This is a genomic window from Gallibacterium genomosp. 1, assembly GCF_001678575.1.
In the GTDB taxonomy this organism is placed as follows: domain Bacteria; phylum Pseudomonadota; class Gammaproteobacteria; order Enterobacterales; family Pasteurellaceae; genus Gallibacterium.
The window spans coordinates 1-57671 of the sequence record NZ_JTJP01000012.1; the positions used below are offsets into that span (position 1 = coordinate 1).

The following is a 57671-nucleotide window of genomic DNA, read 5'->3' on the forward strand; positions in this document are numbered from 1 at the left end:
AAAAACTTTCTTAGTTTAAAAAAAAAAAAAAAAAAACAAGGGGTTGGCTTCAAAAAGATAAAATTTTTAATGGTGAAATAGTGGCAGAAGAAAAGAATTTTTTGAAAAAAAGCGATCCTTGTGATCGTTGTTTCAGTACGGATTTAAGCGAGAATAATGACAACTAACGCCGTAGGTCAGATAAGAATCTGAATAAAATCGGAGTGCTATTCAAGTAGATCCAGAATAGGCTGGGGAATTTGTTCGGGAGAGGGAATAAAAACCTGCTTATGTCGGCTTAATTCGCCTTTGCGTAATTCAATTTGTGTTTTGGCGACTTTAAATTGTTTGCTAAGAAATTTAAGCAAATGGGCATTGGCTTTGCCGTCAATAGGCGGTGCGGTAATAGTGATTTTCAATTCATCGCCATATAAGCCGACAATTTGATCCTTGCCGGCTTTGGGTTGCAGGATAATGTTTAACAACAGCCCATTTTCAGTACGATTGACTGCCATTACGCAATCATCCAAAGTTGACCAAAGAGATCAAGCAATACGTTATTGAGTAGAATCAGGATAATCCCTAATACCATTACTGAAAAATCAAGCATTCCGGTGCGTGGTAAAATACGGCGGATCGGTGCCAGCAACGGTTCACTGATTTGATATAACACATAATCTAACGGATTGCCGCCACGACTGAACCAGCTTAAAATAGCTCGTAAAAAGATTGCCCAAAAGATCATTTCCCCCCACGCTTTAACGACGGAAAGTACACCTAATAATAGAACATAAGGAAGTTCTAAGGAAAGATGTCCGGAAACAACAAAATAGAGTAAAGGTAGTTTGATTGCTCCTAGAATAAAAGCAACTAAAACTGCTGCAAAATCAATGCCATATTTTATTGGTACGAGCTTACGTAACGGTAATAACACTGGTTGTGTTAATTTAACTAATGTTTGCGAAAGCGGATTGTAGAAGTCAACTTTGCAATATTGCAACCAGACTTTTGCGACTAAAATAAAAATATAGATGCCAATAACGGTTTGAACGATAAATTGTAAAGTATTCATCCGAAATCCTTTTGATTAAATAATACGTGAAAATTGCTGACGTTTCGCTTGCTGACGAGAGTAAGTATCAAAACACATACAGATGTTACGAATTAATAGACGACCTTTTGATGAAACAGTAATACTTTCATCATCAATGCTAAGTAATCCATCTTCAACTAAAGGCGCAAGCAGAGCCAAATCTTCAGCAAAATGTTGTTTAAAGTTGATTTGATATTGTTGTTCGATAACTTCAAATTTTAATTTGAAGTTACAAATTAATGCTTTAATTACATCACGCCGTAAGCAATCTTCACGTGTCATTACTAAACCTTTGTTTAAAGCAATACCGCGAGTCTCAATGTCGGCATAGTAACTTTTTAATTCTTTTTGGTTTTGTGCGTAACTGTCACCTAATAAGCTGATGGCGGAAACCCCCATTCCCAACAAATCACACTCTTCCTGAGTGGTGTAGCCTTGGAAATTACGATGTAAAACACCATTCGCTTGTGCAATAGCTAACTCATCATTCGGTTTTGCAAAGTGATCCATTCCGATGAATTTATAACCTGAATTGGTCAAAAATTCGATAGTATTTTGCAGAATAGATAATTTTGTTTCTGGTGAAGGTAGCATTTCCTGTTTAATTTTATGCTGCCCAGCAAAACGAGTTGGCAAATGTGCATAATTGAATACGCTTAAGCGATCAGGGTTCAATTCAATTACTTTCTGTAAGGTAAACATAAAGCTGTCTAAGGTCTGCAATGGTAAACCGTAAATCAAATCAAGATTGGTAGATTGAAATCCCAGTTCACGCGCGTGATGCATTAAATCAAAAATAAATTGCTCATCTTGCTCACGATTTATTGCTTTTTGAACCTCTTTGTTAAAATCCTGCACGCCCATACTGATGCGGTTGAAACCGATTTTACGTAGGTGATCCAACATAGAAAGTTCAATTTCACGAGGATCCATTTCAATGCTGATTTCTGCTTTTTCATTAATAGTAAAGTAGCGATGTAACATTGACATTAAACGTTCAGATTGCTCTTCAGTTAAATAAGTTGGTGTGCCACCGCCCCAGTGGATTTGAGTAACGGTTCGTTGAGCAAATAAAGAGGAACGAGTTCGGATCTCTTTTTCCAAGTAATCCAAATAGATATCCGCTTTATGTTGGTGGCGTGTAATTACTTTATTACACGCACAGAAATAGCAAAGCTTATGACAGAAAGGAATATGAATATATAATGATAATGGACGCGTTGGATAACGTTCTGCCGCCATAATAAAATCATCATTGTTATAAACTTCATTAAACTCTAACGCAGTAGGATATGAAGTATAGCGCGGCCCTGATTGGTTATATTTTCGAATCAGATTATGATCCCATAAAATTTCTGACATAATAAATACCCACTAATTATGATTATTTAAGACCCTCAAGTAATTGAGGCAACTCCAACTTAATTTGCTTTTCTAATTTTGCTTCTTTACTTTCCCTTGTGAGATCGAGCTTTCTTCTCTCTTTTTTATCTAATGCCTGGCGTTCTTCCTTAACAGGCATATCTTTAACGGTGAGGTAGAGTTCTTGCATCGCTGGGAAAGCATTCAGCTGAATTTTACCATAAGCTTCTAACAATGGTTTTAAGCGTAACACACCCTCGGAATGATTGCATTCATCACTCAACATTGCTTTGGCGATAATTTCGATACTTTCTAACAATCGATTCATTCGTTGTTGATAAGCCTGCTGTAACAAGCGTTTCTGCTTTTTAATGGCAAGCAGTAACCAAACAAGATAGCTTGCCATTGCAATGATAATGACACAGCCGATAATTAATAGTAATACTGAAATATTCATTGTAATTTATTTAAATTGGTTGATATTGATTTTTTCAAATTGATAGTAAAGATCCTGCTCATCGTCATCTTCCGGCTCAATACCTAATTCTGCTATTAATTCGTCAATACGATCTAAACATTGATCAACGAATTCTTGATCTTTCTTCGAAAGTTTTGCTCCCGCTTCGAGTTGATCAAGCAATTGATTCAGAATTTCGTTATTTTCCAATTCAAATAATTCCTGTTCGGCGGAACGCTCTTTTTTCGGACGAATGACAATCTCAATGGGTTCAGCGGATCTGTTTTGTTGCTGATTCACTTCTTCCACAATGAGTGGGATTTTCTTACGGCTGCCGACACGCGGATCTTTTTTGACATTCTCCACAATCATATCCGCTTTTTCAGCGTTAGCATAACGGCTGCCGGAAGGGCGACCTTTATGTTTTTTCTTACGTTTTTCTTCCCAAGCCTTGTTATCCAACTCATATCTTGTTGGTTTTTTGCCTTTTTTAGTGCTGGAAATATCGGTTTTATCCTGTTTACGTGCAGGCATTAAATCACTGATTTTTCTTGTTTTTTTCTGACGACTCATAATTAAAAGTTGTTATAAGGATGAATTAAGTTGCGATTATAACACTGAATTGTAAAATTTATCATCCGTTGCTTGAGGTATATTAGTGATTTATTGAATATCAAGGAAAACATAAGACAATGAAAAAAGTATTTTTGATGACAGCGATTTTGTTGCTAGCGGCCTGTGCGCAGCAACACGAGGCAAAGCCGGTGATTGATCTGCCACAAGAGCAGCTGGTGAAAAGCACTTATGCACCGGTTTATCAGGCGACACAGCAGACTTATCAAGGACGAGTCAATCAGCATTTTAATGTTGATTCTTTTGCACACGGTGTTGTTGATTGGTTTAACGGCAAATATAAACAGCCGATTTCCGAGCTAAAACATCAGCTTTATGATCAGGGAAAAGGTTTTGACGGCTATATTTACGATTATTACAGCGGCATTATTTTTGCAGCTGATTTACAGACCAATTTTCAACGTTTGAATTGTTGGCAACAAGTTGACATTCCGACATTGGAACAGGCAATTTATGATGCATTACGAGATATGAAAAATCAAACCCCATCCCATAATCGAAGTTGGTTAGATCAATTCAGCGAACAATTTGCACGGCAATGCCTGAGTTAAGGCATTGTTTCTCCAGAAAACAAGGGTGATAAAATCGGTATGTTCTAGGATTTAAAGCCCTTTTCTGCTATAATTCAGACTAATTTTTTGAATAAAACTAGAGATAATAATTATGTCAAATCAAACGTCAAATTCTTACGATTCATCAAGTATTAAAGTTTTAAAAGGGCTTGATGCGGTGCGTAAACGTCCGGGTATGTATATCGGCGACACCGATGATGGTACAGGTTTACACCATATGGTGTTTGAGGTCGTTGATAATGCGATTGATGAAGCTTTAGCCGGTTATTGTAAAGACATTATCGTGACTATTCACGAAGATAATTCTGTATCCGTGCAGGATGACGGGCGAGGTATTCCGGTTGGTATTCACGAAGAAGAAGGCGTTTCTGCAGCGGAAGTAATTATGACGGTATTGCACGCTGGCGGTAAATTTGACGACAACTCTTATAAAGTTTCAGGCGGTTTGCATGGCGTAGGGGTGTCGGTGGTAAATGCACTTTCCGACAAGTTACAGCTAACCATTCGCCGTGAAGGACACGTTCACGAACAATTTTACCGTCTAGGTGAACCACAGGCACCGTTGGCGGTTATCGGTGAGAGTGATAAAACCGGAACTACTGTGCGTTTCTGGCCAAGTCCGTCTATTTTCAGCGACACAGAATTCCAATATGAGGTCTTATCTAAACGCTTGCGTGAGCTTTCATTTTTGAATTCAGGCGTATCCATTCGTTTAATTGATTTACGCACTAACCGTTCTGATCACTTTCATTATGAAGGTGGAATTCAAGCATTTGTGGAATATTTAAACAAAAATAAAAATCCAATTCATAGCAAACCGTTCTATCTTAACACTGAGAAAGATGGCATCGGTGTGGAAGTGGCATTGCAGTGGAATGACGGTTTCCAAGAAAATTTATACTGTTTCACTAACAATATTCCACAACGTGATGGTGGAACTCACTTAGCCGGTTTTCGTGCAGCGATGACCCGTACCCTTAATAACTATATGGAAAAAGAGGGTTACAACAAAAAATCGAAAGTGGCAATGGCAGGAGATGATGCTCGTGAAGGATTAGTTGCGATTGTTTCCGTTAAAGTACCAGACCCGAAATTTTCATCACAAACTAAAGATAAATTGGTTTCTTCAGAGGTGAAAAGTGTAGTCGAATCCGCTGTTGGTGAGCGTTTGCAAGAATATTTATTAGAAAATCCGAACGATGCCAAAATTATTGTCGGCAAAATTATTGATGCGGCTCGAGCAAGAGAAGCGGCACGTAAAGCCAGAGAGATGACTCGCCGTAAAGGTGCATTGGATTTGGGTGGTTTGCCGGGTAAATTGGCGGATTGTCAGGAACGTGATCCGGCATTGTCAGAACTCTACATTGTGGAAGGGGATTCCGCTGGTGGTTCTGCTAAACAGGGACGTAATCGTAAAAATCAGGCGATTTTGCCGCTAAAAGGAAAAATATTAAATGTTGAAAAGGCCCGTTTTGACAGAATGCTCTCTTCTCAAGAAGTGGCGGCATTGATTACCGCATTGGGCTGTGGCATTGGACGTGATGAGTATAATCCGGACAAATTGCGTTACCACAGCATTATTATTATGACCGATGCGGATGTGGACGGCTCACATATTCGTACCTTGTTATTAACTTTCTTCTATCGTCAAATGCCGGAGTTGATCGAACGTGGACACGTTTATATTGCTCAACCGCCACTTTACAAAGTGAAGAAAGGTAAACAGGAACAATATATTAAAGATGACGATGCAATGACCCAATATGAATTGGCGATTGCGTTGGATGGAGCGGCGTTATATGTCAATCCGACCGCACCGGCAATGCAAGGTTTGCCGTTGGAGAATTTGGTCGCAGAATATAACCGTGTAAATAAAATGATTAACCGAGTATCTCGCCGTTATCCGGCAGCAATTTTGCGCGAGTTGATTTATCAGGATGATTTAACACCGGCACTAATGCAGCAAGAGGAAGCCGTGAAAAGCTGGGTGGATACATTGGTGGCAACCTTGGTTCGCAAAGAACAGCACGGTACCCATTATTCTGCGAAAGTACAATACAATGCAGAACGTCATTTATATGAACCGGTGATCACTGTGCGCACTCACGGCATTGATACCGATCACGCCTTGGATTTCCATTTTATCGAAGGCAGTGAATATGCACTATTGTTGAAACTTGGCCATCAATTACGCAATCTGCTTGAAGAGGGGGCTTATGTTACTCGTGGCGAACGCCGCTTGAATGTTAGCTCATTTGAACAAGCAATTGACTGGTTAGTGAAAGAGTCGCGTCGTGGCTTGTCCGTACAGCGTTATAAAGGATTGGGTGAAATGAATCCGGAACAGTTATGGGAAACCACAATGGATCCGGAAGCACGTCGTATGTTAAAAGTGTCCATTCGTGATGCAGTGGCAGCAGATCAAATCTTCACTACTTTAATGGGCGATGAAGTTGAACCGCGCCGTGATTTCATTGAAACCAATGCATTGCACGCGAATTTAGATATTTAATCGTGAACCACCATTAAAAATGCGGCATAACTTACACAAAATGTAGGTTATGCCGTTTTTGTATTGGGTTGTTTGTGAAATATCTTTTACAAGGTTACGCCACTCTTAAAGATTGCTAACTCTCTGAATTGATTGATTTCGTTTTTAGTCGGTTTTCCGTTCACGATTTCAACCACATTGTTGATAAAATCGTCCAATAACTGGCTCATATCAACATCTTCAACTAAACGTCCGGCATTGAAGTCGATCCAGTTGCGTTTGCGTTGCGCTAATTCACTGTTAGTGGCAATTTTCATTGTTGGTACAAAACCGCCGTATGGTGTGCCGCGACCGGTGGTGAACAACACCATATGACAGCCGGCGGCTGCCAACGCACTGGTGGCAACCGCATCGTTCCCCGGCGCCGTTAATAGATTTAAACCGGCTTTGCAGAGGCGTTCACCATATTTCAACACATCAACCACTTGGCTATGACCGGCTTTTTGGGTGCAGCCGAGCGATTTATCTTCCAATGTGGTAATGCCACCTGATTTATTTCCCGGAGAAGGATTTTCATAAATCGGTTGATGATGGGAGATAAAATAGTGTTTAAAGCCGTTTACCATTGCAACCGTTTTATCGAAAGTTTGTTGGTCGCGGCAGTGGCTCATCAAAATGCGTTCTGCACCAAACATTTCCGGCACTTCGGTCAATACGGTCGTTCCGCCGTGAGCGGTTAAGTAATCAGAAAAGTTGCCTAACAAAGGGTTGGCAGTAATACCGGACAAACCATCAGAACCGCCACATTCTAAACCGAATTTCACTTCGCTTAATTTCCCTGCTTGGCGGCGATCATTGCGCATTTGTTGATAGAGTTGCTGCAATAATTCCAATCCGGCTTCTACCTCATCTTCAAAATGTTGCGATACCATAAATTTCACACGTTGAGGATCGTAATCGCCCAAAGTTTCCCGAAAGGCATCAATTTGGTTATTTTCACATCCAAGACCGATCACCAATACGGCGCCGGCATTAGGATGTTTAACCATATTTTGTAACATCACTTTGGTGTTTTGATGGTCATCACCAAGTTGTGAACAACCATAACTGTGAGAAAAGGTGAATACGCCATCAATGTCATCAGCCGGATTTTGTTGCAAAAATCGTTGGCGAATTTGATTAGCGATGCCGACCACACAACCGACAGTCGGGATAATCCAAAGTTCGTTACGAATGGCAACGTCACCATTGGCACGGCGATAGATCTGCACTTCACGATCCGCTTCATTAATGTCAATCGCCGGAAAATTCGGTTGATAGCTATAGTCATTAATATCGTTTAAATTGGTTTTCACATTATGCGTATGCACATAATCACCGCTTGTAATGGCACAGGTAGCGTGTCCAATGGGATAACCATATTTGATAATGTTTTCCTGTGCGGCAATATCTTTTACCGCAAATTTATGTCCACGCGGAATATCCTGTTTTAGTCTGATTTCCTTATCTGCAAGATGAATAACAGTGCCTGCACTTAAATTTTGTAGCGCAACGGCAACATTATCCTGAGCTTGAATTTGAATAAACTGCTTCATAATCGCTCCTAACAATATTGTGATAATGCGTTACGCATTCCTTTTGCGAGAATAGCATCCAATTTTTCGGTAACATCGTCCACTAAGTCAGGAAGTTGAGTTAAATCCTGTTGCCAATGTTCGGTTTGGCTCAAGACGTTTTGCACTAACTGTTTAGTGGAGAGCGTTTGTTGCTGCCATTGTTGCCACCAATCTGCAAAATGATCCAACCAAATTTGATCATCCTTCAATGGAATAGCTTGTTGATCTCGTTTACCGCGATAAAAAGCAATCAACGCCGCTAAAGCGAAGGTTAAACGCACCGGTAATTTTTGATATTTTTGCTGATAAGCCAATAATTGCGGCAAAATACGCGTGCGGTATTTAGTCATACTGTTAAGCGAAATTGATAACAGTGCGTGCTGAATAAACGGATTTTGGAAACGTCCGATGACCGCATCGGCAAAATGTTGCAACTCGTCTTGTGGCAATGAGAGCACCGGTATAATTTCTTGCGCTAAAGTATCGATCACAAATTGGCGTAGTTGTTGATCCTGCATTGCATCACCGACATAATCCACGCCGGCAAGGTATGCAACCGGAACTAATGATGTATGCGCGCCGTTTAAAATGGCGACCTTGCGTTCTTTATAAGGTTTGATGTCATCCACAACCAATATATTTAATTTGAGTTGATCCTGACGGAACAATTTTTCTAAAGATTTCGGACCTTGAATGACAAACAGATAAAAATATTCGGCGGTATCTAAGAATTGATCCTGATAACCGAGTTCGTTAGTAAGCTGTTCCACTTCATTACGAGGATAACCGGTAACAATACGATCGACCAAAGTGGAGCAGAACGTATTCGCCTGTTCTAGCCAATCGATAAATTGAGCTGGTAGTTGCCATTCTTGGGCATAACGAAGTACCAGACGTTTTAATTCTACGCCGTTATAATCGATTAATTCACACGGCAATAAAATAAAACCTTGGCTCTTGTCGCCATTGACTACCTTGAAGCGTTCATAGAGAAGTTGCGTTAATTTTGCCGGGTAACTTAGTGCCGGGCGATCGGTTAATTTATCACCTTCGTGATAGCTAATGCCGGCTTCAGTGGTATTAGAAAAAATTACTTTAATATCAAGGTTATGTGCTAATTGAAGGTAATCATCAAATTGTTGATAAGGGTTAATTTCATTATTAACTGAACGAATAATGCGGACTTTTTTTACCGCTTCGCCTTTTTCATTTAAGCCACGAATAATGGTGGTATAAAGCCCATCTTGGGTGTTTAATGACGGCGGAAAATCGGTATTAATCGGGCGCACAATAGTTACACCGCTATTAAAATCAGTTTTTTCATTTAATAAATCAATTTGCCAATCAATAAAAGCACGTAAAAAATTGCCTTCACCAAATTGAATAATTTTTGTTGGATATTGATTTCCCGGAAAGTTTGTACGGTTGAGTTGTTTCATAATTTATTGTCCTTCATTAATTTGCAATTCCATAAACAAGGTTTGGTAACCAAATGCTGATAGATGGAATATAAGTAAGTAGTATTAATTCAAAGATGAGCAGTCCCCAAAAAGGAATGACATCTTTAATAAATTTTTCGATTGGTACTTCTGTGATAGAACAAGTAGTAAACATTACTGTGCCTAATGGCGGAGTGATGGTTCCTATTGCTCCATTGAAAATAAACACGATACCGAAATGAATAGGGTCTATACCATATGAATTGGCGATTGGCGCAAGTAACGGTGCAAGCACGATCATAATGGCATTGCCTTCAAGAAACATACCTAAAATCAGTAATGAAATATTAACTAACATAAGGAATGTGATTGGGCTATCAACAACAGTTGTCATCCATTGAGCTAATGCTTGAGGAACACGTTCCCAAGTTAAAAATTTAGAGAAAGCAACAGCCATACAAATAATCAATAAGACATTGGCTGCACCTAAAGCTGATTCTCTTGTTGCCAACCAAAGTTGTTTTATATCCATATTCCTATAGATTAAAGTTCCTAAAATAATGGCATAAATGACAGCAACGGCACCTGCTTCGGTAGGTGTAAAAACGCCCATTCTAATACCGCCAATAATGATGATTGGTAATAATAATGCGAGAACAGCATCTTTAGCGGAGAGTGCAATTTCTTTGCAGCTTGCTCTTTTTTCCCTAATTGGTAAATATCCTCTTTTTTTAGAAATGATTGAGACCAAAATCATCATCATAATGCAGAGTAATGTTCCTGGGATAATGCCGGCTAAGAATAATCTGCCAATAGATACATTATTCACATAGCCGTAAATAATCATTGCAATACCTGGCGGAATAATCGGAGTAATTAGTGAGCCAGCTGCGGTAACAGCGGCAGAAAATGAAGCACTATAACCACGAGCAACCATTTGTGGCACTAACAGTTTTGAATTCATTGCGGCATCGGCAATATTTGAGCCAGATAGACCACCCATTAATGTACTTAATGCCACATTAACTTGAGCTAATCCACCATTCATATGTCCGGTTAGAACTTCACAAAATTTTAGTAATCTTGCACTAATACCGGTGTGATTCATAAAAACACCTGCCATAATAAAGAATGGTATTGCCAATAAAGTGACAGACTCTAAACCTCCGGCTAAACGTTGAATAAGCATAATCATTGGTAGATCACTCATCAAAAAATAGCAGAGTGTGGAAATGAAAATACAAAATGCAACAGGAGTTCCTATAACAAAAAGAATTAACAAAATTGTAATAGGGATAACTACGCTCATAATTTACTCCTATGATTAATTCTGAAGTAATAGACAATCTTTCTGATCTCGTAATAAAGCATAAAGCAGGCACTAATTGGAATAATTGCATAAATAGCGAGATAAGAAATATGTAGTGTTGGTGTAAAACGCACCTTGGACATTGGTAATAATTTGAATCCTAAATAGATCATAAAAACTAACGCAAAGATCATAATGCAAGGCTGTATAACGCCATCGATAAAGTTTGCTATTTTGTGAGGAAGTTTGCTTAACAGGAAATCAATGCGAATAAGTTCATTATTTTTACATAAGGCACTTGATGCTAAAAATGTAAACCAAATAAAGAACACAACACACATTTCTTCTACCCAGGCACTAGGCGAATTAAGAAAATAGCGCATAATAACTCCGTAGCCTGAAAGTAGAACGATTAATGCTAAGAAAAATGATGCGAGGATTTCATCAATATCACTAAGCCAAAATTTCTTTTGTTGGGGTTGTTGATTCATAAATCCCTCCAAAGTTAAAAAACGGCGTGATGGACACGCCGTGTATCAAAGTTATTAATAAGTTTCTAATTGAGCTTGGATATTTTTATATAAGTTAGGAGTCCACTCAGGGAATGCTTCTTGTATTTTGCTTCTTACAGTATCGGAAAATGCTTTGATATCCACTTGGTTAATTTTCACTCCTGCTTTGCGAAGGTTTTCGATTGCTTCTTTCTCTGCGGTTTGTACTTGATTGGCTCCAAAAACAACCATCTCGTTACCTGAATCAATAATAATTTTTTGTTGTTCCGGGGTTAGTGTATCCCAAAACGCAGTTCCCACTACAAAAGGAGACATATGGGTTGAATGTGCGGTGAGATTTAGATTTTTTGCAACTTCAAAAAATTTGCCACCATAAAGTACGGCTGGTGGATTTTCTAATCCATCAATAATTCCTTCAGACAAACCAGGGTAAACATCTGATAGTGACATAGGAGTAGGTACTCCACCCATAGCTTTTATTGTTTGTAAAGGTACTCTAGAATGCTGAACTCTTATTTTCATACCTTTCAAATCTTCCGGTTTAGTAACCGGTTTTTTAGTCAATAGATGACGAGTTCCATAGATGACATCTGGGATAACGATATGAATATTTTGTTTATCTAATTGCTCACTAAGTCCTTTAAACCAATCGGAATGTAGAAGTTTAGATTTTTTCTCAAAAGATTGAGATAAGTACGGAGCATTGATAACACCTAAGTCAGGAACGATATCCATTAATGCTCCATAGTCACTAATGGTAATAATATTAGCTCCAAAACGAGCTTGTTCTAACACTTCTGTTTCGCTCCCAAGTTGGCTAGAAGGGAATAATTTAAAGATAATGTCGCCATTAGATTTTTCTTTAACTTTATCAGCCCAGAAATGCATTGCTTTATCAATCGGTTCGCCCGGTTGGTTACCATAAGCAATCATAATTTCTGTAGCAGAGAAAGCATTAACAGAAAGGGTAAATAGTCCTAAAGATAGTAGGGTTGTTAATGGTTTTTTGAATAAACGCATAATTTTCCTCACTTAGTTTTGGGTGGTTTGTAAATTTTGGTGTTATCAGGTTGAACAGGAACCCAACAACATAATGTGATAAAAACAGCTAAATTATGATTTTTATCTGTTTTTTATTTAATAAGTAACAACACTTTTTATTAAATCTTTATTATTTACTACTTGCTCTTCAAAAACTTCTGCAAGTTGATCAAATTTAAAAGTATGAGTTAGCATCATTGCAGCACTTAATTTTCCTTGTGCCATAAGGGATTGTACTTTTTCAAAATCTTCTGGAGTTGCATTACGGCTTCCTAAAAGGGTAGTTTCTTTTTTATGGAAATCAGGATCGTGGATGGAGAAATCTCCTTTAAATAAACCGACAAAAACAATTCTGCCACCGTGGCGGATGAGATTTACATCATTATTCATTGCCTTTTGATTACCAGTGGCATCAATGACAATAAGAGGTAATTTCCCGTTAAAGAAGTTTTCCACTTTTTCATCAATTGGATTAAAGGCTGGAAGTTTAAGCTGTGTTTTAATATGTTCTCTTCTTTCAGCACTGGTATCAGCAATAGCGACATTTGCCCCATCAGCAGCTGCGATTGCAGCAGCACCAAGACCAATAGGACCGGCACCAACGATTAAAACATCATCTCCGGCTTTAATTTCTGCTCGGCGAACTGCGTGAGCACTGATTGCAAAAGGTTCTATTAATGCAGCAGTGATATCATCAACTTGATCATCTATAGCTAGGATATTTCTAGCAGGGGCAGCAAGATATTCGCTAAATGCGCCATCTTCGTGAACACCAATAACAGAAATTTTTTCACAGCAGTTTGTGCGTCCGTTTCGGCAAGCATCACACTCACCACAAGAAACATAAGGAATCAGTGCAACTCTTTGACCAACTTTCCATTGAGATACTTTTGAACCAATGTCAGCAATGATGCCACTAGCTTCGTGTCCTAAAATACGAGGGTAGCTAAAGAAAGGTTGATTTCCTCCAAATGCGTGAATATCTGTTCCGCAAATACCAACAGCAGCAACTTTAAGCAAGACTTGATCTTCTTCGATTGTAGGAGTTGAGAGTTGTTTATATGAAAATTCAAAAGGTTTATTGCAAACTAACGCTTTCATTTTTAATCCTTCTTTTGCTTATTGAAAATTAACAACAGGGCTATTATTTGTGCTTTGCAAAAGAATTTCAGAACTTAGTTGTAGTAATGTGAATAACAAAATGTTTTAATGTTTTTTATGTGTTTTTTATAAAAAGGAAGTCAGAAATGAGTAGAGATTTTGAACTAAGAAATGAAGTCGCTAATCAGGTAATGGATGCTATTTCTGCAAAAGTATTGGATTCACCTTTACCTTCGCAGGTGATTCTTGCCTCTTTATATAACGTTAGTAGAACAACGATTCGTTCTGTTTTATCTGAATTATTGAAAAAAGGTATTTTAGTGAAACAGAATGAAAATTATGTTGTGTCGAGGGAGCCAAGAGAAGAGGATAAATTTAGTTTATTAAAAACAAAGCAAAATGATCCGAAATCTCTTAAAAAAATTGAATCTTACTTTCAAGAAATTGTGAGAACAAAAGTGATTAAACCTGGAGATAAAATTTCAGAGTTATGGTTAGCTAAAAATGCAAATGTTGATATTTTTTCAGTTAGAGCATATCTCATACAATTTTCCAGATTTAATCTTATTAAAAATTTAGGTAGGGGAGAGTGGCAATTGGTCGCATTTACGCCTCATTATGCCGATAAATTATTTGAATTAAGAGAAATGTTGGAATGCCACGCTTTAAATTGCTTTATGAACTTGCCTCAATCAGATGTGAGATGGAGTCAAATGAGAATGTTGCTACAAGAACATAGAGTTCTTCGAGAACATATTTCGGAACAATTTACTGATTTTGCCAAATTGGATCATCAATTTCATTCGATTATTTTATCTGCTGCGGATAACCCCTTTATTAATGATTTTATTGAGCTGATTTCTATAATTTTTAACTTTCATTATCAATGGGATAACAGAGATTTAAAAACAAGAAATATTTTAGCAGTTGAAGAACATTTAGCCGTTTTAGTGAAAATTGTCAGTCAAGACGACTTGGGAGCGATCACAGAACTAAAACGCCATTTAAATACTGCTAAAAAATCTTTGATGAATAGTATCAGATTAGTACATCAGTGATATCTGAACAGGGGTTAATGAAAGAAAAGCATCATCAAATTGATATTGAAATAGCTCATTCAGCAGATAATGAGATTTTTCTTTTCCGACACCCCAAAAATTCTTTGTAAAGATTGAACTAATCGCTTGCAATCAGGGTTTTCAAAGCATAGACTTAGCAAGAAGTGGTAAATTGTGGTAAATAGTGGTAATAAATTCTCTTTTTGGGTTCATTTTATAGGTAGCGAGTATGTTTCGAGGAGCATCGTTGATTAATCTTGATGCAAAAGGGCGTTTGGCGATCCCGACTCGTTATCGTGCAGAATTACAGGAAAAAGAGCAGGGACAATTAATTTGTACTGCCGATATTCGTCAACCTTGCCTTTTACTTTATCCTCTCTCTGAATGGGAAATTATTGAGCAGAAATTACTGCAATTACCGAATTTTGATGAAACTGGACGACGTTTACAACGTGTTATGTTGGGATATGCAACAGAATGCGAGTTGGATAAGACCGGTCGTATATTGCTTAGTCCCGCATTAAGACAACATGCCGCCCTAGAAAAAGAAATTATGCTGGTCGGTCAGCTTAACAAATTTGAGATTTGGCAAGCCGACAGATGGCAGCAGCAAATCGAACAAGACATTCAAATTGGTAGCAGTGGTACGATGGCAACGTCTGAAGAGTTAAAAACTTTGTTTTTATAAGTGAATTTTTATATGGAACAAGTCACCTATTCAGATCCTTCACACTTTACTGTTTTATTGAATGAAGCAGTGGATGGTTTAGCAATCAAGCCGAACGGTATTTATATTGACGGTACTTTCGGTCGTGGCGGTCATTCACGTCGTATTCTCTCCTTGTTAGGCGAACACGGCCGCTTGATTGCGATTGATCGTGATCCACAGGCTATCGCTGCTGCGCAATCCATTCAGGATCCTCGTTTTTCCATAGAACACCACAACTTTTCAGAAATTAATGAAATCTGCGAAAAATATCAGTTAATTGGTAAAATTGACGGTATTTTGTTGGATTTGGGGGTTTCTTCACCGCAACTTGATCAAGCGGAACGCGGCTTCAGTTTTATGCAAGATGGGCCTTTAGATATGCGTATGGATACGACCAAAGGGCTGTCTGCTGCACAATGGCTACAGCAGGTTTCGGAAAGTGATCTTGCTTGGGTGTTAAAAACATTCGGTGAAGAGCGTTTTGCGAAACGTATTGCGAGAAATATTGTTCAATTCAATCAACAAGCTAAATTAAACGGTACAGAACCATTAACCCGCACTCTTCAGTTAGCACAATTAATTGCACAATCGATCCCTGTTAAAGAGAAACATAAACATCCGGCAACTCGTAGTTTTCAGGCTATTCGTATTTTTATTAATAGTGAATTGGAAGAGTTGGAGAAAATTTTAATGGCAGCAATTGATGTGTTGGCACCGCAAGGACGTTTGTCAATTATTAGTTTTCATTCTTTAGAAGATCGTTTAGTTAAACGTTTTATGAAAAAACAGAGCAAAGGTGATGATATTCCAAGAGGCTTGCCGTTGACAGAAGATCAAATTGAACGCAACCAAAAATTGAAAATTATCGGTAAAGCAATTATGCCGAGTGAACAGGAGATTGCAGTAAATAGCCGCTCTCGAAGTGCAGTGTTGCGTGTTGCGGAGAGGTTATTATGATTTTTAATCGTTATGATCGTTATCCGTTATGGCGAATTATTGTGGATGATATCTTTCAAGCTAATAAAACAGTGATGTTGTTGTTGATCGCTTTATTGATTATTGCGGTGTCAACCATTTGGGTAACTCATTTAACTCGTTTAGCGATTAGTGAAAAGAATCAGTTACAGACTGAATATCAGGCATTGCAAAGTGAAGCACTTAATTTGCGTTTGGAAGATAGTGCATTGAGTGATCGCACACGTATTGAGGGAATTGCAAAACAGTTGGGAATGCAATCTACGCAAGATGATCAGGAAGTGTTAATTATTGAATAATTAGAGGACAGTAAATAATAATGGCAAAGGTGAAAAAAAAATCTTCTAGTTATAGTCAGAACTCAAGCAGTTTTGTGAAGGGTAGATACTGGTCTACCATCGTTATTGTCTTGGCTCTATTAGCAGCATTGGTGGCAAGAGCAGCTTATGTGCAGTTGGTGCAATCAGATGTATTAATTTCTGAAGCAAATAAACGTTCACTCCGTACGGAACAAATCCCTTATATTCGCGGTGATATTTTAGATCGTAATGGTGAGTTGCTTTCTGTTAGTGTTGAAAACTATTCTGTAATTGCTGATCCGAAAGAAATTTTCAGTAAAAATTCATTAATGGAAAAAGATCGTTGGCAGCGTTTAGCTGAAGCGTTAAATACTTCATTGAATGGACTTATTTCTCGTTTAAATAAAAACCCTAAATCTCGATTTGTTTATTTAGATCGTCAAATTTCCCCGACGATGGCAAATTATATTCGTGAATTGAAAATTACCGGTGTTTCATTGCAGAAAGAATATCGTCGTTTTTATCCGACAGTTGAAGAATCAGCTCAATTATTGGGTTATACCGATATTGACGGTCAAGGAATTGAAGGCATTGAAAAGAGTTTTAACTCATTGTTGACCGGAAAATCAGGTTTTAAAACATACCGTAAGGATAAATCTGGTAATGTAATTGAAAATATTTCAACTACGCAAAAATATGATGCACACGATGTAACATTAAGTATTGATAAACATTTGCAATCAATGGTATTCCGTGAAATCAAAAAAGCAGTAGCGGAAAATAAAGCAGAATCTGGCACTGCCGTATTGGTTAGTATCAGTACTGGTGAGATTTTGGCTATGGCGACTGCACCTTCGTATAACCCAAACAATATTTTAGGATCACAAGCGGAAATGCGTCGTAATCGAGCAATTACCGATACATTTGAACCGGGGTCTACTGTAAAACCGTTCGTAGTATTAACGGCATTGACGCAGAAAATTGTATCACCGGATACTATTGTAAATACCAAACCATTTGTAGTGAATGGGCATACTATTCGAGATGTTGCCCCGAGAAACGAACTTTCCATTACCGGTATTCTGCAAAAATCGAGTAATGTTGGTGTGAGTCGTTTATCGTTACAAATGCCGATTTCGGTGTTGATGAATACCTATCATAAAGCAGGTTTCGGTATGCCAACCAATTTAGGTTTGGTGGGTGAACAATCTGGAACTTTACCATACAATCGTAAGCGTTGGGCAGATATTGAGCGTGCAACCGTAGCGTATGGTTATGGTTTGACCGTTACGCCACTACAATTGGCTAGAGCTTATGTTACTTTAGGTAGTTTCGGTTTATATCGCCCGTTATCCATTACAAAAGTGGATCCTCCAGTTATTGGTGAACGTATTTATTCAGAAAAAGTGACACGTGAAGTGGTGCATATGATGGAAAGTGTTGCTTTACCTGGAGGAGGGGGTATTGCTGCGGCAGTGCCGGGTTATCGCGTTGCAATTAAAACCGGTACAGCGAAAAAATTGGAAAATGGTCGTTATGTCGATAAATATATTGCGTATACCGCAGGGGTAGCGCCGGCAAGTGATCCGCAATTTGCCTTGGTGATTTTGATTAATAATCCGACCGCCGGTAAATATTATGGTGGTTCGATTTCGGCACCGGTGTTCTCAAAAATTATGGGCCATACTTTAAGAGTGAAGAATATTAAGCCGGACGGTATTGAGGGTGAAACCAAGAGTGCGAAACGCATTGTGCATATCGATTCACTTAAGACAGAAAATCAACGCCATAATTAAGGATAAAGACGATGCAGCGATTAAATCAATATTTTGCGATTTCATTACCGGAACAGCCGTTGAACCACTTGCAGTTGGATAGCAGAGCAGTTCAGTCAGGCGATGTTTTTATCGGGCTAATCGGGCATCAGCTTGACGGCAGAAAATTTGCAGCACAGGCAGTTGCCGCCGGTGCAGCTGTTGTTATTTTAGAAAGCGAAGATCCGCAAGATCAGGCACGAACTGAATGGCACGACAATATCCCTTTCATTTATGTTTATCGGCTTGCTCATCAATTATCTTCCTTAGCCGGTGCTTTTTATCATCATCCTTCACAAAAAGTCACGTTAGTGGGCGTTACCGGCACCAATGGTAAAACCACAGTTGCCAATTTATTAACGCAATGGACACATTTGTTAGGCAAAAAAAGTGCGGTAATGGGGACGATCGGTAACGGTTTTTATCAGCAGGTTAAAGCGGCGACCAACACCACCGGCTCAGCAGTGGAAATTCAGCGTAATTTGGCAGAGTTTGTGGCGCATCAAGCTGATTTTGTAGCAATGGAAGTTTCTTCTCACGGTTTAGTGCAACATAGAGTAGACGCGTTGCAGTTTGCGGCAGCGGTATTTACTAATTTAAGTCGGGATCATCTGGATTATCATCACACTATGCAGGCTTATGCCGATGCCAAGAAAATGTTATTTACCGAGTTTAATGTGCCGAATCGTATTATTAATGCGGATGATGAGGTCGGTAAACAGTGGTTGCAACAAATGGATGATGCGATTGAGGTGAGTCTGCAAAGTGATTTTCAGCCACAACATAAACGTTGGTTAAAAGCGACAAATTTGGTTTATCACCAACAAGGAGTAACAATCACTGTTGATTCAAGTTGGGGCAAAGCCGTTTTCCATTCGCAATTAATTGGCGAATTTAATGTCTGTAATTTGTTGCTAGCAACGGCAACGTTGTTGTCGTTAGGATATTCGCTTTCTTGCTTGAGCGACAGTGTCAATCAGTTGCAAGGTGTTTGCGGCAGAATGGAGTGTTTTACCGCAGAAGGCAGACCGACGGCTATTGTCGATTATGCGCATACGCCGGATGCTTTGGATAAAGCGTTGCGGGCAGCACGTTTGCATTGTGACGGACAGTTATGGTGTGTTTTCGGTTGTGGCGGTGATCGTGACAAAGGCAAAAGACCGCAAATGGCGAAAATTGCCGAACAGCTTGCCGATCATATTGTGATTACCGATGATAATCCACGTACTGAAGATGCAGCAGCAATTATTAATGATATTGTGCAGGGTCTAGACTTTCCAAATAACGCTACTATAATTCACCAGCGGAAACAGGCTTTGGTTTATGCTTTTGCCTGTGCCAACGCCAATGATGTGATTCTTGTTGCCGGAAAAGGTCACGAAGATTATCAAATTATCGGGCATACTAAGCATCATTTTTCTGATCGTGAAATCGTTTCTCAATTATTAAATTTTACATAGATAGCATAACGAATGATAAAAGTGAGTTTTGCTGCTTTAAGTGAGTTGTTGTCAGCGAAAGAGGTGAACCCGCCTTCGGCTGAGCTTGAAGTGGATAAGGTAACAACAGATAGCCGCACAGATTGTTGCGGCAGTGTTTTCTTTGCTTTACGTGGAGAAAGCTTTGATGCACACCGTTTTTTGGCGCAAGTATCGCAACAGGGTGCAAAAATTTTGGTAGTTGAACAGGCTGATCCGGCTGTTTCGGTGCCTCAGTTGGTGGTTGCCGATACCAAAAAAGCGTTAGGACAGCTGGCGTTGTGGGTGCGTCAACAGGTCAATCCGAAAGTGGCAGCGATGACCGGCTCGTCAGGTAAAACTACGGTCAAAGAGATGACAGCGGCGATTCTGCAACAAACAGCAAAAAATGCTGATGAGGTGTTGTTTACTGCCGGTAATTTTAATAATGATGTCGGTGTGCCGTTGACATTATTAAGATTAACTGATCAACACCGTTTTGCTGTGATTGAATTGGGCGCAAATCACGCCGGTGAAATTGCGTATACCACGCAATTAGCCAGACCGGATGTGGCATTAGTGAATAATGTTGCGCCGGCGCATTTAGCCGGTTTTGGCTCGCTACAAGGTGTTGCAAAAGCAAAAGGCGAAATTTATCAAGGTTTAACTGAAAATGGCATTGCGGTTATCAATCAAGACTGCAACTATTTGCCAATGTGGCAACAAAATATTGCGCAACATCCAATCAAGCGTTTTTCTCTTACTCATTCTGAAGCCGATATTTATGCGAGAGCGATTCAACACACAAATATCGGTTTTTCATTTGTGCTTTGTACGCCGCAAGGCGAGATTGAGATCGAATTGCCTTATTTAGGGTTACATAATGTCAGCAATGCCTTGGCAGCCGCATCATTGGCGATCGCTTTAGGCGCAACTTTGGATGATGTAAAAAAAGGTCTGGCATTAGGAAAACGGGTGAAAGGGCGTTTATTCCCGATTGAAGTCAATTCTCAACTCACTTTGCTTGATGATACCTACAACGCCAATGTTGATTCATTAAAAGCGGCAATTTCTGTGTTGCACTCCGCACCGCAGCAAGTGAAAGTGTTGGTCGTCGGGGATATGGCGGAATTGGGAGAGAGTACGGAACAATGTCATCGGCAAGTGGCGGAGGCGGCATTGAATGCAAACTTGGATCAGGTGATGAGCTTTGGTCAATATAGTCGCGTGATTAGTCAAACCTGTGGTGGCAAACATTATCAGGATAAGGCGGAATTAATTGCCGATTTACAGCAGTATGCGGCGCAACAAATGAAAGCCGGAAAAACAATTTTAATATTAGTTAAAGGATCTCGTTCTATGAAAATGGAACAAGTGATTGATTCATTTAAAGGTTTTGAACAATGTTAGTTTGGGTTAGTGAGTTTTTAGTTCGATATCACACATTTTTTAATGTTTTTTCATATATTACCGTACGCGCTATTTTGGCGTTATTGACCGCCTTATTATTCTGTTTGTGGATCGGACCGAAAGTGATTCGTAAACTACAGTTATTGCAAATCGGTCAGGTGGTGCGTAATGATGGACCGGAAAGCCATTTTAGCAAACGTGGCACACCGACAATGGGCGGCATTATGATTTTGGCTTCCATTGGTGTCAGCACCTTGTTGTGGGCGAGCTTGGATAACCCTTATGTCTGGTTTGTGCTGTTTGTGCTGTTTGGTTATGGTGCGGTCGGTTTTGTAGACGATTATCGTAAAGTTGTGCGTAAAAATACGGATGGTTTGATCGCTCGCTGGAAATATTTTTGGCTTTCGGTGATTGCCTTTGTGGCAGTAATCGGGATGTACCTGCTCGGTAAAGATAGCAATGCCACATTGTTGGTTGTGCCGTTCTTTAAAGAGATTATGCCGCAACTTGGTTTGTTCTATATCGTGTTATCCTATTTTGTGATTGTCGGTACCAGTAATGCTGTGAATTTGACGGATGGATTGGACGGTTTGGCGATTATGCCGACCGTGTTGGTATCAGCCGCATTTGCTTTAATTGCGTGGGCGACCGGTAACGTGAATTTCGCTGATTATTTGCATATTCCATACATTAAATACAGTGCCGAATTGGTGGTGGTTTGTACTGCAATGGTCGGTGCGGGATTAGGTTTCCTTTGGTTCAATACTTATCCGGCACAGGTTTTTATGGGAGATGTCGGTTCGCTCTCATTAGGTGGTGCAATTGGTACAATCGCGGTATTGGTGCGCCAAGAGTTTCTGTTAGTTATTATGGGCGGTGTATTTGTTATTGAAACGCTATCGGTTATTTTGCAGGTCGGCTCATATAAATTAAGAAAACAGCGTATTTTCCGTATGGCGCCAATTCATCACCATTTTGAATTGAAAGGGTGGCCGGAACCTCGTGTTATCGTGCGTTTCTGGATCGTTTCTTTAATTTTGGTGTTACTCGGCTTAGTAACATTGAAGCTACGTTAACTGTGGTTGGAGGCGAAAATGGCAAATCAATATAACTATACAGGCAAAACAGTAACAGTAGTGGGATTAGGAAAAACCGGATTATCCTGTGTTTCTTATTTCGCAGATAAAAAAGTGAATTTACAGGTGATTGACACCCGAGGAAAACCGGCAGGTTTGGATCAATTGCCGGCAGACATTGCCGTACATACCGGCGGTTTAAATCAGGAATGGCTGTTGCAGAGTGATTTGATTGTGTTAAGTCCGGGCATTTCATTAAAAACCCCGGAAATTCGCAAGGCGAGTGAAAAGGGTGTTGAAATTGTTGGCGATATTGAACTTTTCTGTCGTGAAGCGGATGCGCCGATTGTGGCTATTACCGGTTCTAACGGTAAAAGCACCGTTACTACCTTAGTTTATGAAATGGCGAAAGCGGCAGATTTAAATGTTGGTATCGGTGGCAATATCGGCATTCCGGCATTATCGTTGCTAGGCAAAGGTTGCCAGTTATATGTGCTTGAATTATCAAGTTTTCAATTAGAAACCACTTACAGTTTAAATGCGGCAGCGGCAACCATTTTAAATATTTCTGAAGATCATATGAACCGTTATGATGATATGGAAGAGTATCGTCAGGCGAAATTACGCATTTATCGTCACGCAGAAACGATTGTGGTTAATAATGAAGATCGGGCAACTTATCCGGATTATCGTGAACCGCAACATCGTTTGTTGAGTTTTGCGGAAAAACACGCCGATTATTATTTACAGGAGATGTGGGGGCATACTTATTTAGCAACTGACAGCCGTTTGTTGTTGGATGTTGAGAAAATGAAATTGATTGGTCGTCATAATTATATGAATGCGTTAGCGGCGATTGCATTAGCTCAAGAGGTCAAAATTCCACAGCAAGGCATCATCGATGCGCTGCAATCTTTTGCCGGTCTGGATCATCGTTTTCAAACGGTACATTATGAAAACGGTGTGCGTTGGGTGAATGACTCTAAAGCGACCAATGTAGGCAGTACTGAAGCAGCATTGAACGGTTTGCAGGTGGCAGGTAATTTATATCTATTATTGGGCGGTGACGGCAAAAAAGCGGATTTCAGCGATCTTAAACCATTAATCAATAAACCGAATATTTTCTGTTATTGCTTCGGTCAAGATAAATTGCCGTTGGCAGAGTTATCATCACAAAGTGTGGTGGTGGACACTATGGAGCAAGCGATTGAGCAGATTAGACCGAAATTAAAAGCCGGCGATATGGTACTGCTTTCCCCGGCTTGTGCGAGTTTGGATCAATTCCCGAATTTTGAAGTGCGTGGGCAAGAATTTGCACGTCTGGCAAAACAGTCAAATTGAGAGATAGAAGCGGATGTTGTCTAAGTTTAAAAACTGGTTTGATCGTTGGGGAAGAATTACACCACACTCTTCTCTTTATGATCGTGCGCTATTTTTGCTATTTATCATTTTATTGTTTATCGGCTTTGTTGCAGTAACCACCGCCTCTTTTCCGGTGGCGGCAAAACTTTATGACGATCCGCTCTATTTTACGATTCGTGATGCGGTTTATATTGTTACCGGTTTAGCCTGTTTCTTTTTTGTGTTGCAGATTCCGACCGAAAAATGGGAAAAATGGAGTCATTGGCTTTATTTGTTGGCATTGTTGTCGCTGATTGTGGTGCTGATTGTCGGTAGAAATATCAATGGTGCAACGCGTTGGATTTCGCTCGGTTTTGTTAATTTCCAACCGGCGGAATTAGCGAAATTAGCATTAATTTGCTATTTATCCAGTTTTTTTGTGCGTAAATATGATGCCGTTTTGACAAAAAAGCTAATCTTCGGGCGCCCTACTTTGGTTTGCGGCATTTTAATTATTTTCCTGCTTTGCCAACCGGACTTAGGAAGTAGCGTTGTTTTGTTTGTGATCACTTTCGGTATGCTGTTTGTGGTCGGTGCAAAACTGTTCCAGTTTGTATTATTAATAGGAATGGGTGCCAGCGCGATTATGTTCTTAATTCTGATTTCGCCTTATCGAATGAAGCGTGTGACTTCCTATTTGGATCCGTTTGCCGATGCTTTCGGTTCGGGTTACCAGTTGTCAAATTCATTAATGGCGTTCGGTAATGGTGAGTTTTGGGGGCAAGGTTTAGGTAATTCGGTATTAAAATTGGAGTATTTGCCGGAAGCGCATACTGACTTTGTTATGGCGATTATTGGTGAAGAGTTCGGTTTTGTTGGTATTTTGTTGATTATTATTTTGCTGTCCGCTTTGGTATTCAGAGCATTTAAGATCGCGAAAGAATCCCTAAAACTTGAAGCCCGTTTCCGTGGTTTTTTTGCCTTTGGTATCGGTTTTTGGATTTTTTTCCAAGGCTTTGTCAATTTGGGCGTAACTATCGGTTTATTACCGACCAAAGGATTGACCTTCCCATTAATTAGTTATGGTGGTTCAAGTTTAATTATTATGTGTGTCGCGATGGGGATTTTATTGCGAATTGATCACGAAAATAGAATGGCAACAGGGCACGCACATTTACGAGATGATTAAGAGAGTATTATGACGAAAAAATTACTAGTTATGGCAGGTGGCACCGGCGGACACGTTTTCCCTGCGATTGCAGTTGCTAATGTATTGCAACAACAAGGGTGGCAGGTTGAATGGCTTGGTACGAAAGATCGTATGGAGGCACAGCTTGTGCCGAAACACGGCATTGCTATTCATTTTATTGAAATTTCCGGATTGCGCGGTAAAGGTATAAAAGCATTATTAGCGGCACCGTTTAAAATTTTACGGGCAATATTGCAGGCGAGAAAAATTATTAAAACTTATCAGCCGGATGCCGTTTTAGGCATGGGCGGTTATGTTTCCGGTCCGGGCGGTGTAGCGGCAAAATTGGCAGGGGTGCCGATTGTTTTACACGAACAGAATGCGGTTGCCGGTTTGACAAATAAATGGCTGGCAAAAATTGCAACACGTGTGTTGCAAGCTTTCCCGACCGCTTTTGCCGATGCCGAAGTGGTCGGTAATCCGGTGCGTGCCGATCTCTTTGCTTTGCCGACACCGCAACAACGTTTCAGTCAGCGAGAAGGGGCGTTACGTATTTTGGTTGTCGGAGGCAGTCAAGGCGCAAGAGTCTTGAATCTATTAATGCCGAAAGTGGCAGCACAATTAACAAAAGATGTGGTCATTCGACATCAAGCAGGGAAAGGTAACAGTGAAGCGATAAAAGCGTTGTATCCGCAAAATATTAATGTGAATGTTTCTGATTTTATTGATGATATGGCGGCAGCTTATGCGTGGGCTGATGTGGTGATTTGTCGTTCCGGTGCACTAACCGTGTGTGAAATCGCCGCTGCCGGTGTGCCGGCGATTTTTGTGCCGTTCCAACATAAAGATCAACAACAGTATCTTAATGCACGTTATTTAGCAGATGCCGGTGCGGCGGAAATTATCCAACAAGCCGAGTTAACCCCTGAACGGGTGGTTGAACTTTTGCAAAAATGGGAGCGTCCAACTTTATTGGCTATGGCAGAAAAAGCACAATCCAAAGCAGCACCGACGGCAGCACAGCGAGTGGCGGAAACGATTATTTCAGTGACTAATTAAGAGAGTAGTATGGAAGATAAGATTAAACAGAATTTTCAACATCAAGTTCGTATGGTTGTGCCTGAAATGCGCCGAGTGAAGCAGATCCATTTTGTCGGAATTGGTGGTGCTGGAATGAGTGGCATTGCTGAAGTCTTATTAAATGAAGGTTATCAAATCACAGGTTCAGATATTCAGGAAAATGCAGTAACTCTACAGTTGGCAGAAATGGGTGCAAAAATTTTTTTACAGCATAGTGCCGACAATATTGCAGGAGCAAGTGTAGTTGTAGTTTCTAGTGCGATTAAACCAGATAATCCAGAAGTGATTGCCGCACGTAAAGCAAGAATTCCTGTTATTCAACGTGCACAAATGTTGGCAGAAATTATGCGTTTTCGTCACGGTATTGCAGTGGCAGGTACTCACGGTAAAACTACAACAACTGCAATGATCGCTACTATTTATGCTCAGGCGAAATTAGATCCAACTTTTGTTAACGGAGGGTTGGTAAAATCTGCCGGTACAAATGCCCATTTAGGTTTAAGTCGTTATCTGATCGCAGAGGCGGATGAAAGCGATGCATCTTTCTTACATTTACAGCCGATGGTTTCAGTGGTAACTAATATTGAACCGGATCATATGGATACTTATCACGGTAATTTTGAAGAGATGAAACAAACTTATATTAATTTCTTACATAATTTGCCGTTTTATGGTTTAGCTGTGTTATGTGCTGATGATCCTGTGTTACAGACTTTATTACCTAAGGTTGGTCGCCAAGTGATTACTTATGGTTTTAGTAACAAAGCGGATTATCGTATTGAAGATTATAGTCAAACCGGTTTTCAAGGGCATTACACCGTGATTTGTCCAGATGGACAAAAAATGGAAATTCTGCTTAATGTACCGGGCAAACATAATGCTTTAAATGCAACTGCGGCATTGGCGGTGGCAAAAGAAGAAGGTATTGATGATGAATCTATTTTAGTAGCATTAGCAGATTTTCAAGGTGCTGGTCGTCGTTTTGATCAATTGGGTTATTTTATTCGTCCTAATGGTAAAGTGATGTTAATTGATGATTATGGACATCATCCGACTGAAGTAAATGTGACTATTCAGGCAGCGCGTCACGGCTGGGAAAATAAACGGATTGTAATGATTTTCCAACCTCATCGTTATAGTAGAACACGTGATCTTTTTGATGATTTTGTGCAGGTATTATCACAGGTTGATGTATTGATTATGTTGGATGTTTACTCTGCAGGGGAAGCCCCGATTGCAGGTGCTGATAGCCGTTCTCTCTGTCGATCAATTCGTAACTTGGGTAAAATAGATCCAATTTTCTTAGCTGATCCGGAACAACTACCAGAAATTATGGATCAAGTATTGCAAGATGGTGATTTAATTTTAGCACAAGGAGCCGGAAGTGTAAGTAAGCTGTCTCGTCATCTTGTCGAATTATGGAGTAAATAATGGATATTGAACAATTAAAACAACAAAAAATAGCAGTATTACTAGGTGGAACTTCGGCAGAGCGTGAAGTGTCATTAATTTCGGGAGTAGCGGTATTGAAAGCGTTGCAGGATGAAGGCTTTAAAGATGTACACGCTATTGATCCTAAAGTGTTTCCGGTGGAAGATTTGAAAAAACAAGGCTTCCAACGTGTATTTAATATTTTGCACGGACGTGGTGGTGAAGATGGCTCTTTGCAAGGTTTATTGGAGCAGTTGGGGATTCCCTATACTGGCTGTGGGGTGATGTCCTCTGCATTAACAATGGATAAGATGCGCACGAAGTTATTGTGGAAAGCTGTTGGTTTGCCGGTTGCTGATATGGTGGTAATTACCAGAGAGACTCGCTCACAACTTGATGCGCAGGCGATTGTGGATAAACTAGGGTTGCCGTTAATGGTTAAGCCATCATTAGAAGGATCCAGTGTCGGTTTGACAAAAGTTAAACATAAAGAAGAGTTAGCGGCAGCAGTGGATAACGCATTAACACACGATGATACGGTATTGATCGAAGAGTGGCTTGCTGGACAGGAGTTTTCTGTGCCGGTATTGGGCGGTAAAGTGTTACCTTCTATTTTAATTAAACCAGCAGGTGAATTTTATGATTATGATGCTAAATATCTTCTCGATAGTACGCAATATTTTTGTCCATCAGGTTTAAGTGAAGAGCGTGAAAGCGAATTGAGAAGTTTAGTTAAACAAGCATATGATATTGTTGGTTGTCGAGGATGGAGCAGAATTGATGTAATAACTGATGCACAAGGGCATTTTCGTTTGGTTGAAGTGAATACTAATCCGGGAATGACTAGCCACAGTTTGTTCCCAATGTCAGCTAAAGTGGTTGGTTATAGTTTTTCTCAATTAGTAGTAAAAATTTTGGAGTTAAGTGCTGAATGAGAAATCGCACAAAATATTCTCGTTCCGTTTATTACCGAGAACCTAATGAGAAAAAACGAATATCTCAAGTTGATTTAAAAACTTGGATAAAGTTTTTTTTATTTTTGTTTATTATTGGTATTGGCTATTACACTTACTCACATCGTACAGAATTATTTGAAAAATTGGATCCAATGCCAATTAGCTCATTTAATTTAGTTGGTAAAACACAATTTACTACAAATAATGATGTACGTGAAATGTTGAAAAAATATTCGGAAAGCCATCAGGGATTGAGAGGATATTTTGCTCAAGATGTTGAATCTATTGAAAAGATGTTTGAGTCGCTTTCGTGGATTAAGACGATTTCCATTCGTAAAATATGGCCGGCGCAATTAAATATTAATGTAGTGGAATATGTTCCTGTAGCTAAATGGAATCAGGTTAATTATTTAACAGCTGATGGAACAATTTTTAGCTTACCAAAAGAAAAAATTAATGATGAAAAACTGCCTAATTTATCTGGTCCAGATTTTCAAGGAATAAATGTATTAAAGACTTGGTATGAATTAGGCAAAATTTTGCAAGGTAAAAATATTAATTTAAAAATTGTCAGCATTGATGACCGTGGCTCGTGGAACGTAACTTTATCTAATGATATTATATTGAAGCTCGGGCGAGGCGAATGGAAAGAGAAAATTGATCGTTTTTTAACGATTTATCCACAAATAGAAATTCCTGAAAATAAAAAAATCGCTTATATTGATTTAAGATACAATACAGGAGCAGCGGTAAGTTTTACTGATGCGCCTGAAAATATAACGGCACAAGATATATTAAGTGAATAATTATGGCTAAGATTGATGAACCCCAAATAATAGTCGGCTTGGAAATCGGAACTTCCAAAGTCATTGCGGTTGTCGGTGAGTTATTGCCGGACGGTGTAGTAAATGTTATCGGTGTAGGAAGCTGCCCTTCAAAAGGAATAGATAAGGGAAGTATTACTGACTTAGAAGCAGTAGTAAATTCTATTCAGCGTGCAATTGAAGCGGCGGAATCGGTTGCGGATTTGAAATTAATCGCACGAGTGACATTAGCTATTACAGGGGAACATATTCAAAGCCTGAATGAAAGTGGTTTCGTGCCTTTATCGGGTGAGGTTACGCAGGCGGATATTGATGAGTCAATGCATATTGCCAGCTCAGTGAAAGTCGGCGATGGTTTAACCGTACTTCACGTTATTCCGCAAGAGTTTTCTGTTGACCGTCAGATGAATATTAAAAATCCATTAGGATTGCAAGGTGTTCGACTAACCGCACAAGCCCATTTGATCGCTTGCCATCAGGATTGGTTAATTAATTTGCGTAAAGCAGTAGAGCGTAGCGGATTAATTGTTGATCAAATCGTCTTTTCCGGATTGGCGTCCAGTTATTCGGTATTGAGTGAAGAGGAAAAAGAGCTTGGCGTTTGTTTGATAGATATTGGTGCCGGTACAATGGATATCCTTGTCTTTACTGATGGTGCATTGCGTTACAGTAAAGTTATTCCTTATGCCGGTAATCGTGTAACCGATGATGTGGCACAAGGGATTTATACCTCACGCAGCAATGCCGAAAACATTAAAGTAAATTATGGCAGTGCAGTGCTGTTATCTGCGTCAGAAAAGCGCACATCTCCGGATAAACTGATTGAAGTGCAAGGCATTGGCGGACGCCCACCAAGAGGTTTAACCAGAGAGGATTTATCTATTATTACTTCAGCACGTTATAGAGAGTTGCTAGGAATGGTGGATAAAGAATTACGACAGTTAAAACAAGAGTTAAAAAATAATAATGTAGCTTCAGATTTAATTGCTGGTGTAGTGTTGACCGGTGGTGGTGCATTGATTGATGGGATTTTAGATTGTGCTACAGAGGTGTTTGGGCAACAGGTTCAGGTGAAAATTGGTACTCCATTGAATATTACCGGCTTAACTGATTATGTTGATAAACCGCAATATGCCACTGTATTGGGATTACTGCAATATACTTACTACAATGGCGAATCACAACAGCCTCTTAAATCAAAAGGTATAGGCAAAGAGCTATCAAAAACTAATAAAGTTGCAGGATTTTTGAAAAAATTTATTGATAAAGTGAAGTCTGAGTTTTAATACATAAATTTAGTCATTAATTTAAAAAGGAGAAGAATGAAGTGTTTATTGATGAAATTAACAAAAGAGTAGTAAAGTGAGTAATATAGGTATGCAATATTATGAAATAGTCAGAGTAAGATCGGCGTAATAGTCTGTTAGTGGTTATAAAATAACACTAAAATAAAGTTTACGTTTTGATATTATTGATTTTTGGCATACAATAAATGGAATAACAAATCGTTTTAAATGGTTATATAAAAGAGAGAAACAATTATGTTAATTGAGCCTATTATTGATGAAACCACAGCGGATGCGGTCATCAAAGTCATTGGCGTCGGTGGTGGTGGCGGTAATGCCTTAAACCATATGGTGCAGGATGAATTTAAAGGTGTTGAATTTTTTTCCGTAAATACGGATGCGCAAGCATTGCGTAAAAGTTTGGCACAGCAAACTATTCAAATCGGTGCTGAGATTACTAAAGGCCTAGGAGCAGGAGCAAAACCAGAGATAGGTCGTCAGGCAGCGGAAGAAGATCGTGAAGCGTTACGTAGTATGCTCGAAGGCGCAGATATGGTTTTCATCGCAGCTGGTATGGGTGGTGGCACTGGAACAGGTGCTGCTCCTATTATTGCGGAAGTGGCAAAAGAGTTGGGTATTTTAACTGTTGCTGTAGTAACTAAGCCGTTTAAATTTGAAGGTAGAAAACGGATGCAGTTTGCTGAGTCTGGTATTCAAGAATTAGCAAAATATGTTGATTCTTTAATTACTATTCCGAATGACAAGCTTTTGAAAGTTTTGGGTAAAAATATCAATTTCCTTGAGGCATTAGCAGCTGCAAATGATGTGTTGCGTAATGCGGTGCGTGGTATTTCTGATATTATTACTTCTCCGGGGTTTATCAATGTTGACTTTGCTGATGTCAAAACAGTAATGTCTGAAATGGGATATGCGATGATGGGAACCGGTATTGCAACTGGGGAAGTGGGTGATGGGCGTGCTGAAAAAGCGGCTCAGGATGCGATTGCTAGCCCATTATTGGAAGATATTGATATCTCCGGCGCAAAAGGGGTATTGGTAAATATTACCACTAGCGGATTTAATTTTGGATTAGGTGAATTTGAAGCAGTTGGTGAAACTATTCACGCATTTGCTGCAGAAGATGCAACGGTTGTTATCGGTACTAGTGTGAATCCGGAATTACCGGAAGATGAATTACGGGTTACTATTGTGGCAACAGGCATCGGCGGTAGAGTGAAAGATGAATCTCAAATTAAGATTGTTTCAAATAATACTCAAGCGCAAGATGCGAAAGCAAAACAGTTTGCTTATAATATACCACCTCTTGGTGAAACGACTCGCCCAGATCAGTTTGGTTCGAGAACAGACTCAACCGTAACTTCAACTAGCGGTAATGCAGTGAAAAAACCGGCATTAGATGAGGCTAAATTATTTGATTTACCAACATTCTTGCGTGATAACGCAAATTAAATAAACAATGAAAAGTTTCAATGTGCAGTAAGTTGCATTGATAACTGGAGTAATTATGATTAAACAAAGAACGCTTAAACAGAGTATAAAAGTAACAGGTATCGGTCTTCACAGAGGTAAAAAAGTAACGTTAACTTTGCGTCCTGCACCAGTAAATACAGGTGTTATTTACTGCCGTACTGATTTACCTGAAGTAGTTACTTTTACAGCAGATCCTAATATGATCCGCGATACAATGCTTTGTACTTGTATGATCAATGATGATGGTGTGCGTATTTCAACTGTTGAACATTTAAATTCTGCGTTAGCTGGGTTGGGTATCGATAATATTATTATCGAAGTTGATGCACCGGAAATTCCAATTATGGATGGTAGTGCAAGTCCATTTGTCTATTTGTTATTAGATGCAGGAATTGAAGAGCAGAATGCTGCGAAGAAGTTTATTCGTATTAAGAAAACTGTTCGTGTTGAAGATGGTGATAAATGGGCGGAATTTAAACCTTATGATGGTTTTAAATTGGATTTCACGATTGATTTCAAACATCCCGCTATTGGTAAAGATGTTGCTCATTATCAGCTAAATTTCTCGACAAAAGCATTTATTCAACAAATTAGTCGTGCAAGAACATTCGGTTTTATGCGTGATATTGAATACCTTCAGGCTAATGGTTTAGCTTTGGGAGGAAGTTTGGATAATGCGATTGTGTTAGATGATTACCGTATTCTTAACGAAGAAGGTTTACGCTTTAAAGATGAACTAGTTCGTCATAAATTGCTTGATGCTATCGGTGATCTTTATATGGCAGGGCACAATATCATCGGAGAGTTTACAGCATTTAAGTCAGGACACGGTTTGAATAATAAATTAATTCGTGCGGTGTTAGCTGATCAGGAAGCGTGGGAATTAGTATCTTTCGATGAAAATGAATATGCAACACAAGGTTATTTAGCAGCGAATCAAGTATTAATTTAAAATCATATTGTTTCTCTCATCATAAAAAACGCACTTTATGTGCGTTTTTTTTGAATAAAACTAAAGCTTTTACTGTATCTCATAAATGTTCTCCACAAAATGTGACTTTGAAGATGATATTAAGACATTAGAGAAAATACGCTCTTGTTATACAGTAATTTAAATGAATCACTTAAGAACTTGACGAATTATCATAAATAGTATGGGAAGATAATAGGTTCAAAAGTAGGACTAAGTGATAGTTTTACTTTTGCTCCTAAGGACAACATTTTTTGACTTGTTATATTTATCTGGAAATCTTCTGATTGGACTAAATATCTGTAATGAGATCCAAGAAATCTTTGTTGAATAACTTTTCCCTCAATACCTGAACCATCAATTTTTATTTTGATTTGTTCAGGCCTAACCAATAAATAACTTTTGCTATCTGATGATATTTTAGGGTAAGGATGATAGCCAAAGAGCGATTGATAACCACCTTCTTCTTTATATTGGCACGGTAGATAGTTAGTTTCACCAAGAAAGTTTGCTATAAAAGGGCTATTAGGTTGTTGATATAGTTGGCTTGGTGTACCTATTTGGCAGATGACGCCTTTATCCATAATGGCTAATTTATCAGCAAATAAAAACGCTTCTTCTTTACTGTGAGTAACAAAAATCGCAGGAATATGCTGTTGTTTCAAAATGATACGAATTTCTTCAATCATTTGGTGACGCACTTGGCTATCAATGTTTGAGAAAGGTTCATCAAGTAATAGTAATTTAGGGCAGCAAGCTAAGGCTCTAGCAATAGCAACACGTTGCTGTTGTCCGCCAGAAAGCTCGTGTGGATAACGTTTTTCTAACCCTTGCAGATGTACAAGTGAGGTCATTTTTTGCAGTATTTTTTGTTGCTCTGGTGATGGCTTTTGGTGCAAACCAAAGAGAATGTTTTCGCTAACGGTTAAATGTGGAAAAAGAGCATAGTCCTGAAAAATCAGTCCAATTTCACGTTGATTGGCTTCAAGATGACCAATCTCTTTCCCTTGTAAATAAATTTTGCCCGAATGAAGGGGGATTAGTCCTGCAATCCCTTTGAGCAAAGTTGTCTTCCCACAACCGCTCGCCCCAAGTAGGCAGATAATATCGTCATTTTCAATACTTAAATTTAGATTTTGTAATATGTTTTGTTGCTGATAAGAGCAAGTCAAATTAGTAATCGTTAAGGTATTCATCATCACAGGCTTCTCGTTGATTTCAGTAAGGATCGGGTCAAAATTAATACGGGGACGATGCCAACTAAGATCAGTACCAACGCGGGCAGTGCTGCACGTTCTAGTTGTTCGTCAGAAGTAAAGGTAAAAACGTACGTTGCTAGCGTATCAAAATTGAAAGGCCGTAATAAAAGTGAGGCATTAAGCTCTTTCATACTTTCAATAAATACTAATAATAAGGCAGTGAAAATGCCTTTTCTCATTAATGGGAAATGAATTTTTTGCCAAATGGCTAAGGGTTTATGCCCGAGTATTTTGCCCGCCATATCTAATGAGGGTGGGATTTGATTGAGGCTAGTTTCGAGGCTTCCTAATGCCATTGCGGAAAAGCGAATGAGGTAGGCGGCGACTAAAGCAAAAATCGATCCTGAAAAAAACAAGCCGACAGGGGAAAGCCCGAACCATTTTACGAGGCTGTTTACTTGGTGATCGGCAAAGGTGAATGGAATGAGTAAACCGATGGCTAAAACTGTTCCCGGAATGGTATAACCGAGCGCAGAAAGTTTCAGACTTTGTGTGGTGAGTTTATTTGGATAAAAGCGTGCAAGGAAGTGTTGTAGTAGAGCGATAAGCACACAAAATACCATTGCTAATCCTGAAACGAGCAGACTATTTTTGCTGTATTGCCAGAAATATTCATTCCACGTTTGATCAAAATACAGTATTGACCAATAAATTAGTTGAAATAGAGGAATAAAAAATGCAAAAGTAATTAAAACAAGACAAAAAATAAGCAATAGTTTAGCTGAAAATGTTAAGGGGCTTGTACTTGCCGTGCCTTGACCACTACGTTGATAATAACGTTGTTTGCGACGAGCGTAGCGTTCAAGGCTTATAAAAAGTAGTAATAAGCCGAGCATAAAGAGTGAAATTTGTGCCGCTGCGTGCAAATCACCAAAGCCGAGCCAAGTATCATAGATTGCGGTAGTCAGCGAGGGAATGGCGAAAAAAGCGACTGTACCAAAATCCCCTAGGGTTTCCATTGCCACTAAGGCACAGCCTACGGCGATAGCTGGGCGGATTAACGGTAGTGTAATTTTATAGAGGATACGCCATTGATTGGCTCCCAGTAATTTTGCACTTTGTTGTAAGTGTTCTCCTTGTTCCATTAATGCCATTCGGGTGAGCAAAAAAATGTAAGGGTAGAGCGACAAGGCAAGGATAAAGCACGCGCCGCCAAGGCTACGAATGTTGGGAAACCAGTAATCTTGTTTACTTTGCCAATCAAACACATTTCGTAAGGTTTGTTGCACGATACCGGGATAATCAAGAAAATCAGTGTAAAGATAAGCGGATAAATAGGCTGGAATAGCCAGCGGTAAACAGAGTAACCATTGTAAAAGGGTTCTACCTGAAAAATGGTAACGGGAAACCAAAAAAGCACAAGGTAAGGCAAAACACGCACTGAGTAAGGTTGTGCCAAGCACTAAAAACAATGAGTTAATGAGATAATCGGTGAACACCGTTTCCCATAAATGTTGCATACTTTGCAACGAACCGCTCAAGGCGGAAGCCAATAAGGCGAAGATTGGCAAAAGAAAGAAACTTGCCAAGCTACAGGCGAATAAAAGGGCAGTCAGTTTAGAATACGTTTTTTTATTATCTAACATTGTCTAGGTGATAAAAAGATAGCCTATTTAAAGGATCAGCAATAGGCTATCATAAATTTGTATTATTAGAAAATTAGAGATCAAATTTCACTTCATCAATGAGTTTGAGGGCATTTTCATAATTTTCCGAGATTTTTTCGAGCGGTAAATTATCTTGCTTAAACTCACCCCACGATTGTACGAGTTTTGATTTCTCGACAGAAGGTTTTACAGGGTATTCGTGGTTTAGCTCCGCATAAAGATGCTGTGCTTTATCGCCACTCAAAAACTCCACTAATTTTACCGCATTGTCTTTATTTGGAGCATATTTCGCGATCACCACGCCACTAATATTCATATGTGTACCGACAGTTTGTTGGTCTGGATAGTTGATATAAGCCGCTTCCGCCCAGCTTTTTTGTTTTTCATCTTCAAGCATTTTGCCGTAATAATAGCTATTGCCTAAAGAATAATCACAAACGCCCTCTTTAATCGCTTTCACTTGATCGCGGTCGCCACCTTGTGGTTTTTGGGCGAGGTTCGCTTTTAATCCTGTTAAAAAGGCTTTGGCTTTTTCTACGCCATCGTGTGCGATCATTGAAGCCACTAACGACACGTTATAAGAATGCTTTCCTGAACGCACACACACTTTGCCTTTCAACTCAGGTTTAGCTAAATCGTAGTAAGTGAAACTTGCAGGAAGTTTGCCAACACGATCTTTTGAAGAATACACCACGCGCGCACGGCTAGTTAATGCAAACCATTTGCCTTGGCTATCGCGGAATTGTGCAGGAATGTTGCTATCTAACACCTTGGATTGAATAGGCTGAGCTAGCCCTGCATTAACAATTTCCATCACGCGGCTAATATCCACGGTTAATAATACATCAGCAGGGCTAAGTTCGCCCTCTCTTTTTACACGCTCAACAAGCCCTTTATCGGCATAAATAAAGTTTACTTTTATGCCACTTTCTTGTTCAAATTGTTTTAAAATCGGTTCAATTAGATAAGGTTGTCGGTAAGAATATACATTTACTTCATTTGCAGCGAAGGCAGAAGTGGCAAAGGTCGTGAGACAAGCAATAGCGGATAATATTTTTTTCATTTGGATACTCCATAGTTAGTTTACATTTTCCAGCCGTTTAATTTTTACAACACATAGGCTATAAATAGTATTCATAATACGATAGGCAAAAGTAGTGCATATTATTAATTAAACGACCATCTTTATTCGTAGTGCTATTCATACCGCTATCCCGCTTTAGATTTGACTAAAATATTTTTCAGCGTGATTTGAAAAGCAAGATTGATTGTACCTAAAATCACAAATAAGTAAATGAAAATTATTCTCATAAATATAAAAATTAACAAATTAATTCACTATTATTTCTATAGCAACGCTTTGATAAAATTATTGTCACTCAGACGAGTTGGCTAATTTGGTGTTAGATTTTTTGTAGTATCAGTAGCAACATTTTTAAATATGTTGGCAGAGAGGTTTGTTAAACGTGAAATATTAGAGAAAGTAGGGCTATTTCAATATTGCTATTCTGGTGGGAATGTAGGGCTAATCTAAAATAGCCCTATTTAGTTATACTATGATTTTTTTATGTTTTGCCTCTTCATCTAATTGAGCTAGCCAATCCAATTTTTGTTTAATTTTGATCTCCATTCCACGCTCATTTGGAAAATATAAGCGTGTTCCTTTTAGAGGCTCTGGAAAATAATTTTCATCAGCGGCATAAGCATTTGGCTCATCATGGGCATAACGGTAATTTTTACCTATGCCCATATTTTTCATCAGAGTTGTTGGTGTATTACGCAAATGTAAAGGCACATCAAAATCAGGATATTGTGTTGCTAGTTGCTTTGCCTTTTTGAAAGCAAGATAAACTGCATTACTTTTCGGTGCTGCGGCTAAATAAACAATAGCTTGAGCGATAGCTCGTTCACCTTCCGCTGCACCGACACGTGTGAAGCAATCCCACGCATTCAATGCAACCTCCATTGCTTTTGGATCAGCATTGCCTATATCTTCTGAAGCAATCGCTAATAAGCGGCGAGCAACATAAAGTGGATCACCGCCGGCAGTGATAATTCGAGCATACCAGTAAAGTGCAGCATCAGGAGCAGAGCCACGGACAGATTTATGCAATGCTGAAATCAGGTCATAATAACGGTCGCCTTGTTTATCAAAACGTGCTTGTCTTTCTCCTAACGTATCAACTAATAATTGCTTTGTTAGCACTTTTCCTTTTTGGGGAGTTTCCTCTGCCATATCAACCATTAACTCCAAGCAGTTTAATGCCAAACGAGCATCACCATTTACATATTCTGCCAGCATTTCTAACAAACCATCTTCAAGAGTAATGACTTGATTGCCATAACCGAACTGATTATCCTGTAAAGCTCGTTGCAACACTTCAGTAATCTCATCAATATTAAGAGATTTTAAAAGATAGACTCTAGCGCGTGAAAGTAACGCACTATTTAATTCAAAAGAAGGGTTTTCTGTGGTTGCTCCGATAAAGATAATAGTGCCGTCTTCAATATAAGGTAAAAAGGCATCTTGCTGAGATTTATTAAAGCGGTGAACTTCATCTACAAATAATAATGTTTGCTGACCGATAAATTGGTTCTGTTTAGCACGCTCTATTGCTTCTCGGATTTCTTTCACGCCACTGGTAACGGCAGAAAGATATTCTACTTTTGCATTTAAGCGATGGGCAATAATTTCAGCCAGTGTCGTTTTACCAGTGCCAGGCGGCCCCCAGAAAATCATAGAGTGAATATTTCCGCTTTCAATTGCTTTGCGTAATGGTTTTCCTTTACCAACTAGATGAGTTTGACCAAAATAATTATCTAATGAGGTTGGACGCATTCTTGCAGCTAAAGGGCGAAAATCATCAGCAGAAAAATTTAAATCAAGCGTTTCCATTTAGCACCTTAACAATCACTATTTTTTACGTTGATCGTCCAATTCTACACCTTTCGGCAAGGTGAACTTAAATGTTGAATCGGGTAAAACTGAGGTATTAATATTGCGTAAAATATATAAATTTGCTTGACCATCTTTTTCGATAGTACTAAAGCTATTTAATAATCCGCTAGCATTAATACGAATAGTAAATTGTTTGATATTGCTCTTTTGATCAATTGGCGTAAGTGTAAATACATCCTGTTTTTGCTCTACCTGATAGTTTGCCCAATGATGTTGATCATCACTGGTTAATAAAACGAACGGTGTATTATTTACCGCATCGCTTACCCAATTGGCTGTTGCTTGCTCAACAAAAGGATCGTAATACCATAATGTTTTGCCATCTGAAATCATTTCGCTCTCTTGTGGAGAGCTAATGACCATTTTAAATAAATTTGGATGTTTAATTTGTAAAGTACCTTCACCTTGTTGTACTACTTTTCCTTCCGCATCGGAAACTCGTTGTTGGAACTGACTGCTCAGTGAATCAATTTTAGATAAACGCTGTTGCAATTCAGATTTTGCATTGGCAAAAACAGTAGAATTGCAAATTAAGCCGAATAAAGCACAAAATGTCAGTAATTTTTTCATTGATGTCTCCTTAATAATTATTTCTTGGTGCTAGAATTTCACGTTTACCGTTAACTAGCGAAGATAAAATGCCCTGTTGTTCCATTTGATCGAGAATTCGAGCGGCACGAGGAAAACCTAAACCTAAACGACGTTGTAAAAATGAGGCGGAAGTATTACCTGTGCTTAATACTACATTGACTGCTTCATCAAATTTTTCATCAAGCTCATTATTGCCACCTTCACCGTTGTTATTTTGTTCCTCTTCATTATTTTCCACAATTTCATCTAAATAATTCGGTTTGCCTCGGGCGCGCCAGTCATTGGCAATACGAGCCACTTCATCATCAGTCATATAAGCCCCGTGAACACGAATTAAATCACCTTGACCGGAATAGAGCATATCTCCTTTTCCCAATAATGCTTCCGCACCTGATTGATCTAAAATAGTACGTGAATCAATTTTACTTGCCACAGTAAAAGCGATACGACTTGGAATATTGGCTTTAATCAAACCGGTTATAACATCTACCGATGGACGTTGTGTTGCTAAAATCAAGTGAATACCAATAGCACGTGCTTTTTGTGCCAAGCGAGCGATTAATTCTTCTACTTGTTTTCCAACAATCATCATTAAATCGGCAAATTCATCAACAATCACTACAATATAAGGCAGTTTTTCCAGTGCTGGTGGCATTTCATCCATTGTATCACCTGGTTTCCAGATTGGATTTGGAATTGGCAATTGCATTTCAGTAGCCTGATCAATTTTGTGATTAAATCCTTCAATATTGCGGACGTGCAGTGCGGTAAGTAATTGGTAGCGACGTTCCATTTCATCAACACACCAGCGCAATGCATTTGCGGCTTTATTCATATCAGTAACCACATTGGTAAGCAAATGTGGAATATCGTTGTACATAGAGAGTTCAACCTGTTTTGGATCAATCATAATGAATTTCACTTCTTCCGGTTGAACCTTGAATAACAAACTTAAAATCATTGCATTGACACCAACGGATTTGCCTGAACCGGTTGCTCCTGCTACCAATAAATGTGGCATTTTCGCCAAATCTACTACGACCGCTTTGCCGCTGATATCTTTACCAAGCACCATTGATAGAGGCGATTTTGCTTGTTGGAACTCAGCACTACTCAACACATCGCGCAGTAATACATTTTGGCGGTGCATATTTGGAGTTTCAATACCGATATAAGGTTTGCCGGGAATGACTTCTGCAATACGAATCGAACGGAACATTAATGCACGCGCTAAGTCGGTATCTATACTAGTCACTTTTGATGCTTTAGTTCCTGGTTGTAATTCAATTTCATAACGAGTAACGACCGGTCCGATAGTTACATTACGCACAGCAGCTTTTACACCAAAATTACGTAGTTGCTGTTCAATGCGTCTAGATGTTTCTTGAATTTCTGCTTGAGTAACTTCTGTTTTTAATGGTTGCCCCGGATTTAATAAGTCTAAGCTTGGCAATGGGGTTGTCGGTTTAATGGTTGAAATTGGATCAGGTTGAAGCAAAGGATGAATTAAAGTGCCGTTATAAGGCTTGTAATTCGGTGTTGCAGGTGTCGAAGATTCAGTTTCTGTTTTAGGTGGGGCATATTGTTGCTCTTTCATTTTTTGTTGTGCTAAAAATTCTTCACGCAAATGTGCAAGTTCTTCGTCATCATTCTCGTAATCGTCTTCGTCTTGAATAGATGAAATTGGAGAAATATTCATTGGAGACAATGAAGTTTCCTGTTTCGGTGTGGAAGCAGCAGTTATTTCAGGTGTTGGTGCTACATTATTCAATGTAGCAGACTCCATTGGTGATGGCATTGAAATAGAAACTTTTGGTAATTCCGGTTGCTCTTCAATATCCATCATTGGAAAATCAAAATTGGCAATGCTATCTTCTTGTGCTTGTGCTTGTGCTGTTTCTAAGCTATTTTGCCACGCTTGTTGTTCAAAAGAAGTTGCTGTTTCAACTTCTGTTGTTGGTATATTTTCTTGAGGAGTTAAGCCGAAAATAGTTGGATTAACCAACTGTTTTTCGTCTTGAGGTTGGAAATAAGGAGATGGAGTTTCTCCATTTTCTTGTTTTTCTCTACGATTAGGGGAAATTGGCAAAACAATCTGTTCATAATCTGCTAATGATTTTTCTGTTTGGACAGTATCAGATGTATCTTCGATTTTTTGTTGTTCATCCGTTGCCATTAACCAATGGTAAAAACGTAGTAATACTTTAAGAAAATCGTTACCCGCAGAAAGCACAAAACCCAAAGCGGTCGTCAATAACGCAATAAGTGAAAGTAACAGTGTGCCAGTTGTTTTAGCAATAAATTGAACAATGATGGTTCCGATAACCCCACCTGCTAAATGGTTGCTACTATTGGGTAAATAGAGTGCAGCTAAAGTTGAAATGCTGCATAAAAAAAGTAAAAAACCGATGCAATGAAGGAAAAAAGTGCGCCATTTCATTTCCGTAATCGGATGATAGCGTAATAGAAAAATAGGAACTAAAAAGCAAATAAAAGGCAAAATATTGGCAATTCGACCAAATAAGGCGAATAAAACATCAATAATCCAAGCACCGAATGCGCCAGCTTTGTTATAGACTGTTGGCTGGTTGCTGGCGATAGTCCAAGCATTATCCATTGGATGGTAAGATGCCCAAGCCACTAGTAAATATAACCCAAAAAACGTTAATAAAATAAGTCCAAGGTTAAAAAGGTAAAGGTTGGAACGTAAATACTCTTTCTTAATTTCTACCTGTTTAAAATGGGATAAAGGAAGCTGATTCAGTTTGATATTTTTGAGTTTATTAATCATTGTTTTCAATAAAATACGAATACTAAAATTGAGCTGCTATGATAGCAACTCAAGGTGGGTTAGACAAACAAGATTAGTGTATCGTTAACGTAAGTTATTTATTAAATGTAATAGTTCTTTATCTGATAAGATCTTAGTTATTGCGTTAGTAATTAATTCTTTAGCCAGTTCTCGTGCCGTATGAGCCTCTCTTTTACGAATTGCTTCAAATAACTCCCCATGCAGTTGTACAGCAGCGGAAGAATCTGTTAATTTTTGTTCTAAAGTTTGATTGTATGATATCGACATTGCTGTTGATAGCATTGCATCTAATGAGGATAGAAAGGGGTTCCTACAAGAATTGACGATAGAAGAATGAAAAATTTTATCTCCTTTTATAAAAAGTTCGCGATTATTTTCTTGGATACTCTGTTTCATAAATAGATATCCTTGTTCAATCTTCACTAGATCTTCAGCTGTTGAAGTAAGTGCAGAGATAGCACAGATATTAGGTTCAAAAATTAATCGAGTAATTAATAAATGTTGTAATAAAACAGGGCTAATATCTTCTAATGAAAAAAATGTCAAAATTTCCGGATCAAGCCAATTCCAGTATTCTATTTTATTTATAATACTTCCTTTTTTAGGAATGATTGAAATTACTCCTTTATTAGCAATGGTTTGTAATGCTGTTCTGACAGATGTGCGGGAAACGTTGAATTCAGTTGCAATTTCAATTTCTCCTGGGAGTAACTCTCCCTCTTTAAAATCTCCATTGAATATTTTAAGAATTATATTCTTCATTATATGGTCTGATTTCAACATATGTTTTCACTCTCAATTCTTTAATGTTAATCCACGTTAGTTAATTATACCTTTTCATCAAAAATTGTAATGAAAAAAAAGAGAAAATTATTGATCAAAAATGGGATCTTTATCACAGAAAAATGTTTATTTTTTGATTATTATCTTGTAATACAAGATAATGTTATTTGGTGGGTTATGATTGCTATTGATTGGGGAACAACAAATTTTAGAGCATATTATCTTAGTATGAATAAAGATAATAAAATGTTGGAAAACAATAATAAAGGGGTGAAGTTTATTGAGGGCGATAAGTTTGAAGATGTTATTCTAGATCTTTTTAAACAGCATTTCTTCTTGTATGACTTGAATAATAGATTTGTTGGTATGTCAGGAATGATAGGGTCAAAAAATGGATGGATTGAAGTTCCATATCTATATGGATCGGTAAATTTAGAAGATATTAAAAAATCGTTATATTCGTTTACTTTATCTAATGGTATTCCAGCTTTTATTGTGCCTGGGATAGCTATGATAAATAAATATGGGATTTTTGATGTAATGCGCGGAGAGGAAACACAATTACTTGGTTTATATAAAATGACAAAAGGTGACGATTTATCTGTAATTTTACCCGGCACACATAGTAAGCATGCATCTATCCAATTTGGAAAATTAGTGGATTTTTGTACGTTAATGACCGGAGAATTATTTTCATTACTTGATCAGTACAGCATCTTAACTAAAGGAATGCCTAGTTTTTATAATGATGAGTCTGCTTTTCTTAAAGGGGTAGAAATTGGTAATGAAATACCTCTTTCCAATGCACTTTTTTCAACCAGAACACTATTTCTAAATCAGCAAATATCATCGAACCAAGTAAGAAGTTATTTATCTGGCATCATCATCGGTAATGAAATTCGATTATTACCGAAAGATTTAAATCATTATGTTGTCGGTAGTGAAAATATTGTGAAACGTTATACCAATGCTTTGAAATACTTGGGTTATCGGCATCAAGTGGTTGATGGCGAACATTGTTTTTTAGCAGGCATAGAATCTATGGTAAGCGATTAAGGAATAAATATGAGTATAAACAATCTATCTGATAAATGTCCTCTTGTGGCTATTTTAAGAGGAATAAGAATGGAAGAGGCAGAAAAATATGTGTCTCATCTAATTGAGCTTGGTTATTACTTTATTGAAGTACCTTTGAATAGTCCAAATGCGTTAAAAACGATTAAGTTATTACAACAGAAATTTTCAGATCAGTGTTGTATTGGTGCAGGAACGGTAACAAATGTTTCTTTATTAAATCAAGTATTAGAGATAGATGTAAAGTTGATAGTAACGCCTAATGTAGATCCTGAAGTCATTAAATTAGCTAAGGCTTCTGGATGTAGTATTTTTGTTGGCATTATGACGCCTACTGAGGCATTTTTAGCTATTAATTCAGGCGCAACAATGCTCAAAATTTTTCCAGCTGAATTGGTTGGTACAAAAGGGTTTCAAGCGATGTTAAGTGTTTTACCTAAAAATGTTAGTTGTTTTCCAGTTGGAGGAATTAAGGCGGATAAAGAACAAATGCAAAGTTATATAACACTTGGAGCTAAAGGTTTTGGGTTAGGTAATGCACTTTATCGTGCAGGAATGCCGATAGATGAATTTATAGAAAATGCCAAAAAATTTAAACAAGTTTGGAGTGAGTTGCAAATTTAATTTGGAGTATAAAATGAAAATTATTGGTTATGAAACTTTTATTGTTCCGCCAAGATGGGGATTTTTAAAAATTATTACAGATGAAGGAATTGTGGGTTGGGGAGAGCCTTGTTTAGAAGGGCGAACTCATACGGTTCATACCTGTGTCGATGAATTAATGGAATATTTAATCGGAAAAGATCCAAGAGATATTGAAGATCATTGGAATGTGCTTTATCGATCTTCTTTTTATCGAGGTGGACCGATTATGATGAGTGCATTAGCCGGCATCGATCAAGCTTTATGGGATATTAAGGGTAAAGCTTTAAATACGCCTGTTTATCAATTATTGGGGGGTAAATGTCGAGATCGTATAAGAGTTTATTCTTGGATTGGTGGAGATAGACCAGACGATGTTGCAAGAATGGCAAAAGAGCGTCAAGAAGCAGGATTTACAGCTATTAAGATGAATGGTACTGAGGAGCTTAATTTTATTGATGATTATTCAAAAGTAGATTCAGTATTAGCACGAGTACAGGCTATTAGAGATGTTGTCGGTAAAGATTTTGGGATAGGTATAGATTTTCATGGGCGAGTACATAAAGCAATGGCAAAAATCTTATTAAAAGAATTGGCTGTATTTAATCCAATGTTTGTCGAAGAGCCTGTGTTAGCAGAACATTTTGATGCAATACATGAAATTGCTAGATATGGAGCTATTCCAATAGCAACCGGCGAGAGAATGTTTTCACGATGGGAGTTTAAACATCTATTACAAAGAGGTGGTGTTGATATTTTACAACCTGATGTCTCCCATTGTGGAGGAATTTCTGAATTAAGGAAGATTGCAACTATGGCAGAAGCTTATGATGTAGCGATAGCCCCTCATTGCCCACTAGGGCCTATTGCATTAGCGTCTTCACTACATATTGATACAGTCTGTTTAAATGCAATTATTCAAGAACAGAGTATTGGTATTCATTATAACCAAGAAAATGATGTTTTAGATTATATGAAAAATAAGGAGGTCTATGACTTTAAAAATGGTTACTGTGAAATATTAACAGAAGCTGGATTAGGTATTGATATAAATGAATCTTTTATGAAGCTTCAAAATGGCAAAGATGTTCATTGGCATAACCCTATCTGGCGAAATAAAGATGGTTCTTTTGCCGAATGGTAAGAAAACACGATTAATTAATCTATATAAGAGGAACATCAAAATGAAACTACTCAAAAGTGTATTAGCTTGTTCTTTATTAGCGTTTTCTGCAACTGTATTTTCTGCGGAATATGATTGGAACTTTCAATCGTCTGATCAACCTGGAGATGATGCTTTTAAATATCAACAGCAGTGGGCAAAGGATGTGGAACAATTATCTAATGGCCGTATACATATTAATGTTTTGGGAGCTGGATCAGTTGTTGAACACAACCAAACATTAGACTCTATTGGTATGAATATCTTACAAGGTGATTTTACTGATCCATCTTATTTTTCAGGAAAAGATCCTGCTTTTGCTCTATACGGTAATCTAATTGGTGCTTGGAGTAATCCAAAAGATTTAATTGATTTTATGTATAACGGTGGTGGGTTTAATGTAGCTAATGAATTACTGAATAAGTATGGGGTACAACTATTAGCAATAAGTACAGTAGGTGGTGAGTCGTTGGTTTCTAAGAAACCTATTCATAATATTAAAGAATTACAGGGGGTAAAAGTTCGAGCTCCGGAAGGATTAGTGCAGGCTTTATTCAAAAATTTAGGAGCAGCACCTGTAAATTTGCCAGGATCTGAAGTTTATACTTCTTTAGAGAAAGGTGTGATTGATGCATCAGATTATTCTATTTTTGCACGTAATCAGGCTAATGGAATGAATGATATTGCTAAATATCCTATTTATCCAGGTTGGCATTCAATGCCGGTTAATCAGGTTACATTGAATAAAAAAATTTATGATGGTTTGCCACCGGATTTAAAAGATATATTGGCAAAAGCAAGTAAACAATACGCGGAAGGTTTTTTAGCTATGCATCAAAAATTGGATGAAGAAGCTATTAAAAATAAAAAAGCGGATATTACTATTATTTCGTGGTCACCGGAAGAAGTCTCTAAAGTTCGTGAAACTGCAACTAAATTATGGCCTGAATGGGCAGATAAATCACCTATGTCTAAGAAATATTATGATGTAGTTATGAAATATTTAAAAGATAAAGGAATGATTCAATAAGTCAGAATTAGGCCAAGCTATAAAGATTTATTATTGTTAATAGCTTGGCTATATTTCTATTAAATAGGAGGTGAGTATGGATAAGATAAAGCAGCCTCAAATAGAGGAAAAACTGACGTTTTTTGATAAAGTCATTGAATCAATTGGTCATAAATTATCGTGGGGATATTTACTTATTGTTGTTATTTCATTTTATGAAATTATTTCCAGATATGTATTTAATTCTCCAACCGATTGGGTTCATGAAACTAGTATTGCATTAGCTGGATTTTTAATGGTGTATGCTGGGTTATTTTCTTATGGAAGAAATAAACATATCCGAGTTCCCATTCTACTTAATTACGTTTCTGATAAGTGGAGAAATCGATTAGAAATATTTAGCAGTATTATAACGTTAATTTTTTTAGGGTTATTGGCTTATTCTAGTTATTTTGTTGCTCGTAGTGCAGCACTATCTCCAAATGGTGAAGTCACGTTAGAACGATCAGGATCAGCTTGGAATCCACCTATCCCTGGGCTATTAAAGGTTGCTATTTTCGCTCTATTTTGTCTGTTTTTTATTCAGGTTGTTTGGAAGTTAAAACAACGTTTAACTGATAGATATAGATAAGGAGATTTATTATGTTTGGTCTTAGTAGCTTAGGTATTGATCTTGTTACATTAATTTTATTTTTAGCAATGTGTTTTCTATTAGTAACAGGAGTACCATTAGCATTTCTAACGGGATTGATTGCAACTCTTCTTGCTGTGGGATGGTTCTCTCCAGATGTATTGCCAATGGTGGTTAATCGTGTTTATGGCTTTATGACGAGTTATTCTCTGCTTGCAGTGCCTATGTTTGTGTTAATGGCTTCCTTATTAGATAAAACTGGAATAGCTAAGGATCTTTATAATGCAATGTGGCTTACTACCAGAAAATTTAGAACAGGAGTTGCCCTACAAACTGTTTTCATTGGTGTTTTTTTAGCGACTATGTCAGGAATTATTGGAGGTGAAACCGTATTATTAGGACTGTTGGCTTTACCCCAGATGTTAAGACTTGGATATGATAAGAAATTAGCAATTGGTACTGTTGTCTCTTCAGGTGCTTTGGGAACGATGGTTCCACCAAGTATTGTATTAATTATTTATGGTTTAGTTGCATCAGTTTCGATTGGAGATCTATTTACAGCAAGTTTTATCCCTGCATTTTTGTTAGCTTTTATGTATATTTCTTATATTGTGATTAGAGGGCGTATAAATCCTAAATTATTACCGGCTATTCCTGAAGAAGAACGTAACGCTCCTATTTCAAAAGAAGAGAGAAAAAGGGCTCGTATTAATATTGCATTACCAGCAATGATTGCATTAATTGTGCTAGGAAGTATTTATGGTGGAATAGCTTCTGTTACTGAAGCGGCAGCTGTTGGTGTGATTGCGGTTATGGCAGTTTCTTTATATAGAAAAGAGCTTAATTTTAAAGTGATGAAGGAGGCTTCTTATACCACGATGCAGACTTGTGGAATGATAATGTGGATAGGTATTGGTGCTTATATTTTGGTTGGTATTTATAATTTAGTAGGAGGAAATCGTTTTGTAGAGTCTATGCTTGTAAGTTCGGGATTACCGCCTATTGGTATTATACTGATTATGATGATAATACTATTTATATTAGGTCTTTTCCTTGATTGGATTGGAATTGCAATGTTGACAATGCCTATTTTCGTTCCTATTGTACAAAATCTTGGATATGACCCTATTTGGTTCGGCGTATTATTCTGTGTAAATATGCAAGTTTCTTTTTTATCCCCACCATTTGGACCAGCAGCGTTTTATTTGCATAGCGTCGCACCGAAAGGCATTGAGCTTGTTGATATTTTTAAATCTGTATTACCATTTATTGCTCTACAAATCGTATTACTGGCATTATTGATTATTTTTCCTGATATTGTTTTGTTTACGGTTAAATAAATGTGAATAGAGGGATAACTAAGAAGTATCCCTCTTTTTTGTTCTAATTTATAATATTCAAATTGAGTAGCAGGTTAGTAGGTTATTATATAAGTACAAATCTTATGGTTTTACCTCAAACACTTTTTCTCTATTTAAATGAACATTATTCTGCGGTAGCAGAGCATTTGTTCGACAAGTATCCTGAGTTTGCAGTGTTTCGGCATTTTACAAATAAAAAATGGTTTGCATTATTTATGCCGTTGGTGGGCGATAAATTGGGATTATCTACCAAAGAAATGGTAAATATCCTGAATCTCAAATTATCCCCAGAATTGATTGATGGTTTACGACAGTCTGAAGGATTTTATCCAGCATATCATATGAATAAGCAGCATTGGTTGAGTGTGGATTTAGCAAAAATTGAGATGTCGGAATTGATTCCTCTAATTGAACAGAGTTATCGTTTAACAAAATAATGGAGGGATGGTTTAGAGTGAATAGTTATGGCAAGTTTATTAAGATGGCTGTGATAAATACCAAGGTCTTATTTAAGAAATAGAAAATAAGAAAGGAAAAATCCCTTTAGCTGTTAAACTAAAGGGATAAATTCATTTAAGCAATAAATAATTGGTTTGTTTGACTTCTTCCATCACAACATAAGTACGAGTATCGTTTACACCCGGTAAACGCAACAGAGTCGTGCCTAACAGTTTTCGGTATGCTGCCATATCTGCAACACGCGTTTTCAGTAAATAATCAAAATCACCAGAAACTAAATGACACTCTTGGATTTCTTCTAGCTCTTGCACCGCTCGATTAAACTCTTCAAAAACATCCGGTTTACCGCGAACCAAAGTAATTTCTACAATAACTAACAAAGGAGAATCCAATAATTCAGGGTTGAGCAAAGCGCGATAACCCATAATCACATTTTGTTTTTCTAATCGTTTTACTCGCTCTAGACAAGGAGTTGGTGATAAACCGACCCGTTTTGAAAGTTCGATATTGGAAATTTTACCGTTATGCTGCAATTCATTAAGAATTTTCATATCGATAGCATCGAGTGATTTCATTATCTTCTTTTGACGCATTTTAAGAAAGCCTTTATCAACTTGAATGGCGTTATTATAGCGGATATTCAATAAAACATCAGCCGTAAAATAAACGGCTGATGTAAAAGATTAAGTTAAGAAATTTTTATTATGGTAAAAGTGATTCTTGATCAGCTCCTTCTTTTTCCACTTTAGGTGGTAACATATGTTCACGTTTCAAGCCAAAGTTTAAAGCAAGCGCAACTGCAATATAAATTGAAGAATAAGTACCGAAACCTATACCAATTAATAATGCTAAAGAGAAACTGTGAATAGTTGGACCACCGAATAACAATAAGGAGATCACTACAATTAATGTGGTGATGGATGTCATCAAGGTTCTTGATAAGGTTTGACTAAGTGAAATATCTATAATTTCTACAGTAGAGGCACGGCGAATTTTACGGAAATTTTCTCGTACACGGTCAAATACTACGATACTATCGTTCAAGGAATAACCAATAACAGAAAGAATTGCTGCGACAAAGGTTAAATCTATCTCAACTTGTAACATTGCGAAGAAACCTAAAGTAACGATTACATCGTGTGCTAAAGAGAGAATCGCACCTAAAGCTAAACGCCATTCAAAACGCAAACCGACATATAACAATAACATTGCTAAAGTGATTAAGGTGGCGTAAATTGCGGAAGTGGTTAGTTCTTCACCGACATTTGGACCAACGAACTCAATACTGCGAATTGACACTTCTTTATCAATATTGTTACTCAAAATAGTTTTGATATGCGTACCGATATTTGGATCATTTACGGATGCAGGCACACGAACCATCACATCACGCACACCACCTGATGCTTGTACAACAGCATTATCCAAGCCGTTCTGAGCTAAAATAGAACGGATCTTCGGCAAATCGGCAGGTTGTGAGAATGAAGTATCAATCACTGTCCCACCGGTGAAATCTAAGCCCCAGTTAAAACCTTTAGTAATAATAAAAAATAATGAAATTGCTACCACAATAATTGATAGAGCATAGCCTACCATACGATAGCGCATAAAATGGATTAGCTTATATGGTAGCTTAATATCATTAAGAGCTTCAATTTGGTTATCTATAGTATTTTTCATAAGTAACTCTTCTCCTAGATCGATAATTTACTAATTCGTTTTCCACCATAGAGGAAATTCACCACCGCACGAGTACCGGTAATAGCAGTAAACATCGAAATAGCAACACCAAGAGATAATGTAATCGCAAAGCCTTTTACTGGCCCACTACCTGCTGCATAAAGAATCACGGCAGTCAAAATAGTAGTCAAGTTGGCATCGAAGATACTGGAGAATGCACCGTTGTAGCCTTCATTAATTGCCTGTTGTACTGAGCGACCGTTACGCAACTCTTCTTTAATACGCTCAAAAATCAACACGTTGGCATCAACAGACATCCCGACTGAAAGCACAATCCCTGCAATCCCAGGCATAGACAAAGTTGCTCCAGGTATTAATGACATTAAACCGACAAGGATAACGATGTTAGCAAGCAATGCCAAATTGGCGATCAAACCGAATTTACGATAATAAAGCGCCATAAAGAGTACAACAATGAGTAATCCCCAAAAGCTTGCTTTCATACCCTGTTCGATATTTTGTGCTCCAAGAGAAGGACCGATAGTCCGTTCTTCAACTATTTGAATCGGGGCAATTAATGCGCCTGAACGTAATAACACGGAAAGATTTTGTGCCTCAGCAGGGGAGTTAATACCTGTAATGCGGAAAGTATTACCTAAACGAGATTGAATGGTAGCAACATTAATAACCTCTTCGTGTTTAGTTAAAATAGCCTTACCGTTTTCATCCTTTTTACCACTGTCTTTATATTCGCTATAGACAGTTGCCATTGGTTTGCCGATTGCGGTTTTAGTGGCTTCTGACATCATATTTCCGCCTTCGCTATCTAAAGAGATATTAACTTGAGGACGACCATATTCATCGTTACCAGAATTTGCATCAGTAATATGTTCACCACCCAAAATAGTTTTACGATAAACAACGACTGGCGTGCCGTTACGGTCGTGTTGTAATTCAGAGTCAGATGGAACCATTCCATTTTCAGCAGCTGCAAGGTTAGCTGTTTGATTGACCATACGGAATTCCAATGTAGCAGTTGCACCTAAAATTTCTTTAGCACGGGCTGTATCCTGTACACCCGGTAATTCAACTACGATACGATCTGCTCCTTGTTGCTGTACGACTGGTTCCGCAACACCAAGTTCATTAACACGTTTACGTAAAATAGTGATATTTTGTTCAACGGCACTCTTTCTTAAACGAACGAGTTCATTTTCTGAAAGGGTTAATGTAACATTTTGTCCATCGCTGACCACGTCCCAATTAGCGTGTTTACGCTTTAAGACACGTACCACATCACTTGGTGAAATATTATCGGCAAGTGTGATAACGGTGGAGTAATTTTCACCGGATTGGATTGCTTTATAGACAAATTTTTCCTTACGCAACTCAGTACGGAGAGAATCCTGTAATTGTTCCTGCTGTTTAGCTAATACTGATTTTAGGTCGACTTCCATTAAGAAACGTACACCACCACGTAAATCTAATCCTAATTTCATTGGACCAGCACCGATATCGGTCAGCCAAGCTGGGGTTGCTGGAGCAAGATTTAAGGCAACGGAATAGTTGTTGCCTAGTTTTTCTAAAATTTTATCTTTGGCGAGAAGCTGCTCATCAGTGCTGGTAAATTTTGCCAAAATAGAGCCGTTTTCTAAGGCGATAGATTTAATAGGAAGTTTATTTTGTTCAAGTACCTGACGAACGTCGGATAAGGTTTGTTCGGTGGCAAGTTGACCGCGCGTTCCTGAAACCTGAACTGCCGGGTCTTCACCGTAAAGATTTGGAAGCGCATATAAAATGCCGATGACGACAACGAAGATCACCATCAGATTCTTCCATAAAGGGAAACGATTTAACACAATAAAAACCTTTGTAAATTGTTTAACACACAGGGCAATCAAACAGTTGTTGATTGCCCCGGTAACCCACACTACGCGCTAAAAACGCGTGTTCTAACCTTGTCTGGAAGGTAAATTAAAGTGATTTGATAGAACCTTTCGGCAGAACGGCTACGATAAAATCTTTTTTGATAGTAACTTCGTTAGTGTCGTTAAGGGCGATAACAATATAGTCGCTCTCAGCAGAAACTTTAGTGATTTTGCCTAATAAACCGCCGCTGGTTAAAACTTCTTCACCTTTCGCAAGTGAAGACATCAATTCACGATGTTGTTTATTACGTTTAGATTGCGGACGGAAAATCATAAAGTAGAAAATAAGCCCAAAAATGACCAATAAAAAGATCATTTGTAAGCCGCCGCCCTGTTGTGCTGCAGCGTCGGCAGCATATGCTGTAGAGATAATACCCATATTGTTTTTTTCCTTAATAACAAAATAAAAACTAAGTGTTTTATGCCGGTTTTGGCAAAACAGTGCCTAAAAATAGCATGTTTCAATTCACAGAACAACAGATAAAGCATTGAACTATGAATTGTCTTGATTTGGAAGGGCTATTACTCTTCCGAAAAATACATCCTACCGCTGTGAATAGCAGAGTTTTAATCGTTTCGGTGTTTTTAATAAAACAGCGAATCTGTGAAAAATTCGTTATTATTCCTTACCAAAAAACGATTAATTGGCTTGATAATGTCCAACACCGAGTTCATCCTCTTTGCGTGTACGTTGTATTACTGCTTGTGGAGAGTGTTGTACTCGAAGATCCATATCATTTTCAGTGCGTACTACTTCACCACGTAAAGAATTGGTATAAACATCAGTGATTTTTACATCAACGAATTTGCCAATCATATCTGGTGAGCCGACAAAATTAACAATACGATTATTTTCGGTACGACCTGTTAACTCCATAATGTCTTTTTTGGACGGACCTTCCACCAAAATACGTTGTTCAGTGCCTAACATACGGCGGCTGAATTGTGATGCTTGTTGATTAATGCGTTCTTGTAACAGATATAAACGTTGTTTTTTTTCCTCTTCGCTAACATCATCCGGCATATCTGCTGCCGGGGTGCCGGGACGGGCAGAGTAGATAAAACTGAAACTCATATCAAAATTGACTTGCGCAATTAAATTCATGGTTTGTTCAAAATCTTGTGCGGTTTCTCCAGGGAAGCCAACAATAAAATCGGAACTGATTTGAATATCAGGACGAGCTTCACGTAGTTTACGGATAATCGCTTTATATTCCAATGCGGTGTGATTACGTTTCATCATAGATAAAACACGGTCGGAACCGCTTTGCACTGGTAAATGTAGGAAGCTAACTAGTTCCGGAGTATCGCGATAGACATCAATAATATCATCAGTAAATTCTATCGGATGAGACGTAGTAAAACGTAAACGATCAATACCATCAATTGCAGCAACTAAACGTAATAATTCGGCAAATGAGCAAATCTCACCATCGTGGGTCGGACCTCGGTAAGCATTTACATTTTGACCTAACAAATTGACTTCTCGAACCCCCTGTTCTGCCAATTGTGCAATTTCAAATAACACATCATCGACAGGGCGGCTTACTTCTTCGCCACGTGTATAAGGTACAACGCAGAATGAACAATATTTATTACAACCTTCCATAATGGAAACAAATGCTGTTGGACCTTCGGCTCTAGGCTCTGGTAAGCGATCAAATTTTTCAATTTCTGGGAAACTGACATCGACCACAGAGCTTTTACCCCCACGAATTTGATTAACCATTTCCGGCAGGCGGTGCAAAGTTTGTGGGCCGAAAATAATATCAACATAAGGGGCACGATCACGAATATGTTCACCTTCCTGTGAGGCGACACAACCGCCAACACCGATAATCAGATTAGGATTTTGTTTTTTCAAATCTTTCCAACGTCCTAATTGATGGAATACTTTTTCTTGTGCCTTTTCACGGATTGAACAGGTATTCAATAACAAAATATCTGCTTCTTCCGCATTTTCTGTCAACTCTAAACCGTGAGTATTGTTTAATAAGTCTGCCATTTTAGCTGAGTCATACTCATTCATTTGGCAGCCCCAAGTTTTAATGTGTAGTTTTTGTGTCATTCTATTTCAATTGAAAGTTAATGGATGATTTAAATTGGATAAGTGTGATACTGACTTATCCGCGATAAAATAGTGCTATCTGAATATAGCGGCGTAAAAGTCGGCGGCTATTCTACCGATTTATCTGCATAATCTCTAGCACTTCATTGGGGTATGTTAATGATTTTCTTTTAGGCAACTTCAGCTTTTGTGAGTAAAATAAGGGAAAAAAGAAGAAAAGGGTACAAAAATGTGTGAACAGGCAAAACATTATGATTTTATTATTATTGGCGGAGGAATGGTTGGTGCTGCTTGTGCTGCTGGACTAGCTAGATTAGGATTGAAAATATTCGTGCTAGAACGTTTACCTTTACCTCATTTTTCCACTGATTGTGAATATGATTTACGTATTTCCGCTATCAGTCAAGGATCAGTTAAATTATTGGAGAATTTAAATGCGTGGCAATATATCGCAGATCGTCGAGTTTGCCCTTATAGCGAATTAAGTACTTGGGAGATAGAAGGCTTTTCTACTACGTTTAGTGCTAAAGAGGTTGATTTACCGCAACTTGGCTTTATGGTGGAAAATCTCTTGATTCAAGAGGGATTGTGGCAACAGTTCCAACAATTACCGAATGTTGATTTTGCCGCGAATTGTGAGGTCAGTGTACAACAGTATCAGCAGAATATATGGCATCTTATTTTAGACAATGGAGAACGGATTTGTAGTCCATATATTATCGCTGCTGATGGAGCAACCTCTCAATGGCGAACAATTGCTGGTATTGGCGTTACAGGTTGGCGTTATCAACAGGATTGTATGTTAATTTTAGCGGATACGGAAGCCGAACAGCAGTCAATGACGTGGCAACAATTCTATCCAAGTGGTCCTCGCGCTTTATTGCCATTATTAGGTAAACAGGTCTGTTTGGTTTGGTATGATATGCCTGAAAGGATTGATTTTTTGAAAAAATTATCAGCAGAAAAATTAACAGCAGAAGTTGAGCAATATTTTCCTGAAAGATTAGGCAAAATTACGGTTAAAAAATGGGGTTCATTTGCCTTAACTCGCCGTCACGCACAGCAGTATTATAAAAATGGTGTGATTTTAGTCGGTGATGCGGCACACAGTATTCATCCTTTAGCTGGACAGGGAGTAAATCTTGGTTTTAAGGATGTGAAAGCATTATTGGAAAATGTTGAGTGGGTACTAAAACAGGATGTCGGTTTAACGAAAGATAACTTTTTGCAACGCTATCAACAGCAACGTTATAAAGATAATCTGTTAATGCAATCAACAATGGATGTTTTTTATAAAACATTTCGTTCTCCATTACTGCCGGTTAAGGTAGCACGTAATATTGCATTATTGGTTTCTGAGCGAGCTGGTTTTATTAAGCGTCAGGCTTTGCGTTATGCTCTAGGCTTATAAACGAAAGTGAGAAAATTGAGCTTGCTTATTGCAACTACAGCGGAAATTTTATAGAATCAGCACCGTTTTTTGTCAATAAATTGATGAACAACCTAAGTTTCTGTATTTTGCAGATGGATAAGTTAACTTAATAGAGGAATAAGATTATTAAAACCGTAAAAAAAGCACCAGCAGCTAATCGTCCGAATCGTATTAATGAAGAAATTCGTGTGAAGGAAGTCCGTTTGATCGACCAAGATGGTGAGCAAGCGGGGATTGTATCTATCCAACAGGCATTAGAGTTGGCTGAGCAGGCCGATTTGGATCTTGTCGAAATCAGTCCTAATGCTGAACCTCCGGTTTGCCGTATTATGAATTACGGTAAATTCCTTTATGAAAAGAGCAAAACTGCAAAAGAGCAGAAAAAGAAACAGAAAGTTGTTCAGGTAAAAGAAGTTAAGTTCCGTCCTGGAACTGACGAAGGCGATTATCAGGTAAAACTACGCAGCCTGATTCGCTTTTTGGAAGATGGGGATAAAACTAAAATCACACTACGTTTTCGTGGTCGTGAATTGGCACATCAGCAGATTGGCATCGAAATGTTGGATCGTATCAAAGCAGATTTGGCAGAATTAGCTGTAGTTGAATCTGAACCATCTAAGATTGAAGGTCGTCAAATGGTGATGGTGCTTGCCCCGAAAAAGAAATAGTCAGTGCAGTTCAAGTAGTGAGAAGTAAAGGTGTTTTGCGTCTTTGCTTTTTATTCGCCTGATTATTAGTGATTAATCGTAAACAATGCGGAGTTATTAAACAATGCCTAAAATTAAAACAGTACGTGGTGCTGCTAAACGTTTCAAAAAAACTGGAACTGGCGGTTTTAAACGTAAACAATCTCATCTTCGTCATATTTTGACTAAGAAATCAACTAAACGTAAACGCCATTTACGTCATAAATCAATGGTTGCGAAAGCAGACCAAGTTTTAGTCGTAGCTTGTTTACCATACGCATAACCCACAGGTTAGCGAACGTTTCGTTATTTTTTAAGTACAAATAGACAAAGGAGATTCCTATGGCCCGTGTAAAACGTGGTGTAATTGCAAGAGCTCGTCATAAGAAAATTCTTAAGGCAGCTAAAGGTTATTATGGTGCACGTTCTCGTGTATATCGTGTTGCTTTCCAAGCAGTAATTAAAGCTGGTCAATATGCTTACCGTGACCGCCGTCAACGTAAACGTCAATTCCGTCAATTATGGATTGCTCGTATCAATGCGGCAGCTCGTCAAAA

General features: G+C 38.3%; 53 protein-coding genes (1 of these 53 running past the window's edge). 30 read left to right on the plus strand and 23 right to left on the minus strand.

Features of this window, described 5'->3' with window-relative positions:
- Positions 1-206 precede the first annotated feature (206 nt).
- Genes yggU through yihI form a run of 5 tightly spaced genes read right to left on the minus strand, consistent with a single transcriptional unit; the run spans position 207 to position 3464 of the window.
- A complete protein-coding gene (gene yggU, locus QV04_RS03225) occupies positions 207-494 on the minus strand; it encodes a DUF167 family protein YggU (RefSeq protein WP_013745317.1) in 288 nt (95 codons plus the stop codon).
- Positions 494-1051, minus strand: coding sequence for a YggT family protein (locus tag QV04_RS03230; RefSeq protein ID WP_065233152.1), 558 nt, complete (start codon positions 1049-1051; stop codon positions 494-496). Before QV04_RS03230 ends, yggU begins: the two co-directional genes overlap by 1 nt.
- 15 nt (positions 1052-1066) lie before the next feature.
- Positions 1067-2434: an oxygen-independent coproporphyrinogen III oxidase gene (hemN, locus tag QV04_RS03235; protein WP_065230933.1), complete on the minus strand. Its 1368-nt coding sequence runs from the start codon at positions 2432-2434 to the stop codon at positions 1067-1069.
- 22 nt (positions 2435-2456) lie between these two features.
- Positions 2457-2891: a DUF2489 domain-containing protein gene (locus QV04_RS03240; protein ID WP_065230934.1), complete on the minus strand. Its 435-nt coding sequence runs from the start codon at positions 2889-2891 to the stop codon at positions 2457-2459.
- A 6-nt stretch (positions 2892-2897) separates the two neighbouring features.
- The gene (yihI, locus tag QV04_RS03245) at positions 2898-3464 is read right to left on the minus strand and encodes a Der GTPase-activating protein YihI (RefSeq protein ID WP_065230935.1); all 567 of its coding nucleotides are present in this window, start codon (positions 3462-3464) and stop codon (positions 2898-2900) included.
- A gap of 119 nt (positions 3465-3583) precedes the next feature.
- Between yihI and QV04_RS03250 the strand changes: the two genes are divergently transcribed.
- Positions 3584-4075, plus strand: coding sequence for a hypothetical protein (locus tag QV04_RS03250; protein WP_065230936.1), 492 nt, complete (start codon positions 3584-3586; stop codon positions 4073-4075).
- A gap of 112 nt (positions 4076-4187) precedes the next feature.
- A complete protein-coding gene (gene gyrB / locus QV04_RS03255) occupies positions 4188-6608 on the plus strand; it encodes a DNA topoisomerase (ATP-hydrolyzing) subunit B (RefSeq protein WP_065230937.1) in 2421 nt (806 codons plus the stop codon).
- 86 nt (positions 6609-6694) lie between these two features.
- On the opposite strand, the gene QV04_RS03260 is transcribed toward gyrB, so the two are convergent.
- The 6 genes from QV04_RS03260 to QV04_RS03285 all read right to left on the minus strand — a co-directional run bounded on the left by QV04_RS03260 (position 6695) and on the right by QV04_RS03285 (position 13605).
- Positions 6695-8182, minus strand: a complete 1488-nt coding sequence (locus QV04_RS03260) for a UxaA family hydrolase (protein ID WP_065230938.1) — start codon at positions 8180-8182, stop codon at positions 6695-6697.
- 8 nt (positions 8183-8190) lie between these two features.
- On the minus strand, positions 8191-9642 hold the full coding sequence (locus QV04_RS03265) for a tagaturonate reductase (protein ID WP_065230939.1): 1452 nt from the start codon (positions 9640-9642) through the stop codon (positions 8191-8193).
- 16 nt (positions 9643-9658) lie between these two features.
- Positions 9659-10951 carry a TRAP transporter large permease gene (locus QV04_RS03270; RefSeq protein WP_039090043.1) on the minus strand — a complete coding sequence of 431 codons (1293 nt, stop codon included), beginning with the start codon at positions 10949-10951 and terminating at the stop codon, positions 9659-9661.
- Positions 10948-11442, minus strand: coding sequence for a TRAP transporter small permease (locus QV04_RS03275; protein WP_018346132.1), 495 nt, complete (start codon positions 11440-11442; stop codon positions 10948-10950). The genes QV04_RS03270 and QV04_RS03275 overlap by 4 nt, the downstream gene beginning before the upstream one ends.
- Positions 11443-11496: 54 nt before the next feature.
- Positions 11497-12483: a C4-dicarboxylate TRAP transporter substrate-binding protein gene (locus QV04_RS03280; protein WP_018346131.1), complete on the minus strand. Its 987-nt coding sequence runs from the start codon at positions 12481-12483 to the stop codon at positions 11497-11499.
- Positions 12484-12600: 117 nt separating this feature from the next.
- Complete coding sequence (locus tag QV04_RS03285; RefSeq protein WP_013745305.1) at positions 12601-13605, minus strand: zinc-binding alcohol dehydrogenase family protein; 1005 nt, start codon at positions 13603-13605, stop codon at positions 12601-12603.
- Between the two features lie 146 nt (positions 13606-13751).
- Here QV04_RS03285 and QV04_RS03290 point away from each other — a divergent pair, with 146 nt between their 5' ends.
- From QV04_RS03290 to lpxC, 17 genes are all read left to right on the plus strand, one after another.
- Positions 13752-14663, plus strand: coding sequence for a GntR family transcriptional regulator (locus tag QV04_RS03290; RefSeq protein WP_013745304.1), 912 nt, complete (start codon positions 13752-13754; stop codon positions 14661-14663).
- A 229-nt stretch (positions 14664-14892) separates the two neighbouring features.
- On the plus strand, positions 14893-15351 hold the full coding sequence (mraZ, locus tag QV04_RS03295) for a division/cell wall cluster transcriptional repressor MraZ (protein ID WP_013745303.1): 459 nt from the start codon (positions 14893-14895) through the stop codon (positions 15349-15351).
- A gap of 12 nt (positions 15352-15363) precedes the next feature.
- Positions 15364-16329 carry a 16S rRNA (cytosine(1402)-N(4))-methyltransferase RsmH gene (gene rsmH / locus QV04_RS03300; RefSeq protein WP_065230940.1) on the plus strand — a complete coding sequence of 322 codons (966 nt, stop codon included), beginning with the start codon at positions 15364-15366 and terminating at the stop codon, positions 16327-16329.
- Positions 16326-16646: a cell division protein FtsL gene (ftsL, locus tag QV04_RS03305; protein ID WP_039133832.1), complete on the plus strand. Its 321-nt coding sequence runs from the start codon at positions 16326-16328 to the stop codon at positions 16644-16646. Before rsmH ends, ftsL begins: the two co-directional genes overlap by 4 nt.
- A gap of 20 nt (positions 16647-16666) precedes the next feature.
- A complete protein-coding gene (gene ftsI, locus QV04_RS03310; protein ID WP_065230941.1) occupies positions 16667-18442 on the plus strand; it encodes a peptidoglycan glycosyltransferase FtsI in 1776 nt (591 codons plus the stop codon).
- Positions 18443-18453: 11 nt separating this feature from the next.
- On the plus strand, positions 18454-19920 hold the full coding sequence (murE, locus tag QV04_RS03315) for a UDP-N-acetylmuramoyl-L-alanyl-D-glutamate--2,6-diaminopimelate ligase (RefSeq protein ID WP_018346126.1): 1467 nt from the start codon (positions 18454-18456) through the stop codon (positions 19918-19920).
- Between the two features lie 12 nt (positions 19921-19932).
- Positions 19933-21327, plus strand: a complete 1395-nt coding sequence (gene murF, locus QV04_RS03320) for a UDP-N-acetylmuramoyl-tripeptide--D-alanyl-D-alanine ligase (RefSeq protein ID WP_065230942.1) — start codon at positions 19933-19935, stop codon at positions 21325-21327.
- Positions 21321-22403 (plus strand): phospho-N-acetylmuramoyl-pentapeptide-transferase, encoded by a 1083-nt coding sequence (gene mraY, locus QV04_RS03325; RefSeq protein WP_013745297.1) that lies wholly within the window; start codon positions 21321-21323, stop codon positions 22401-22403. The genes murF and mraY overlap by 7 nt, the downstream gene beginning before the upstream one ends.
- An 18-nt stretch (positions 22404-22421) precedes the next feature.
- The gene (gene murD / locus QV04_RS03330; RefSeq protein ID WP_065230943.1) at positions 22422-23744 is read left to right on the plus strand and encodes a UDP-N-acetylmuramoyl-L-alanine--D-glutamate ligase; all 1323 of its coding nucleotides are present in this window, start codon (positions 22422-22424) and stop codon (positions 23742-23744) included.
- A 13-nt stretch (positions 23745-23757) separates the two neighbouring features.
- On the plus strand, positions 23758-24933 hold the full coding sequence (gene ftsW / locus QV04_RS03335; protein ID WP_039092926.1) for a putative lipid II flippase FtsW: 1176 nt from the start codon (positions 23758-23760) through the stop codon (positions 24931-24933).
- A 9-nt stretch (positions 24934-24942) separates the two neighbouring features.
- Positions 24943-25992, plus strand: a complete 1050-nt coding sequence (murG, locus tag QV04_RS03340; protein WP_065230944.1) for an undecaprenyldiphospho-muramoylpentapeptide beta-N-acetylglucosaminyltransferase — start codon at positions 24943-24945, stop codon at positions 25990-25992.
- A gap of 9 nt (positions 25993-26001) precedes the next feature.
- Positions 26002-27444 carry a UDP-N-acetylmuramate--L-alanine ligase gene (gene murC, locus QV04_RS03345; protein ID WP_065233153.1) on the plus strand — a complete coding sequence of 481 codons (1443 nt, stop codon included), beginning with the start codon at positions 26002-26004 and terminating at the stop codon, positions 27442-27444.
- Entirely contained in the window at positions 27444-28379 is a 936-nt protein-coding gene (locus QV04_RS03350) for a D-alanine--D-alanine ligase (RefSeq protein ID WP_065233154.1), read from the plus strand. The genes murC and QV04_RS03350 overlap by 1 nt, the downstream gene beginning before the upstream one ends.
- The gene (locus QV04_RS03355) at positions 28376-29206 is read left to right on the plus strand and encodes a cell division protein FtsQ/DivIB (protein WP_065230947.1); all 831 of its coding nucleotides are present in this window, start codon (positions 28376-28378) and stop codon (positions 29204-29206) included. Before QV04_RS03350 ends, QV04_RS03355 begins: the two co-directional genes overlap by 4 nt.
- A 2-nt stretch (positions 29207-29208) precedes the next feature.
- Positions 29209-30510 (plus strand): cell division protein FtsA, encoded by a 1302-nt coding sequence (ftsA, locus tag QV04_RS03360; RefSeq protein WP_065230948.1) that lies wholly within the window; start codon positions 29209-29211, stop codon positions 30508-30510.
- Positions 30511-30765: 255 nt separating this feature from the next.
- Positions 30766-31980 carry a cell division protein FtsZ gene (gene ftsZ, locus QV04_RS03365; RefSeq protein ID WP_039173630.1) on the plus strand — a complete coding sequence of 405 codons (1215 nt, stop codon included), beginning with the start codon at positions 30766-30768 and terminating at the stop codon, positions 31978-31980.
- Between the two features lie 55 nt (positions 31981-32035).
- The gene (gene lpxC / locus QV04_RS03370) at positions 32036-32953 is read left to right on the plus strand and encodes a UDP-3-O-acyl-N-acetylglucosamine deacetylase (RefSeq protein ID WP_065230949.1); all 918 of its coding nucleotides are present in this window, start codon (positions 32036-32038) and stop codon (positions 32951-32953) included.
- A gap of 191 nt (positions 32954-33144) precedes the next feature.
- On the opposite strand, the gene QV04_RS03375 is transcribed toward lpxC, so the two are convergent.
- The 7 genes from QV04_RS03375 to QV04_RS03405 all read right to left on the minus strand — a co-directional run bounded on the left by QV04_RS03375 (position 33145) and on the right by QV04_RS03405 (position 42982).
- Entirely contained in the window at positions 33145-34167 is a 1023-nt protein-coding gene (locus QV04_RS03375; protein WP_065230965.1) for an ABC transporter ATP-binding protein, read from the minus strand.
- Positions 34168-34169: 2 nt separating this feature from the next.
- Complete coding sequence (locus tag QV04_RS03380) at positions 34170-35816, minus strand: ABC transporter permease (protein ID WP_231924153.1); 1647 nt, start codon at positions 35814-35816, stop codon at positions 34170-34172.
- A gap of 73 nt (positions 35817-35889) precedes the next feature.
- Positions 35890-36900, minus strand: coding sequence for a Fe(3+) ABC transporter substrate-binding protein (locus QV04_RS03385; RefSeq protein ID WP_065230950.1), 1011 nt, complete (start codon positions 36898-36900; stop codon positions 35890-35892).
- A gap of 486 nt (positions 36901-37386) precedes the next feature.
- Entirely contained in the window at positions 37387-38733 is a 1347-nt protein-coding gene (locus tag QV04_RS03390) for a replication-associated recombination protein A (RefSeq protein WP_065230951.1), read from the minus strand.
- A gap of 18 nt (positions 38734-38751) precedes the next feature.
- A complete protein-coding gene (gene lolA / locus QV04_RS03395; protein WP_065230952.1) occupies positions 38752-39366 on the minus strand; it encodes an outer membrane lipoprotein chaperone LolA in 615 nt (204 codons plus the stop codon).
- A 10-nt stretch (positions 39367-39376) separates the two neighbouring features.
- The gene (locus tag QV04_RS03400; protein WP_082985560.1) at positions 39377-42178 is read right to left on the minus strand and encodes a DNA translocase FtsK; all 2802 of its coding nucleotides are present in this window, start codon (positions 42176-42178) and stop codon (positions 39377-39379) included.
- A gap of 84 nt (positions 42179-42262) precedes the next feature.
- Entirely contained in the window at positions 42263-42982 is a 720-nt protein-coding gene (locus QV04_RS03405; protein ID WP_082985561.1) for a FadR/GntR family transcriptional regulator, read from the minus strand.
- 69 nt (positions 42983-43051) lie between these two features.
- On the opposite strand from QV04_RS03405, the gene QV04_RS03410 reads away from it, so the two are divergent.
- The 7 genes from QV04_RS03410 to QV04_RS03440 all read left to right on the plus strand — a co-directional run bounded on the left by QV04_RS03410 (position 43052) and on the right by QV04_RS03440 (position 49298).
- Complete coding sequence (locus QV04_RS03410) at positions 43052-44038, plus strand: 2-dehydro-3-deoxygalactonokinase (protein ID WP_082985562.1); 987 nt, start codon at positions 43052-43054, stop codon at positions 44036-44038.
- Positions 44039-44047: 9 nt separating this feature from the next.
- Complete coding sequence (locus tag QV04_RS03415; RefSeq protein ID WP_065230953.1) at positions 44048-44680, plus strand: 2-dehydro-3-deoxy-6-phosphogalactonate aldolase; 633 nt, start codon at positions 44048-44050, stop codon at positions 44678-44680.
- A 13-nt stretch (positions 44681-44693) separates the two neighbouring features.
- Positions 44694-45842 carry a galactonate dehydratase gene (gene dgoD / locus QV04_RS03420; RefSeq protein WP_065230954.1) on the plus strand — a complete coding sequence of 383 codons (1149 nt, stop codon included), beginning with the start codon at positions 44694-44696 and terminating at the stop codon, positions 45840-45842.
- A 40-nt stretch (positions 45843-45882) separates the two neighbouring features.
- A complete protein-coding gene (locus QV04_RS03425; protein WP_039173620.1) occupies positions 45883-46890 on the plus strand; it encodes a TRAP transporter substrate-binding protein in 1008 nt (335 codons plus the stop codon).
- 76 nt (positions 46891-46966) lie between these two features.
- Entirely contained in the window at positions 46967-47500 is a 534-nt protein-coding gene (locus tag QV04_RS03430) for a TRAP transporter small permease subunit (protein ID WP_065233155.1), read from the plus strand.
- A gap of 11 nt (positions 47501-47511) precedes the next feature.
- Positions 47512-48840 (plus strand): TRAP transporter large permease, encoded by a 1329-nt coding sequence (locus QV04_RS03435; protein ID WP_065230956.1) that lies wholly within the window; start codon positions 47512-47514, stop codon positions 48838-48840.
- A 104-nt stretch (positions 48841-48944) separates the two neighbouring features.
- Positions 48945-49298, plus strand: a complete 354-nt coding sequence (locus QV04_RS03440; RefSeq protein WP_065230957.1) for an MmcQ/YjbR family DNA-binding protein — start codon at positions 48945-48947, stop codon at positions 49296-49298.
- A gap of 132 nt (positions 49299-49430) precedes the next feature.
- On the opposite strand, the gene lrp is transcribed toward QV04_RS03440, so the two are convergent.
- From lrp to miaB, 5 genes are all read right to left on the minus strand, one after another.
- A complete protein-coding gene (gene lrp / locus QV04_RS03445) occupies positions 49431-49913 on the minus strand; it encodes a leucine-responsive transcriptional regulator Lrp (RefSeq protein WP_039173617.1) in 483 nt (160 codons plus the stop codon).
- A gap of 109 nt (positions 49914-50022) precedes the next feature.
- A complete protein-coding gene (secF, locus tag QV04_RS03450) occupies positions 50023-51000 on the minus strand; it encodes a protein translocase subunit SecF (protein WP_039173615.1) in 978 nt (325 codons plus the stop codon).
- Positions 51001-51014: 14 nt separating this feature from the next.
- The gene (gene secD / locus QV04_RS03455) at positions 51015-52859 is read right to left on the minus strand and encodes a protein translocase subunit SecD (RefSeq protein WP_082985563.1); all 1845 of its coding nucleotides are present in this window, start codon (positions 52857-52859) and stop codon (positions 51015-51017) included.
- Positions 52860-52974: 115 nt separating this feature from the next.
- The gene (gene yajC, locus QV04_RS03460; RefSeq protein ID WP_013745272.1) at positions 52975-53307 is read right to left on the minus strand and encodes a preprotein translocase subunit YajC; all 333 of its coding nucleotides are present in this window, start codon (positions 53305-53307) and stop codon (positions 52975-52977) included.
- A gap of 261 nt (positions 53308-53568) precedes the next feature.
- The gene (miaB, locus tag QV04_RS03465; protein ID WP_039173613.1) at positions 53569-54996 is read right to left on the minus strand and encodes a tRNA (N6-isopentenyl adenosine(37)-C2)-methylthiotransferase MiaB; all 1428 of its coding nucleotides are present in this window, start codon (positions 54994-54996) and stop codon (positions 53569-53571) included.
- Between the two features lie 229 nt (positions 54997-55225).
- On the opposite strand from miaB, the gene QV04_RS03470 reads away from it, so the two are divergent.
- The 4 genes from QV04_RS03470 to rplT form a co-directional block, all read left to right on the plus strand.
- Positions 55226-56407 carry an FAD-dependent monooxygenase gene (locus QV04_RS03470; RefSeq protein ID WP_065230959.1) on the plus strand — a complete coding sequence of 394 codons (1182 nt, stop codon included), beginning with the start codon at positions 55226-55228 and terminating at the stop codon, positions 56405-56407.
- A gap of 146 nt (positions 56408-56553) precedes the next feature.
- Positions 56554-57096 (plus strand): translation initiation factor IF-3, encoded by a 543-nt coding sequence (infC, locus tag QV04_RS03475; RefSeq protein WP_080638295.1) that lies wholly within the window; start codon positions 56554-56556, stop codon positions 57094-57096.
- A 103-nt stretch (positions 57097-57199) separates the two neighbouring features.
- Positions 57200-57397, plus strand: a complete 198-nt coding sequence (gene rpmI / locus QV04_RS03480) for a 50S ribosomal protein L35 (RefSeq protein ID WP_013745268.1) — start codon at positions 57200-57202, stop codon at positions 57395-57397.
- 59 nt (positions 57398-57456) lie between these two features.
- Positions 57457-57671, plus strand: partial view of a 50S ribosomal protein L20 gene (gene rplT / locus QV04_RS03485; RefSeq protein WP_013745267.1) — the 5' portion only. 139 nt of this gene lie beyond the right edge of the window; 215 of the gene's 354 nt are visible here — the first part of the coding sequence; its start codon is at positions 57457-57459; its stop codon lies beyond the right edge, outside the window.

Bases quoted from the DNA above. Each gene is read 5' to 3' on its own strand.
- QV04_RS03290 (WP_013745304.1), top strand. From the start codon at position 13,752: ATGAGTAGAGATTTTGAACTAAGAAATGAAGTCGCTAATCAGGTAATG.
- QV04_RS03350 (WP_065233154.1), top strand. From the start codon at position 27,444: ATGGATATTGAACAATTAAAACAACAAAAAATAGCAGTATTACTAGGT.
- ftsL (WP_039133832.1), top strand. From the start codon at position 16,326: ATGATTTTTAATCGTTATGATCGTTATCCGTTATGGCGAATTATTGTG.
- QV04_RS03430 (WP_065233155.1), top strand. From the start codon at position 46,967: ATGGATAAGATAAAGCAGCCTCAAATAGAGGAAAAACTGACGTTTTTT.
- QV04_RS03415 (WP_065230953.1), top strand. From the start codon at position 44,048: ATGAGTATAAACAATCTATCTGATAAATGTCCTCTTGTGGCTATTTTA.
- QV04_RS03390 (WP_065230951.1), bottom strand. From the start codon at position 38,733: ATGGAAACGCTTGATTTAAATTTTTCTGCTGATGATTTTCGCCCTTTA.
- mraZ (WP_013745303.1), top strand. From the start codon at position 14,893: ATGTTTCGAGGAGCATCGTTGATTAATCTTGATGCAAAAGGGCGTTTG.
- secF (WP_039173615.1), bottom strand. From the start codon at position 51,000: ATGAAAAATACTATAGATAACCAAATTGAAGCTCTTAATGATATTAAG.
- murF (WP_065230942.1), top strand. From the start codon at position 19,933: ATGATAAAAGTGAGTTTTGCTGCTTTAAGTGAGTTGTTGTCAGCGAAA.
- yajC (WP_013745272.1), bottom strand. From the start codon at position 53,307: ATGGGTATTATCTCTACAGCATATGCTGCCGACGCTGCAGCACAACAG.
- murE (WP_018346126.1), top strand. From the start codon at position 18,454: ATGCAGCGATTAAATCAATATTTTGCGATTTCATTACCGGAACAGCCG.
- QV04_RS03230 (WP_065233152.1), bottom strand. From the start codon at position 1,051: ATGAATACTTTACAATTTATCGTTCAAACCGTTATTGGCATCTATATT.
- QV04_RS03380 (WP_231924153.1), bottom strand. From the start codon at position 35,816: ATGTTAGATAATAAAAAAACGTATTCTAAACTGACTGCCCTTTTATTC.
- dgoD (WP_065230954.1), top strand. From the start codon at position 44,694: ATGAAAATTATTGGTTATGAAACTTTTATTGTTCCGCCAAGATGGGGA.
- murD (WP_065230943.1), top strand. From the start codon at position 22,422: ATGGCAAATCAATATAACTATACAGGCAAAACAGTAACAGTAGTGGGA.
- mraY (WP_013745297.1), top strand. From the start codon at position 21,321: ATGTTAGTTTGGGTTAGTGAGTTTTTAGTTCGATATCACACATTTTTT.
- lpxC (WP_065230949.1), top strand. From the start codon at position 32,036: ATGATTAAACAAAGAACGCTTAAACAGAGTATAAAAGTAACAGGTATC.
- ftsI (WP_065230941.1), top strand. From the start codon at position 16,667: ATGGCAAAGGTGAAAAAAAAATCTTCTAGTTATAGTCAGAACTCAAGC.
- QV04_RS03410 (WP_082985562.1), top strand. From the start codon at position 43,052: ATGAAAAAAAAGAGAAAATTATTGATCAAAAATGGGATCTTTATCACA.
- QV04_RS03285 (WP_013745305.1), bottom strand. From the start codon at position 13,605: ATGAAAGCGTTAGTTTGCAATAAACCTTTTGAATTTTCATATAAACAA.
- rsmH (WP_065230940.1), top strand. From the start codon at position 15,364: ATGGAACAAGTCACCTATTCAGATCCTTCACACTTTACTGTTTTATTG.
- QV04_RS03470 (WP_065230959.1), top strand. From the start codon at position 55,226: ATGTGTGAACAGGCAAAACATTATGATTTTATTATTATTGGCGGAGGA.
- QV04_RS03250 (WP_065230936.1), top strand. From the start codon at position 3,584: ATGAAAAAAGTATTTTTGATGACAGCGATTTTGTTGCTAGCGGCCTGT.
- ftsW (WP_039092926.1), top strand. From the start codon at position 23,758: ATGTTGTCTAAGTTTAAAAACTGGTTTGATCGTTGGGGAAGAATTACA.
- yihI (WP_065230935.1), bottom strand. From the start codon at position 3,464: ATGAGTCGTCAGAAAAAAACAAGAAAAATCAGTGATTTAATGCCTGCA.
- QV04_RS03355 (WP_065230947.1), top strand. From the start codon at position 28,376: ATGAGAAATCGCACAAAATATTCTCGTTCCGTTTATTACCGAGAACCT.
- QV04_RS03435 (WP_065230956.1), top strand. From the start codon at position 47,512: ATGTTTGGTCTTAGTAGCTTAGGTATTGATCTTGTTACATTAATTTTA.
- QV04_RS03240 (WP_065230934.1), bottom strand. From the start codon at position 2,891: ATGAATATTTCAGTATTACTATTAATTATCGGCTGTGTCATTATCATT.
- QV04_RS03260 (WP_065230938.1), bottom strand. From the start codon at position 8,182: ATGAAGCAGTTTATTCAAATTCAAGCTCAGGATAATGTTGCCGTTGCG.
- QV04_RS03270 (WP_039090043.1), bottom strand. From the start codon at position 10,951: ATGAGCGTAGTTATCCCTATTACAATTTTGTTAATTCTTTTTGTTATA.
- hemN (WP_065230933.1), bottom strand. From the start codon at position 2,434: ATGTCAGAAATTTTATGGGATCATAATCTGATTCGAAAATATAACCAA.
- QV04_RS03385 (WP_065230950.1), bottom strand. From the start codon at position 36,900: ATGAAAAAAATATTATCCGCTATTGCTTGTCTCACGACCTTTGCCACT.
- rpmI (WP_013745268.1), top strand. From the start codon at position 57,200: ATGCCTAAAATTAAAACAGTACGTGGTGCTGCTAAACGTTTCAAAAAA.
- QV04_RS03405 (WP_082985561.1), bottom strand. From the start codon at position 42,982: ATGTTGAAATCAGACCATATAATGAAGAATATAATTCTTAAAATATTC.
- ftsZ (WP_039173630.1), top strand. From the start codon at position 30,766: ATGTTAATTGAGCCTATTATTGATGAAACCACAGCGGATGCGGTCATC.
- QV04_RS03400 (WP_082985560.1), bottom strand. From the start codon at position 42,178: ATGATTAATAAACTCAAAAATATCAAACTGAATCAGCTTCCTTTATCC.
- QV04_RS03280 (WP_018346131.1), bottom strand. From the start codon at position 12,483: ATGCGTTTATTCAAAAAACCATTAACAACCCTACTATCTTTAGGACTA.
- murC (WP_065233153.1), top strand. From the start codon at position 26,002: ATGGAAGATAAGATTAAACAGAATTTTCAACATCAAGTTCGTATGGTT.
- murG (WP_065230944.1), top strand. From the start codon at position 24,943: ATGACGAAAAAATTACTAGTTATGGCAGGTGGCACCGGCGGACACGTT.
- QV04_RS03275 (WP_018346132.1), bottom strand. From the start codon at position 11,442: ATGAATCAACAACCCCAACAAAAGAAATTTTGGCTTAGTGATATTGAT.
- QV04_RS03440 (WP_065230957.1), top strand. From the start codon at position 48,945: ATGGTTTTACCTCAAACACTTTTTCTCTATTTAAATGAACATTATTCT.
- QV04_RS03375 (WP_065230965.1), bottom strand. From the start codon at position 34,167: ATGAATACCTTAACGATTACTAATTTGACTTGCTCTTATCAGCAACAA.
- QV04_RS03265 (WP_065230939.1), bottom strand. From the start codon at position 9,642: ATGAAACAACTCAACCGTACAAACTTTCCGGGAAATCAATATCCAACA.
- yggU (WP_013745317.1), bottom strand. From the start codon at position 494: ATGGCAGTCAATCGTACTGAAAATGGGCTGTTGTTAAACATTATCCTG.
- gyrB (WP_065230937.1), top strand. From the start codon at position 4,188: ATGTCAAATCAAACGTCAAATTCTTACGATTCATCAAGTATTAAAGTT.
- lolA (WP_065230952.1), bottom strand. From the start codon at position 39,366: ATGAAAAAATTACTGACATTTTGTGCTTTATTCGGCTTAATTTGCAAT.
- lrp (WP_039173617.1), bottom strand. From the start codon at position 49,913: ATGCGTCAAAAGAAGATAATGAAATCACTCGATGCTATCGATATGAAA.
- QV04_RS03425 (WP_039173620.1), top strand. From the start codon at position 45,883: ATGAAACTACTCAAAAGTGTATTAGCTTGTTCTTTATTAGCGTTTTCT.
- ftsA (WP_065230948.1), top strand. From the start codon at position 29,209: ATGGCTAAGATTGATGAACCCCAAATAATAGTCGGCTTGGAAATCGGA.
- miaB (WP_039173613.1), bottom strand. From the start codon at position 54,996: ATGACACAAAAACTACACATTAAAACTTGGGGCTGCCAAATGAATGAG.